We start from the raw sequence: 57,671 nt of genomic DNA, 5'->3' as shown, positions 1-57,671 counted from the left end.
CTTGCACTCAAGGGCGTGGGCCCCACGGTGCTGAGCCGGCTGGAATCCCTGGGCTACGGCTCATTTGCGCAGTTGCGTCAGGCCAACGCACTGGACATCGTCGCCAAGGTCTCGGCCCTCACCGGCTCCAGCTGCTGGAAGAACAGCCCTCAGGCACGCTCGACCATCCAGGCGAGCATCGATGCGGCCAGGCAGTGTCCGGCGCAAGAGAGCGAAGCCGGCGCACAACCGTCCAGCCTCAGTTCTGTGCCGCCATGAATATCGGCATGGCGCCTTCAAGCCCTGCCGCCACTCGATGCGCGTCAAAAAGACTATGAATCCGCGAGAATTCGCACCGTATCGCGGGCGGCCACCCACTCCTCATTCGTGGGCTCCACCCCCACCAGTACTCGGCTGTCTGCAGATGAAATGAGCGGTGCATGGGCTGCATTGGCCTGGTCATCCAGCTCCAGGCCCAGCCATGCCAGATCGGCGCAGACGCGGGCTCGAATCTCCTCGCTGTGCTCGCCAATGCCCGCCGTGAACACCAGCATGTCCAGCCCGCCCAGCGCAGCGACCAGAGAACCGATCTCGCGCACGATGCGGCGTACAAAGAGGTCCAGCGCCATGCGCGCCCGCTCGCCAGCCTCACCTGAATCCCGGACATGGCGCAGGATCACGCGCGGCTCGGACGAGATACCCGACACGCCCAGCAGCCCCGAGTCGTGATAGAGCAGACGCCCGACCTCCTGAAGCGTCAGCTTCTCGATCTCCATCAGATAGAGCACGGCCCCGGGGTCCAACGCCCCGGTGCGGGTGCCCATCATCAATCCATCCAGGGCCGAGAAGCCCATGGTGGTCGCCACGCTTTGCAGCTGCTGCATGCCGCACAGACTGGCGCCGCTGCCCAGATGGGCGACGATGGTGCGGCCCCTGGCCCTGTCGCCATGACGCTCGGCCAGCGCGGTCGCCATATAGGCATACGAGAGTCCGTGAAAGCCATAGCGGCGAACGCCGCGCTGCCACCATTCGTAGGGTAGTGGCAGGATCTGCTCCACCTTGGGCAGGCTGTGATGAAAGCCGGTATCAAAGCAGGCAATCTGCACGATGTCGGGCCGCTCGCGCAACAGGATCTCGATGGCCTCCAGCGCAAACGGCTGATGCAGCGGTGCCAGCGGCACATAGCTGCGCAAGTCTCGCAGCACGCCTGCATCGATGCGGGTGGACTCGAAATACTTGCTGCCGCCATGCACCACCCGATGAGCGATCGCGGCCACGGGCCGGTCCTCGAGCCGAGCCGTGATGCGTTCGCGGATGATGCGCAGCGCATCGCGATACGGATGCTCTGCGCCCAGTTCGATGGCAAAGGGCTTGACGCCGGTTTCTCCGAAGTCGGGAGCGGGCCCGCCAATGCCCTGTACCTTGCCGTTCCAAAGAGGCTTGCGCGGCAGGGGACTTGCTGCCTCGAATACGGCGAACTTGATGCTCGACGAGCCGCAGTTCAAAACGATGATGACGGAATTGCTCATGCCAGGGCCTTTGTCTGCCGACGTGACCGAGACTGCTGCACTTGCCAGTCCGGTGCCATCGGCCATGTATTTCAGGGCGGCGTCTGCCGGTAGTGATGTGCGAGCAACAGCGCAATCGCACAGGATGCAATGCGGGATTCGCGCGAGTCCGCGCGGCTGGTCAGCACGATGGGCACCTTGGCGCCAAGCACGATGCCTGCGCTGGCAGCGCCGCCCAGGTACATGAGCTGCTTGGCCAGCATATTGCCGCTTTCCAGATCGGGCACCAGCAGGATGTCGGCCTGACCTGCCACTGGAGAGGTGATGCCCTTGGTACGCGCGGCCTCGATGGAGACTGCATTGTCGAAAGCCAGCGGTCCGTCCAGCACGCCTCCGGTGATCTGGCCCCGGTCGGCCATCTTGCACAATGCAGCAGCATCCAGTGTCGCAGGCATGTTGGGGTTGACCGTCTCGACGGCGGCGAGGATGGCGAGCCTGGGCCTTGCCACACCCAGAACCTGTGCCAGCTCGATGGCATTGCGCGCGATATCGGCCTTCTGCAACAAATCGGGGGCCAGGTTGATGGCCGCGTCGGTGACGATGAAGGGGCGTGGGTAGCTGGCCGTCTGCAACACAAAGCAATGGCTTACACGCCTCTTGGTGCGCAACCCGGCACTACCGGCAACGACAGCCGCCATCAGCTCGTCGGTGTGCAGACTGCCTTTCATCAGTGCCTCGACTTCGCCGCTGGCGGCAAGTCTGGCACCACGCTCGGCTGCTGCATGACTGTGCGGCACGTCCTCGATGCGCAGGCCCTGCAGCTCGACCCCCTGCGCAAGAGCAACCGCCTCCAGCCTGGCGCGCGGAGCGATCAGGACCGGCTCGATCAGCCCCAGCCGATGCGCATCAAGCGCGGCGGACAGGCTGGTGGCATCGCAGGGATGGACGACCCCCACGCGAACTGGCGGCAGTTCCTTGACAGCCGCCAGCAGCCGGGTCAGGCCATGATGCGAGGCAACGTCAAGCGGCTGCGCTGCACCGCCTGATGACATGGAAACCGCTTGCTGCGAGGATGGCTGCCGGGGCTGCGCATCGTGGGCGCAGAGCAGCGTCAGCGTGCTCGTGTCACGGGAGGCAACGGTAACGCGCAGGCTGTCGCCGACGTTTATGCCCTCAAACGGCTGCAGCGTCATGTCTGGGCTCGGTTGACTCATCGCACTCCTTTCTTGCCGCGTGGTGCGGCCGGTTTACGTCGCACAGCAGCCGCAGCCCGCCGGGGAGCTGCAGGAGTCTGCACCGGAGCCGGCGCCAGCTCCAGAGGCTCCTGGATCCGGGGCTGCTGCGCCAGTGCGGCCTGCTCGAACAAGGCCTGCACCTGATGCAAGGCATGTCTCACGGCATCCTCCTCGGCGCCGGGCTCCTTATCGATGGCTGCCATCTGGGTGATGGCTTCGCCGGCCTTGCGGATGGTGTCGGCAGGCGTGTTCTTCAGCAGGCCTGGAATGGCTTCGATGGCGGCGCTGCCGCATTGCCTCATCACCAGGGTCTGCTCGCGGATGGCGGCTCGCAGCTCGGCCAGACTCCAGCGCCCAGGTGCTTGCTGCTCCAGCAATTGCGCAGCCAGGTGGTAGTAGCGCTCGTCCACCGCGGGACGCCGGGACAGCACGCTCAGCAAGCCGCGCAGCGTGGCTTCGAGCACGCCCCCTTGATCCACGCTGCTCTCGATCTGTTTCTGCCTGGCCGCCATCAGCGCCAGATGCTCGGGGGTGGAGCCAGGATGCTGGCGCACTGGTGCGCTCTCGCCATAGGCATGCCCAGCCAGCGCCTGCATGAGCGGCGAGCCATAGAGCATGTCGAACCACAGGGCGTAGATGTGGTCACGCCGGTCGCGGAAATCATCGAGAGCGCGATCCAGTGCGGCCGAGCACCGCTGCTGCATGTGCAGCCAGGGATTGGCCTCATCCACGGGCTGGCGATGTTCGCGTATGTATTCGGCGCTGCTGCGTATCAGACAAGCCAGCGGGTGCTGGCTGCTCCAGGCCTCGAATTGCAGGCGCATGGGATGCAAGGTCTGCAACCAGTGTGCCGATTGGGAAGTGCTCAGCGCACGCACCCAGGGTTGCCATATGCTGCGATACAGAGCCAGGTTGATGTCGGATACACGGGCCGCTGCGTCGAAACGGCGATCAGACTCCGGATCGGGCTTGACGATATCGCGCACTTCATCGATGCCGCTGGCACGGATGCTCAGCAGATAGGGATCATGGAGCAGCTTTTGCTCCTGCTTCGTGGCATCGTCCACGCTGGCGCGGTAGATGCCTGCCGGCAGCAGATTGATCTGCTCGATGGCACTGGCGAACTTGCGGTGCTGTTTGCTGCCGACCGCACCCGAAACAAAGATGCCCAGATGACCGATGCTGTCGTGCGTGCTGAAGATGATGGTCTGGTCATGAGCGCGCACGTCGTCGTCGCTGGCGTACAAATCGGTGATCCAGCCCAGAGCCTGGGCCGGCGGCGTGATGTTGTCGCCATAGGAGCAGAACACCAGGATAGGCGAGCGGATATTGCGCAGATCGATGCGCACCCCGTCCGATGTCAGCAACTGGGCCGTCGACAGCCTGTTGCCTATGAACAGATTGTCGACGATGTACTGCATCTCCACATCGTTGAGGAAGACATAGCCACCCCAGTATTTCTCGAAGTCTATATAGCGCTCGGCTTCGGTGTCGGCATTCGCATAGACCTTGTACTGCTTGCTCCACAGCGTGTTGGCCGGATCGAGCTGCTCGAAGTTCTGCACCAGATGGGCGCCGTCGAAGCGGCCGTTACCCAGATCGCTGGCAAGAGCCGTCATCCAGCTGCCCCCGAGGAGCCCGCCCGAATAACGCATGGGATTGTCGCCAGCCCAGTACGACAGGGGCGCTCCGGCAACAATGATGGGCCCGAACAGCTCGGGCCAGACAGCGGCAGTCATCAGGATCTGCCAGCCCGCCTGGCAGTTGCCGATGACCGCCGGCTTGCCCTCACTCTCGGGGTGAAGCTCGGCCACGCGACGCATGAACGCAGCTTCGGCGCGCATCACATCTTCCACCGTCTGACCAGGTACGGGATCAGGCAGAAAACCGACGAAGTAGCAAGGGTGACCAGCCTCCAGCGCAGCGCCGATCTCGCTATGGGGCTTGAAGCCACCTATGCCCGGGCCATGCCCGGCGCGTGGATCTATCACGACGAATGGACGCTTGGCGGGGTCGGCAGGCCGGTCTTCGGACGCCTGAATGCGCACTAGGCCATAGTTGACAGGTCTCGGAAGGTCCAGCCCCGACATCACGAGTTCCGCGGGGAAATGCAGCACGTTCGGCATCCTGGCCTCACGCTGGGTCCGGTACTGGTCGCCCACCTGCCGCTCGATGTCGGCATACAGCACAGCACGTTGAGCGGCATCCACCGCATAGGCCCCGGCGGCCCGCCACCATGCAAAAGGATCAACAGACCCGTTGGTCGACGGACTGGTCCCGCTGGGTTTGCTCATGTCGTGCTCCCGAAGTCACAATCTTCTGTCTCAAGAAGATTCAAAAACAATAGCATCCAGCGTTTTATGGATCGCCACAAAACGCCGAAAACATCGGATTTTTTGCAATGGAGAGCCAGCTGACCAGCCGGCCCGCAGGCGGCAGCGTCGCCATCTTGGGCTGAAGCTGCGCCAGCCGATTGCCTACTTCTGCGCTGCTTTGCCGCTCTTGGTCTGAGCGGGGTCCTGAGTTGCCGGCGTCCAGGCAGACAGCCATTGCTTGAAGATGTCCTGCAGTGGCAAAGCGGGCAGATTGGGCGCGCCGTCGGCACGCAGGGCCTCGGCCACAGATTTTTGCCAGGCCTCCAGGGCCTGCTGCAGACCGCTGGCAAAAGCCTGCTGGTTCTTGATCGCGATATCGCTGGCGCTCTTGGCATCGCTCATGCGGTCTTCGAGCCTGCGCATGAAAGCCTCGGCGGGCAGGCTGGCCAGTGATTGCCAGTCTTCGGCACGCAGCAGGCTTTGCAGTTCCGCCGTGGTTTCACTGATGCCTGCAGCACTGGTCTGCTGCGCGGCTGCCAGCCAGCGATGGCCACTTTCACGCATAAGCTGAGCGATGCGCAGTTGCAGCTCGGCATTGGCCTTGAACAGATTCAGGGGGGTCGCTTGAATGCTCATATCGTTCTCCCTATGGTGATGGTGGTGCCTATCGAGAGGCTGGCGGACCGTCCGGCATATCACCGTGACCAGACGGCTTTTGAAAACTCAATGCCCGAGCACGTACTGGCCTGGAGCGTCATACAAGGGCCCGCCGCTCGTGCCGCCCATGCGCGGCGGAGCTATCGGTGTGCCGGATCTGTTTTTGAGCCACTCGTCCCATGCCGGCCACCAGGAGCCCTGGCGCTGCTCGGCCTCTTGCTGCCACTGCTGGGCGACAACGTCCTGCGCGCCGACAGACCGCGTGAGCAACTGGTAGCGGCGTCGCGGATGGCTGGGCTCGCTGACGATGCCGGCGTTGTGCCCGCCACTCGTCAGCACAAAGGTGATTTCAGCCGCAGTGTGGTGGTGCAGCTTGAATACCGATTGCCAAGGCGCTACATGATCGGTGAGCGTTCCCACACAGAAGATGGGCACTTGCAGATTGAGAAGCGAGACCGGCTTGCCATCGACCGGATAGCGGCTTTCACTGAGATCGTTATTCAGAAACAGACGGCGCAGGTATTGCGAGTGCATCCTGGCTGGCATGCGCGTGGCGTCGGCATTCCAGGCCATGAGATCGCTCATCGGCGCCCGCTCGCCCAGCAGGTATTGATTGACCATACGCGACCACAGCAGATCATGGGAGCGCAGCATCAGGAATGCGCCCGCCATCTGATCGGCGCGCAGATAGCCTTGCTGGGCCATCTGGGCCTCAAGCAGGCTGATCTGCGCTTCGTCGATGAACAGCGCCAGCTCGCCGGGTTCGGTGAAATCGGTCTGCGCCGCCAGCAAGGTCATCGATGCCAGACGCTCGTCTCCATCGCGCGCCATCGCGGCTGCCGCAATGGCCAGCAAGGTTCCGCCCAGACAATAGCCTGCGGCATGCACCTTCTGCCCCGGGACGATGGCCGTGACGACATCCAGCGCAGCGCGCCAGCCCAGCTCGATATAGTCGTCCATGCCCAGATCTCGATCGCCGGCATCAGGGTTCTTCCAGGAGACGCAGAACACCGTATGTCCCTGATCGACCAGATACTTGATCAGCGAATTGTGTGGCGAAAGATCCAGGATGTAGTACTTCATGATCCAGGCCGGCATGATCAATACCGGCTCGGGATGGACCTTGTCGGTTGTCGGCGCGTACTGGATCAGCTCCATCAGCTGGTTGCGCAGCACCACCTTGCCAGCGGTGACGGCCACATCGCGCCCCACCTGAAACCCCTCGCAACCTGCAGGCGGCTTGTTTGTGAGCTGCGCATGCACATCCTCCATCAGGTACTGGAAGCCGCGCACCAGATTCGCCCCGCCCTCTTTGGCGGTACGTTCCAGAACTATCGGGTTGGTGGCAAAAAAGTTCGCGGGCGAAAGCATCTCCAGCCACTGCCTGCTCCAGAACCCGACCAGACGCTCGTGATGTTTTTCAACACCTGGAACGCCTTGGGTGGCGGCCTGCCACCAGCGTTGCTGGGCAACAAATCCCGCACTCATGACCGTGAACGGCCATTGCTTCCATTCAGGAGCCTGAAAGAGACGCTCCGCCTCCTGCGTCTGCGGCCCGCCATAGCAAAGCCTGACCCATTCCTCCAGCGCCAGCCTTGCCAGATCCAGACGCTTTCCCGGGCTGATGGCGAGATTGCCGGCCCAATCCATCCAGGCCTGCCATTGGGACTCGGGGGAAACCGACAGCCACTGCTGCGCCCACATCGCACGCACAGCTTGATCAAGCTGCTGGCTGGAACTGAACTGAGCTTCGGCCTCGCGGTCAACCATAGCGGCCCCTTTTTGCTGCATGGCAATAACGCAACATCTTATGCGCTGCAGAAGTTGTTGCATAGTCACGACCTGCCGGGAGTTGAGCCACATCAAGCTCCCGCAGCCGGAAGCGCTCCGGCATGCGCAAGCCGGCTCCAAGCACCGGGCTGCTGCAGCTAGAAGAACTCTGCAGCCTTGCCTGGATCAGGCCTGCCACCGAAGCTATTGGTCATGGTTTGCAAGCTGACCGCACACCACCGCCTGCGGACGCAGGTGGTACTGTTTTCTCATTGTGTGCAATAATGGAGAGCTTTTATGCGGAAAGTACACCGGACAGGCTGGTGCGGCTCCCGCACTTGACCAAAGGAAAGATCATGAAAGAAGGCATTCACCCCAATTACCGCGAAGTTCTGTTCGTTGACATGTCCAACGGCTTCAAGTTCGTGACACGTTCTTGCGTTTCCACCAAGGAAACCGAAAACTTCGAAGGTAAAGAGTACCCTCTGTTCAAGCTGGATACCACTTCTGAATCGCACCCCTTCTACACTGGCACACAAAAGTCGGTGGACAACATGGGTGGTCGCGTGGAGAAGTTCCGCAACCGCTTCGGCAAGAAGTAATTCTTACTTTTTTGCTGAAAAGGCAGCCCGGGCAACCGTGCTGCCTTTTTCTTTTTTTGGGTGCCGCCCCACGGAATCCCAATGCTCCTATCATCGGAGCACCAAGCGCTTTGACTTCAAGCGCTTTCGCCTGATCTGGCCGTGCAAATTCGCACAGCCGCTACTGGATTGATTGCGTGAACCAGCCCACACCTGCCATCGTTGCCCAAAGCGCTGTACGCCGCCTGCCGCGCTGGGCCCTGCTTTTGCTGTGCCTGGCCTATGTAATTCCCGGCTTTGTCATGCGTGGCCCCTGGCGCTCCAACGATATGGAGGCCTTTGGCTATATGCGCGAGCTGGCGCTGGGCAAGACCGACTGGCTGGCCCCCAAGCTCTCGGGCCTGGCTCCCAGCATGGACGGTCTGCTGCCCTACTGGCTTGGTGCCTTGTCCTTGCAGGGTTTCGAGTGGCTGCTTGGCGCCGAGATGGCGGCGCGCCTGCCCTTCATCGCCTTGCTGATCGTGACCCTTGGCGCCACCTGGTGGGGAGCCTATTACCTTGCACGCACCCCCGGGGCGCAGCCCGTGGCCTTTGCCTTTGGCGGGGAAGCCCAGCTGATCGACTATGCCCGCGCCATGGCCGATGCGGCTTTGCTGGCCCTGGTTGCCTGCCTGGGCCTGGCCCAGCTCTCGCATGAAACCACCAGCTATGTCACGCAGCTGGGCTGCACGGCGCTTCTGTTTTTTGCAGCGGCGGCCATGGCCTATCACCCCAGGAAGTCAGCCGCAGCACTGCTATTCGGCCTGCTGGGACTGGCCCTGAGCGGCGCCCCCACTCTTTCCGTACTGTTCGGACTGGGTGGCAGCGTGATCGCCTTCACACAGCGCAGCTGGGGCGACAATCCCGGCCGCGCCCACCGCCAGGCCCGCACCTGGGCCGCAGCCTGGCTGGCCGCCACGGTGCTCGCTGCCAGCCTGACCACGGCCTTGCATCAATGGGTCTGGCATCTGGTGGACTCGTTCAAGGACTGGGATGCCCTGCTGCAACTGCTGCTGTGGTTCTGCTGGCCCGCCTGGCCCCTGGCTTTGTGGACGCTGTGGGTCTGGCGCCGCCAGATTGCACGCCCCGGCCACAACCCGCATCTGTCCATCGCCCTGCTGTTTGCCACAGTCCCTGTGGCTGCCTGCCTGAGCAGCACCCCGGCCGATCGTGCGCTGCTGCTGGGACTTCCCGCCATTGCCACCCTGGCCGCCTTCGCCCTGCCCACATTCCGCCGCAGCATCAGCGCGCTGATCGACTGGTTCACGCTGCTGTTCTTTACGGCATCCGCGATTGCCATCTGGGTGGTCTGGCTGGCGTTTCAGACCGGATTCCCGCCCAAGATCGCCGCCAATATTGCGCGTCTGGCTCCGCAGTTCGAGGCCAGCATCTCCTGGCTCACCGTCATCGTGGCGCTGATCGCCACGGCCGGCTGGTTTGCACTGGTGGTCTGGCGCACCTCGCGCAATCGTGCAGCCATCTGGAAGAGCCTGGTGCTCCCGGCCGGCGGCGCCACACTGAGCTGGGTTTTGCTGTCCACACTCTGGATGGAGCCGCTGGATCATGCTCGCAGCTATGAATTCCAGATGACACAGCTGGGCGGCGAACTCAAGCAGAACGGCGCCACAAGCTGCGTGCTGACCTACGGCCTGGGCCGTTCGCAGATTGCGGCCGTGCGCTACTACACCCATGTGGATACGGCGCTATTGCGTCGCAGCAATCCAGGCGACTGCGGCTGGGCGCTGGTCGACGCAGACCGCTGGGCGGGCGATCACAATCGCAAACTGCGCCAGGGCTGGAGCGAGGTCAGCCGCATCACCCGTCTGGCAGGCCAAAAGGAAGTCCTGGTACTGCTCAAGTACACCGACCCCAAAGCCCCATGAAGGGCGAATTGCAGTACATAGGACGGCATGCGGGCACCGTGCTGGCCGGGCAGCTGGCCGTCATGGCCTTTGGCACCACCGACACCATCGTGGCCAGCCGCTATTCCAACGATGCCGTGGCCGCCCTCTCCGTAGGGTCGGCCATTTTCATCAGCGTCTATGCCTCGCTGATGGGCATTTTTCAGGCTCTTCTGCCCTTGTGGTCCGAGCAGCGCGGCGCTGGTCAGCCCCTGGCCATAGGTCAATCGCTGCGCCAGTCCATGTATCTGTGCGCCATGGCCTGCGTGCTCGGCATGGCGGTGCTGCTCATGCCCGGTGCACTGCTGCACTGGACGGGCGTGCCCGATGTGCTGCAACTGGAGGTCAAGCGCTATCTCGCCGTACTGGCCTGGGGCTTGCCTCCGGCGCTGCTGTTTCGCATCTACAGCGCGCTCAACCAGGCGCTAGGCCACCCCAAGCTGGTCACCTGGCTGCAACTCATCTCGCTGCTGATCAAGATCCCCTTGTCCATCTGGTTCACCTTTGGCGGGCTGGGTCTTGCGCCCCTCGGAGCAGTGGGCTGCGCACTGGCCACGCTGCTGGTCAACTACACCATGTTTGCCGTGGCTCTGTGGCTGATGCGCACTCAGGATTTCTATGCTCCGCTGGCGCTTTGGCAGAAGCTGGAGCGCCCTGACTGGCTGCAGCTGGGGCGTTTCTGCCGCCTTGGCATTCCTGCAGGCCTGGCCATTCTGGTGGAAGTCACCTCCTTCACCCTCATGGCCCTGTATGTGGCAAGGCAGGGCTCGCTCTCGTCCGCCAGCCACCAGATCGCCGCCAATCTGGCCGCCATCTGCTATATGGTGCCGCTGTCTCTGGCCATCGCCACCAGCGCCCGCGTCAGCTACTGGCGCGGCGCCGGTGATGAAGCCCAGGCCAGGACGCTGATTCAACAGTGTTTCAAACTTGCCCTGCTCATCGGTATTGCGACAGCAGCTACGCTATTGATCACTCGCACCTGGATTGCAGACATCTACACCGACTCCCCGCGGGTGCTGGCAATGACGTCCTGGCTGCTAATCTGCGTGGCTGCATACCATGTGGCGGACTGCGTGCAGACCTATTGCATTTTCGTGCTGCGTTGCTATCGCGTGACCGTGGCGCCTCTGGTGATCTATTGCCTGCTGCTATGGGGCGGCGGCCTGGGCCTTGGCTACTGGCTGACCTACCGATGGCAAGCAGCCGAAGGCTGGCTGGACTGGCAAGCCACGCCCATGCCCTTCTGGGTTTGCAGCGCGGCAGCCCTGTTTGTCACGGCCATGGCCTTCAGCAGCATTTTGCACAGAGCCATACGACCACCAAAGCCGCAGGCCCGGCCCAGGGCCTCCTAATGAGAAAGTGCCTTGGCGGGCACTTCTGCAGCCGCCCGCACTCGGCTGGGCGGGAAGGTGACGGCGAATTCCGAACCCTTGCCCAGCTCACTCTCAATACTGAGCCTGGCGCCATGCCGCTGCAGCACATGCTTGACGATGGCCAGCCCCAGGCCGGTGCCGCCCGTATCGCGTGAGCGGCTGCGATCCACGCGATAAAAGCGCTCCGTCAGGCGCGACACATGCTTTTCGTCGATGCCGGGGCCGGAGTCCTTGACGGCAAAGCGGGCCGATCCATCGGGCAGCAGTTGCCAGCGCACATCAATCTGCCCGCCGGCCGGCGTATAGCGCATGGCATTGGCCAGCAGATTGGAAAACGCACTGTGCAGTTCTGCGCTTGCACCTGCCAGATCTCCGGCCTGCCGCAGCGCCCGCTCATCAGGAAAGTTCAGCACATGGGGTTTGGCCTGCTTGCGCGTCAAGGCATTGGATAGGCCGCGAGCCTCGTTCTCACAGCGATTGAGCAGCTGCGCCACCGACACCCAGTCATTGTTGCTGGGCAGCGGGCTGCCCTCCAGGCGCGACAAGGTCAGCAGGTCTTCCACCAGATGCTGCATGCGCTCGGCCTGCTGGGCCATCAGCTCCAGATAGCGCCTGCGCTCGTCTTCCTCGAGCGGCAGGTTCTGCAGGGTCTCGACAAAACCGGCCAGCACGGTCAGAGGCGTGCGGATTTCGTGCGAGACATTGGCCACGAAGTCGCGGCGCATGGCCTCGGCCTGCTCCAGCGCCGTCACATCGCGCGCCAGCAGCAGCTTGCGCCCTTCACCGTAGCCGTAGAGCTGCACCGACAGCTTGACCGGCCGCGAAGGTGTGCTTTCGCGCCCCTGCATGACCAGATCATGGCTGAAGTCCTGCGCCGCAAAATAGGCACTGAACTGAGGATCTCGCACCAGATTACCGATGCTTTGCAGCACATCGCGCTCGGCATCAAAGCCGAACTGCTTGGCGGAAATTTGATTGCACCATTCGATGCGGCCCTGTGCATCGAGCAGCACCACACCATTGGGACTGGCCTGCAAGGCAGACAGAATGTCATTGAGCCGCTGGTCGCCCTGCTGCACCTGCTGCACGCTCTGGCGAATCCAGCGGCGCATGCGCACGCTGGCCTCGCCCCAGATCCCTGCCAGATTGGGCACCGCGCCCAGCTCCGACTGGCGCAGCCAGTGCAGCAGCCGCGCGCCATTCCAGCTGTCCACCAGCCACCATATCCAGCCGCCGATCAAGGCGCCCGTCATGGCCGCCACGCATTGCTGCAGCACCGTCGCACCGGGTGCAACCAGATAGGCCCACAGCAGCCATACCACCACGGCTGCCGCGACCTGAGAAGCCAACAATCGAAAACCACGCCACCCCATATTTGCTTTCAGTTGTGATTTTTGACGACCCAGCCAGGCCGGGCCGAGGTTCGGGGGGAAATGCTGTCAGGCCATGGCCTGGGCGCTGAAACGGTAGCCCGCACCGCGCACGGTCTCAATCAGAACACCCGCCACGCCCAGCGATTCTCGCAAGCGCTTGACGTGCACGTCCACGGTACGCTCTTCAATGAAGACATGATCGCCCCAGACCTTGTCGAGCAACTGCGCACGACTGTGCACGCGCTCGGGGTGCTTCATCAGATAGTTGAGCAGCTTGAACTCGGTGGGTCCGATCTTGAGCAGATCGCCCTGCCAGCTTACGCGGTGGGCCGCGGCATCCAGCACCAGCTCGCCAATGCTGACCTTGTCCTGCACCTGCTCAGGCGCACGGCGGCGCAGCACGGCACGGATACGGGCCAGCAGCTCCTGGGTGGAGAAAGGCTTGGTGATGTAGTCATCCGCACCGGCATCCAGGCCCGCCACCTTGTCGGGCTCGTCGCCACGCGCCGTCAGCATGAGAATGGGCACGGCCTTGGTGCGGCTGTCGGCACGCCATTTGCGGGCCAGAGACAGGCCGCTGGCCCCGGGCAGCATCCAGTCGAGCAAAATCACGTCGGGCAGCACGGCATCAAGCTCGCGCTGCGCCGAAACACCGTCTTCCGCCCAGACGGGCTGGAAGCCGTTATGCCTCAAATTGACCGCGATCAACTCTGCAATCGCAGGTTCGTCCTCCACGATGAGGACCATGGGCATCTTCTTCATCCCTGAGTAGCCTCCGTCTTACAACACCGCAGATTCGATTTCAGCCATGGTCTGATGGCGCACATCCTTGCCCTCGACCAGGTAGATGATCAGCTCGGCCACGTTCTTGGAGTGGTCGCCGATACGCTCGATGGCCTTGGCCAGGAACAGCAGGTCCAGGCTGGCGGAGATGGTGCGCGGATCTTCCATCATGTAGGTGATGAGCTTGCGCACAAAGCCGTCGAACTCTTCGTCGATCAGGTCGTCTTCACGCAAGATGGCAACCGCCGCCTTGGTGTCCAGTCGTGCGAAGGCATCCAGGGTCTTGCGCAGCAGCTCGGAGGCCATCTGTGCAGCCATGCGCAACTCGCCGCTGGGCAGCGAACGGGCAGCGCCGCTTTCGATGATGGACTTGACCATGCGGGCCATCTTGCAGGCTTCGTCGCCCATGCGCTCCAGATTGGCCGTGGCCTTGGAGAAGGCGATCAGCAGGCGCAGGTCGCGGGCCGTGGGTTGGCGGCGCGCAATGATGGACGACAGCTCATGGTCGATCTCGACCTCCATGGCGTTGACGCGCTGCTCGGTGCTGATGACCTGCTCAACCGCTTCGGTGCTGAAGCTGGTCAGTGCGTAGACGGCATTGCTGATCTGCGACTCGACCAGACCGCCCAGCTCCATGACGCGTGCCGAGACACGATTGAGTTCGGAGTCGAACTGCGTGGACAAATGTTTTTCTGTCATTTTTAAGTCCTTAGCCGAAGCGGCCTGTGATGTAGTCTTCCGTTTCCTTGCGCTGGGGCTTGAAGAACATTTTTTCGGTGTCGCCAAACTCCACCAGATCCCCCAGATACATATAGGCCGTGTAGTCGCTGCAACGGGCGGCCTGCTGCATGTTGTGTGTCACGATGACCACGGTGTAGTCGTTCTTCAGCTCCGCGATCAGCTCCTCGATCTTGGCCGTGGAGATGGGGTCCAGCGCCGAGCAGGGCTCGTCCAGCAGCAGCACTTCGGGCTTGATGGCAATGCCGCGCGCGATGCACAGACGCTGCTGCTGACCGCCCGACAGGCCCGAGCCGCTTTGCTGCAGCTTGTCCTTGACTTCATTCCACAGCGCTGCCTTGCGCAGTGCCCACTCCACGCGGTCGTCCATGTCCGAGGCGTTGAGATTCTCGAACAGCTTCACACCGAAAGCGATGTTGTCATAGATGGACATGGGAAACGGCGTGGGCTTCTGGAACACCATGCCGACCTTGGCACGAATCAGTGCCACATCCTGCTTGCTGGTCAGCAGATTGTCGCCGTCCAGCATGATCTGACCTTCGGCGCGCTGCTCGGGATAGAGCTCGAACATGCGGTTGAAGGTGCGCAGCAGCGTGGACTTGCCGCAGCCCGAGGGGCCGATGAAGGCCGTGACCTTCTTCTCAGGAATATCGAGGTTGATGTTCTTCAGCGCGTGAAACTTGCCGTAGTAGAAGTTCAGGTCGCGCACGGCCAGCTTGATGTTGGCGGGAGCAGTGATTGCAGTCATGATCTTGAACTTTCGAATTATTTCTGGCGGGTGATGAAACGCGCCAGGATATTCAGACCCAGCACAGCCACAGTGATGAGGAAGACACCGGCCCAGGCCAGTTGCTGCCAGTTCTCATACGGGCTCATGGCAAATTTGAAGATGGTGACCGGCAGGCTGGCCATGGGCTTGCTCATGTCGGCATTCCAGAACTGGTTGTTCAGCGCCGTGAACAGCAGCGGAGCGGTCTCGCCAGCAATGCGGGCCACTGCCAGCAGCACACCGGTGATCACGCCGGCGCGGGCTGCGCGCAAGGTCACCATGATGATGACCTTCCACTTGGGCGTACCCAGCGCATAAGCCGCTTCACGCAGGCTGGATGGAACCAGCACCAGCATGTTTTCCGTGGTGCGGATGACCACGGGAATCACGATCAGCGCCAGCGCGATCACGCCGGCCATGCCGGAGAAGCTCTTGAAGCGCACCACCACCACGGTATAGACAAACAGACCGATGACGATGGAGGGGGCCGACAGCAGAATGTCGTTGACGAAGCGGGTGGTGGAAGCCAGCCAGCCTTTTTTGTCGTACTCGGCCAGATAGACCCCGGCCATCACGCCGATCGGCGTGCCCACGAAAGTGGCCAGCGCCACCATCATCAGCGAACCCCAGATGGCATTGGCAATACCGCCCTCCTCGTTGGGGGGAGGCGTCATCTGCGAGAACAGGGCGAAGTTCAGACCACCCAGGCCCTGGCGAATGGTTTCCCAGAGAATCCAGACCAGCCAGAACACGCCAAACAGCATAGCTGCCATGGACAGGGTCAGCGCGACCTGATTGAGGCGCTTGCGCTTGTTGTACTTGGCCTGACGCACCGCAGCCAGATCGGCTGCGTCGAGCATTTTGGTGGAGGTGGAGGTCGGGCTCATGAGCGGGCTCCTTCGTTCTTCTGCAGACGGTTGAGCAGCAGCTTGGAGCAGGCCAGCACCACGAAGGTGATGAAGAACAGCACCAGACCCAGATAGATCAGCGACGCCTGATGCAGGCCCTCGCCCGCTTCGGCAAACTCATTGGCCAGCGCCGAGGTGATGCTGTTCGCGGCCTCGAACACGGACAGGGAATTGAGCTGGTTCATGTTGCCGATCACAAAGGTCACGGCCATGGTCTCACCCAGTGCGCGGCCCAGGCCCAGCATGACGCCGCCCAGCACGCCAGTCTTGGTATAGGGCAGCACCACTTTCCAGACCACTTCCCAGGTCGTGGAGCCCAGACCGTAGGCCGACTCCTTGAGCAGCGCCGGCGTGACTTCGAACACATCGCGCATCACGGAGGCGATGAAGGGGATGATCATGATGGCCAGAATGATGCCGGCCGACAAAATACCGATACCCACGGGAGGGCCGGAGACAAAAGCGCCCAGATAGGGCACACCGGTCAGCAGGTTCTGCAGAGGCTGCTGCACATAGGTGGCCAGCACGGGGCCGAACACCATCAGGCCCCACATGCCGTAAACAATGGAGGGAACTGCGGCCAGCAACTCGATGGCAGTGCCCAGAGGGCGCTTGAGCCAGGCAGGCGAGAGTTCCGTCAGAAACAGGGCAATGCCGAAGCTCACGGGCACTGCAATGATGAGCGCGATGGCCGAAGTGGCCAGCGTGCCGTAAATCATGACCAGACCGCCGTATTGATCCTGCACGGGGTCCCAGACACTGCTGGTCAGAAAGCTCAGACCATATTCGGAGATGGCGGGCCAGGCACCGAAGATCAGCGAAACCATGATGGCCAGCAGCAGCACCAGCGTCAAAATTGCTGCGCTGCGTGCCAGGCCACCAAACAAACGATCCGCCATACGTCCCGAGATCATCGGAGCACGTGGCGGAGAGGGAGAGCGTCGCTTGGCGGCATCGGCGGGGGCTGCAGCCAGCGAACTGGAGGGCGACGTAGTGGACACGTGAGCGCCTTTATTCGCAAAGGGTTGAAACAAGCAGCGAACATACCGTCCGGCACGGCAGCCCGCTGCTCACTGATGACACGAAATTACTTGGAAACAACCTTGCCCGAAGCGTCCTTGATGTCGTTCCAGGACTTGTAGATCACGTTCTTGACTGCGTCGGGCATGGGCACATAGTCCAGGTCGGCGGCAGTCTTGTCACCCTGCTTGTAAGCCCAGTCGAAGAACTTCAGCGAGGTGGCGGCCTGAGCAGGCTTCTCCTGAGTCTTGTGCATCAGGATGAAGGTTGCCGAGGTGATGGGCCAGGCGTTCTTGCCGGGCTGGTTGGTCAGGATCTGGTAGAAGCTCTTGGCCCAGTCAGCGCCAGCAGCAGCCGCCTTGAAGGTCTCGTCGTCAGGAGAGACAAAAGCGCCTTCCTTGTTCTGCAGCTGTGTGTAGGTCAGCTTGTTCTGCTTCACATAAGCGTACTCGACATAACCGATGGAGTTGGGCAGGCGACCCACAAAGGCAGCAACGCCTTCGTTACCCTTGCCGCCGGCACCGGTGGGCCAGTTCACGGCCTTGCCCTCGCCCACTTTTTCCTTCCACTCGGCATTGACCTTGGAGAGGTAGTTGGTGAAGCCGAAGGTGGTGCCGGAGCCGTCAGCGCGGCGCACGGGAGCGATAGCGGCATCAGGCAGTGCCACACCGGGGTTCAGAGCCGTGATGGCGGGGTCGTTCCACTTGGAGATCTTGCCCAGGTAGATATCGCCCAGCACCTGGCCCGACAGCTTCAACTGGCCGGGAGCCACGCCCTTGATGTTGACCACGGGAACAATGCCGCCGATCACGGTGGGGAACTGAACCAGGCCCTTCTTGGCCAGTTCGTCATCCTTCAGGGGTTCATCGGAAGCACCAAAGTCCACGGTCTTGGCTTCGATCTGCTTGACACCGGCACTGGAACCCACGGACTGATAGTTAATCTTGACGCCAGTGGCCTTGTGATAGTCGGCAGCCCACTTGGAATACAGAGGAGCCGGGAAGCTCGCACCGGCACCTGTGGCTTCCTGGCTGGCGTTGGCAATACCCGCTGCAGACAGAGCACCAGCCACCAGAACGTGAATCAAGGACAACTTCATGAAACGACCTCTTAGGGTTGAAAGATTCGATGGAGTGAACTTTAAAAACCTTTTATGACAAGGTCGTGACATGAAAATTTCAAGGCGCAACCGAGTGAAAGAGCTCCAAAGCGGTCATGCGAGTGTCATATTTCATTCGCAAACTGCTGAGCCTTGACCCGCAGACCCGGCCCGGGTAACAGCTTGTCGCAAGGCTGGAGTCTGATCGTCGGCAATGTATGACATAGTCTGTCACACAGCGTGAGCGCACTCTGGCGGCCCAACTCGGCAAATACCTGCAAATACCTGACTTGGCAGAGGTTGAACCCCGCGCCCCGCAAGCTCGATGACGGCCCGTATTGCATATTCCACTGCCCGGTGCATGTGTCGCCTGTTCCATCACGCTCATGCTCTGCCCGTGCCCCAACCCGCATAACAACAACGCATTGATTGGCTCAGAAATGGCTCCTGAATCGCTGCTTGCAGCCGTAGACCTTGGTTCCAATAGCTTTCGCCTTGAAATAGGCCGTATCGGCTCGCATCAACGCATCGAGCGTGTGGAATACCTCAAGGAAACCGTGCGCCAGGGCAATGGCCTGAACTCACGCCAGGAACTCTCGCGCGAAGCCATGGAGCGCGGCTGGGAGTGCCTGGCTCGCTTTGGGGAGCGCCTTAGGGGCTTTGATGCCTCGCATGTCCGCGCTGTAGCCACCCAGACCCTGCGCGAGGCATTGAATGCCGACGAATTCGTGACGCGTGGCAGCCAGTTGCTGGGCTTTCCCATCGAAGTCATCCCTGGCGAGGAAGAAGCCCGGCTCATCTATCGCGGCGTGGCCAGCTCGCTGCCGCCCAGCCAGCAAAAACGCCTGGTCATCGACATTGGCGGGCGCTCCACCGAAATCATCATCGGCCAGCACAGCCAGCCTCTGCAAGTGGCATCGTTCGCACTGGGTAGCGTCTCCTGGAGCAGCCGTTTCTTCAGCGACGGCGCACTGAACAAGGCCAACTTCCAGGCCGCCGTTGCCGCCGCCAAGCAATGCCTGACCCAGGCCCAGTTCGCCTACCCGGGCACTGCCTGGGACTGCGCCTATGCCTCCTCCGGCACAGCCAACGCCGTGGCCGACGCTCTCACAGCCCAGGGCCTGGACGGACAGGTGATCACGCCCGCCAAGCTGCGCTACCTCTATGAGCTGCTGCTGGACATCGGTCATGTGGAGCGCCTGCGCATGCCGGGCCTCAAGGAAGATCGCCGCCCGGTGGTCGCCGGCGGCATCAGCGTGATGATGGCCGTGGTCGACCTGCTGGGCATTACCGAGCTGGAAGTTGCACAGGGTGCACTGCGTCAGGGAGCCCTGCACGACCTGCTCGACCATGAGCCCCCTGCCGACAAGGAAGCGGCGGAAGTCGGCGCGCTGCAACTGGACTTCGGCGTGGACGTACCCCATGCCCAGCGCGTTCAGCGCATTGCCACCCAGCTGTGCCAGCAAATCCTGCCCGCAGAAACCGCGCCGCTGAGCACTCAGGCCCTGGCCATTGCCGCGCAGCTGCATGAGGTCGGCATGCGCGTGGCCCTGAGCAACTATCACCGCCACGGCGCCTATATCGTCGAGCATTGTGGCCTGGCCACCTGGGAGCCTGAGCTGCGCCAGCGCATCTGCCAGCTGGTGCTGGGTCACCAGGGCAAGCTGCGCAAGCTGGAGGACGCGATCGAGGAGCCGCAGTTGGCCCTGCCGCTGATGGCACTGCGCATTGCCGTACAGTTGAGCCATACCCGCCGCGACCCTGACATGCAGGGCATGCAGATCAAGCGTTCGGGCTCGGAATGCAAGCTCTCCACACCTTCGGGCTGGATGCTGACCTACCCTCAATCCGCCCGCCTGCTCGAAGAGGAAGCCATGGCCTGGAGCAAGACGCCCTGGAGCCTCAAGCTGCAGCTGCGCTGATATCAACTGCCAGGCCGCCACGGCCTGCAAAAGGCAAAGGGACTGCGAGGCAGTCCCTTTTTTGCTCTGCAAAAAACCTTCAAAAAGATAGCTGCAAGCAGCTGTCAAACAATGATTTCAATACTAAAAATATCTGAAAACATTGCATGTTAGGCGCAAGAAGCTCCTCTTTTCAGAGTATTCAAACGCTCTTGCCGCCGTAGCGCACCATCAGGGCCTGCTGGGCGCCCTTGCCCTCCAGCGGACGCGCGGGCTTTTGGTAAATGCCCGAGGCATTCAACGTCCAGGCATCGCGGTCGTCGCCCAGATAGGCCACCAGGCACTCGTCGATCACGCGCTGGCGCAGCTTTTTGTCCAGCACCGGCCAGGCCAGCTCCACACGGCTGAGCATGTTGCGATTCATCCAGTCGGCACTGGACAGCAGCAGCTCTTCTTCCTGGCCCCAGGCAAAGTAGAAGACGCGCGAATGCTCCAGAAAACGGCCGATGATGGAGCGCACGCGGATATTGTCCGTCACGCCTGGGCGCTGCGCCGGCAGCATACAGGAGCCGCGCACGATGAGATCGATCTGCGCGCCCCTGCGGCCCGCCTCGACCAGGGCGCGAATCAAGGGCTCGTCGGTCAGCGCATTCATCTTGAGCACCATGCGTGCCTTCTCGCCCCGCGCCGCTGCGGCAGCCACCAGGTCGATCAGTTCCAGCATGCGGTTTTGCAGATGGAACGGCGCCATGACCAGCTTTTGCAGCTTGGGCATGGTGTTATGGCTGGACAGGTGGCGGAATACCGCATCCATATCGGCCGTGATCTCGTCATCGCAGGTCAGCTGGCTGATGTCGGTGTAAAGGCGTGCGCTGCGGGCGTTGTAGTTGCCCGTGGACAGATGGGCATAGCGCTTGAGCTGGTTGTTGCGCTTTTCACGGCGCGTGATGAGCAGCATCTTGGCGTGGGTCTTGAGGCCGACCACGCCGTACACCACCTGCACGCCCAGCGATTCCAGCTTTTCCGCCCAGTTGATATTGGCCTCTTCATCAAAGCGCGCCTTGAGCTCCAGCACGGCCAGCACCTCCTTGCCGCGGCTCACGGCCTCGGCCAGCAGGCTCATGATCTCGGAGTCGGTGCCCGTGCGGTAGATGGTCTGCTTGATGGCCAGCACCTGCGGATCGTTCACGGCCTCGCGCAGCAACTCCAGCACGCCGTCAAAGCTCTCGAAGGGCTGATGGATGATGATGTCGCTCTTGCGCATCTGCGCCAGGATGGAGCGACCGGGCACAAGCTGCGTGGGCCAGGCCGGTTTCCACTTGGGAAACAGCAGGGCCGGGTCGTCGACCAGATCGATCAGCTGCATCTGGCGCACCAGATTCACCGGCCCCTTGACGCGGAACAGCGCCTCGGCCGGCAGGCCGTATTGCTCCAGCAACAGGTCAGAGAGCACCACAGAGCAGGACGAGGACACCTCCAGACGCACGGCCTGGCCGTAATGGCGGTGGTGCAGGCCCTGGCGCAGGGCCATGCGCAGATCCACCACATCGTCTTCATCCACGGCCAGATCGGAGTGGCGGGTGACACGGAACTGCGAGAACTCCGACACTTCGCGCCCCGGGAACAGCTCGGCCAGATGGGCACGCACCACGCTGGAGATGCTGACAAACAGCTTTTGCTTGCCCGAGATCTTCTCGGGCAGACGGATCAGGCGCGGCAAGGCACGCGGCACCTTCACGATGGCCACTTCATTGGCTCTCCCGAAGGCATCCACGCCATTGAGGCGCACGATGAAATTCAGCGCCTTGTTGGCGACCTGCGGGAAGGGATGCGACGGATCCAGCCCCACCGGCATCAGCAGGGGCTGCACCTCGCGCATGAAGTACTCGCGCACCCATTTGCGCTGCGCCACGCTGCGCTCGCCGTGAGAAACCAGGCGAATCGCATGCTTGTCGAACGCGGGAATGATGGACTGGTTATAGAGCTGGTACTGCTTGGCCACCAGGCCGTGGGCCGTGGTCATCAGTCGCTCGAAGCTGGCGCGCGAGTACGGCCCCTGTTCATCACCCACCTTGGCGGCCGAGACATGAGGGGCGCAGCGCACCTCGAACCACTCGTCGAGATTGGAAGACACGATGCACAGATAGCGCAGGCGCTCGAGCAGCGGCACATCCTCGCGCTCGGCCCAGTTCAGCACGCGCTCATTGAAGACCAGAATGCTTTGATCGCGGTCCAGCAGCTCCAGAGTCGGCTCGATCACAGGCGGCATGGCTTCCTCGTTCTTGGACGCCGCTCGGCGTCGGCGCGGCGCTTTGGCAGGGGCCGGTGTCGCAGCGTCAGAAACGGCACCGGGCACACCATGGTGCCCGGCCGCCCCGGCTTGCGCAACTGCTGCCGGCTCGCTCACGGAGTTGACGACCGCCGTCGTGACGGGAGGCACAAGCGAGATATGCGCCAGACCCAGGGATGCAGGTCCCGCCTCATGCGCCTGACTATCGGTCTGCGAGGTCACTGGGGAAACTGCAACCGGATCCTGCCCTGAAGATGAAGTGATGGAAGTGGAAAAAAAAGAGTCGGAAGCAGATACGGATTGGGACATGTGGCAGCAGCCTGCGAAAGCTTGAAGCGCCCCTGAGGGCATGTCCGCAGTCTGCCCATGGTTTATGACAACTAGATGACCAAGAGATGACTGTCATCGTTGTTCATGACAGTCATCAGGGTTTGCGCAGCTTCAGCTGGCCCTGACCACCTCGGCCAGACGCTCGGCACAGTTGCTGGCCATGTCCGCACTCCTAGCCTCGACCATGACTCGCACCAGGGGCTCGGTACCGCTGGGACGGATCAGCACCCGGCCGTCGCTGCCCAGCAGCTTTTCGACCGCTGCCTGCTCACCAGGCAGCTTGGCGTTGCTCTTCCAGTCCTGGCCAGGCTGCAAGCGCACATTGATCATGACCTGGGGGAACAGCTTCACGGACTCCAGCCACTGGGCAATGGTCTTCTTCGAGCGCACGCAGGCCTGCAGCACCTGCAGTGCGCTGACCAGGCCGTCACCGGTCGTGTGCTTGTCCAGCGCCAGCAGGTGGCCCGAGCTTTCGCCGCCCAGCTGCCAGCCCTTGGCATTGAGCGCTTCCAGAACATAACGGTCTCCCACCTTGGCACGGACAAAACCCACGCCCTGCTCCTTGAGTGCCTGCTCCACCGCCATATTGGTCATCAGGGTTCCCGCCACGCCGCTGACTACGTCGCCGCGCGCCAGACGATCGGCCGCCATGAGATAGAGCAGCTCGTCGCCGTTGTAGACACGGCCTTGCGCATCGACCAGCTGCAGGCGGTCGGCATCGCCGTCCAGCGCCACGCCATAGTCGGCATTGTTGGCACGCACTGCCCTCACCAGCGCTTCGGGATGGGTCGCGCCAACTCCCTCGTTGATGTTCAGGCCGTCCGGGGAGCAGCCGATTTCCACCACATTGGCACCCAGCTCGTGAAAGACCTTGGGAGCAATCTGATAGGCCGCGCCATGGGCCGCATCCACGACGATCTTCAGGCCGCGCAACGACAGGCTGTGATCGAACGTGCTTTTGCAGAACTCGATATAACGGCCGGCTGCATCGGCCAGACGTCGTGCCTTGCCCAAAGAGGCTGAATCCACCCAGACGGGGTCTTCCTTGAGAGCGGCTTCCACATCCTCTTCCCAGGAATCAGGCAGCTTGGTGCCCTCGGCACTGAAGAACTTGATGCCGTTGTCGTAAAACGGGTTGTGGCTGGCACTGATCACCACCCCCAGGCTGGCGCGCTGGGCACGCGTCAGGTAGGCCACGCCCGGTGTCGGCAAGGGGCCAAGCAACATGACATCGACACCGGCAGAGTTGAAGCCCGACTCGAGCGCGCTCTCCAGCATGTAGCCAGAGATCCGGGTGTCCTTGCCGATCAGCACCAGAGGGCGCTCTTGCGTGCGACGCAACACGCGCCCCACGGCATGTGCCAGGCGCAGGGCAAAGTCAGGCGTGATGGGCGACTTGCCCACCGTGCCGCGAATCCCGTCGGTGCCGAAATACTGTCGTGCCATATTCTCGTTGTCCTTTTTAGATTCAATACTCTGTCATCAGGCCTGCAGCGCTTGCGCATCATGCATGGCCTGCCAGACTGCCAGCGCAGCCACCGTATCCTTCACATCGTGGACACGCACAATTTTGGCCCCACGCTCGACCGCCAGCAATGCCGCCACGACGCTGGGCACCATGCGCTGATCCACAGACAGGCCGGTCACCTGCCCCAGGGAACCCTTGCGCGACCAGCCCGCCAGCAAGGGGAAGTCTAGGCCCAGCAGCTCACGCTGATGTGCAAGCAAGGCAAAATTTTGTACCACGCTCTTGCCGAAACCAATACCGTAATCCCAGGCGATGCGGGAACGAGCAACACCTGCATCGAGCAAAGGCTGAGTCACCTGCAGCAGAAAGTCCCGAACTTGAACCACGGCATCGCCCTGCATATGCTCCAGATGCATGTCTTGCGGGGTCTTGTGCATATGCATCAGGCACACGCCACAGCTGGCGTGCCTGCTCACCACCTCGAAGGCACCGGGCTGGCGCAGCGCCCAGATGTCGTTGATGATGTCTGCCCCCAGATCCAGAGACGCAGCCATGACTTCGGGCTTGTAGGTATCGATGGAGATGGGTACGTTGAGCTTGACGGCTTCACGCAGCACGGGCAGAACGCGAGCCAGCTCGTCTTCGAGACTCACAGCGGGCGACCCCGGCCTGGTGGACTCGCCACCTATATCCAGAATATGCGCCCCTTGCTCCAGAAGCAGCTCCGCATGGGCCATGGCCTGGGATACACCGGCATGCCTGCCTCCGTCCGAAAAGGAATCCGGGGTCACATTCACGATGCCCATGACCTGAGGCTTGTCGAGCTGCAAGAGAAAACGCGAGGTTTGCCACTGTTGCGACATAAATCTTCCGATATCTGAGTGTGCAAAAACAAAAGGCCCCCGAGGGACCTTTTGTATATGAGGCTTGGCGCTCAAGCCGTAGTAGGCGAAGGCTCGGCATTCGATGCGGGATTGCCTCCCGAGGAATTGCCACCATCCGATGAGGGGGGGTTGCGAGGCGTCCAGTCCTTGGGAGGACGAGGCTCCTTGCCAGCCATGATGTCGTTGAGCTGCTCGGCGTCAATCGTCTCCCAGTCCAGCATGGCCTTGGCCATGGCGTGCATCTTGTCGCTGTTGTCTTCGATCAGCTTGCGCGCCAAAGCATATTGCTCGTCGATGATGCGACGCACTTCATCGTCCACCTTCTGCATGGTGGATTCGGACAGATTGGAGCCTCGGCTGAAGGTACGGCCCAGGAAAGGCTCGCCTTCCTGCTCGGAGTAGACCATGGTGCCCAGCGCATCGCTCATGCCGTAGCGCGTCACCATGTCGCGGGCGATCTGGGTCGCACGCTCGAAGTCGTTCGACGCACCAGTCGTCATCTGGTTCATGAACACTTCTTCGGCGATACGGCCACCAAACAGCATGGCGATCTGGTTGAGCATGTACTCCTTGTCATAGGAGTAGCGGTCCTTCTCGGGCAGGCTCATGGTCACGCCCAGTGCGCGGCCGCGCGGGATGATGGTGACCTTGTGCACGGGATCGCACTTGGGCAGCAGCTTGCCGATGAGGGCGTGGCCGGCTTCGTGGTAGGCCGTATTGCGGCGCTCTTCCTCGGGCATGACCATGGTCTTGCGCTCGGGGCCCATGATGATCTTGTCCTTGGCCTTTTCGAAGTCCTGCATCTCCACGGTGCGCGCATTGCGGCGTGCCGCCATCAGCGCAGCTTCGTTGCAGAGGTTGGCCAGATCGGCGCCCGACATGCCGGGCGTGCCGCGCGCGATGATGGCGGGGTTCACGTCCTGGCCCACGGGAATCTTGCGCATGTGCACGTTCAGTATCTGCTCGCGGCCGCGGATATCGGGCAGCGTCACATAGACCTGACGGTCAAAGCGGCCGGGGCGCAGCAAAGCTGCGTCAAGAATGTCGGGACGATTGGTTGCAGCCACCACGATCACACCGAGGTTGGTCTCGAAACCGTCCATCTCGACCAGCATCTGGTTCAGTGTCTGCTCGCGCTCGTCGTTGCCGCCGCCCATGCCGGCACCGCGCTGGCGACCGACGGCGTCGATTTCGTCGATGAAGATGATGCAAGGCGCATTCTTCTTGGCGTTCTCGAACATGTCGCGCACGCGGGCCGCGCCCACGCCGACGAACATTTCAACGAAATCGGAACCCGAGATCGAGAAGAAAGGCACCTTGGCTTCGCCCGCGATGGACTTGGCCAGCAGCGTCTTGCCGGTACCGGGAGGGCCGACCAGCAGCAGACCACGGGGAATGCGGCCGCCGAGCTTCTGGAACTTGTTGGGGTCCTTGAGGAAGTCCACGACTTCCTTGACTTCTTCCTTGGCCTCGTCGGCACCAGCCACGTCGGCAAAGGTGACGGTATTGCTGTTCTCGTCGAGCATGCGCGCCTTGGACTTGCCGAAGCTGAAGGCGCCGCCCTTGCCGCCACCCTGCATCTGGCGCATGAAGTACACCCAGACGCCGATCAGCAGCAGCATGGGACCCCAGCTCACGAGCAGCGTCATGAGCAGCGAGCCTTCTTCACGTGGCTTGACATCGAACTTGACGTTGTTGTTGATCAGGTCGCCCACCAGACCGCGATCGAGGTAGGTGGCCGTAGTACGGATCTTGCGGTCATCGGTGGTGGTGGCTACGACCTCGGTACCGCCGGCACCTTCCTGAATGGTGGCGCTCTTGATACGGTTGTTGCGCACTTGCTCCAGGAATTCCGAGTAGCCAACATGAGAGGCACCGCCAGCACCTCGGGTGTCAAACTGTTTGAACACCGTAAACAGCACCATGGCGATGACCAGCCAGACGGCGACTTTTGAAAACCACTGATTGTTCAAGCGGGGCTCCAATGGAATATTCAGACGTAAAGGCCCGGAGGGGACTCCAGACCTAGTTGAGGTTCATTTTAGGTGTTTCAAGCGCCAAAGACGCCTATTTCCCCCTATAGCGGCCATAGGCAAGGTACGGCCCTGCAGACAATCGACCCTAAGCCTGTGTTTTATCAAGGCTTTGCGCTATCAGTTTCACTGGTTTGCTGCAGCAAACCATGAGGTCAAATGCCCCTATGCAAGCCGGCAACTCCGTCAAGAGCCCTGCTTGAGTCCCATTCCCACGAGAAAAATCTCGGCAGACCGGTCACGCGAAGCCTTGGGCTTGATGGGCTTGACCACCTTGAAGGTCTGCTTGAACAGATCCACCAGCTCGTTGTAGCCGCTGCCGTGGAAAAGCTTGACCACCAGCGCGCCCTCGGGCTTCATGTTGTTGATCGCAAAATCAACGGCCATCTCGATGAGCACCGCGACCCGCGCCCCGTCCGTGGCGCCATGGCCCGACAGATTGGGCGCCATATCCGAGACCACCACGTCGGCCTTGCCGCCATCCATGGCCTCTTCAAGCTGCGCCAGCACCGCCTCTTCACGAAAGTCGCCCTGGATGTAATGCACGCCCTCGATGGGCTCCATGGGCAGCAGGTCCAGCGAGATGATGCGGCCGTTGAGTTCGCCAACAGCAGCACCGCTGGGCGAGAGACGACGGCGCACATACTGACTCCAGGCGCCGGGCGCGCAACCCAGGTCCACCACGGTGTGGCCGGGCTGAATCAGCTTGAGCGACTCGTCAATTTCCTTGAGCTTGTAGGCCGCGCGCGCACGATAGCCGTCCTTTTGGGCGGCTTTCACATACGGGTCATTGATGTGATCGTGCAGCCAATTCTTATTGACCTTCTTGCTTTTGGTTTTCGTTTTCATGCCTGAATTCTCGCAGCCTTGATAATACGGGTATGCCCCAAATTGAATTAACTCCCGCGCAGCGCCGGGAACACCGCGCCGAAGCCCACCATCTGGACCCCGTCGTCCTCATCGGTGGCGATGGTCTTACCACTGCCGTTCAAAAGGAAGTGGACGCCGCACTCAATGCCCATGGTCTGATCAAGGTCCGCGTTTTCGGCGACGACCGTGCAGCCCGCGAGCAGGTCTATCAACAACTTTGCGACGAGCTGAACGCGGCTCCCATCCAGCACATCGGCAAGCTGCTGGTGCTGTGGCGCCCTATTCCCGAAAAGGAAAAGGCCTTTGACGAAGACCGCATGCCCGGTCCTCGCGACGTCAAGGTGCTCAAGTTCGGCCGCGCCGGCCAGAAGCCCGAAGTCAAGCAACTGCGCGTGCTCGGCAACCAGCGCCTGACCGCCGGCGGCACCATCAAGCGCGCCAAGCCCAAGCAGAAGTCGGTCAAGAAAGGTCGTCAGGACTGATCTGCCGATCCGCCCTGTCTGCCCGCCCCATTGCCTTATTTCCTCGCCGAGACCGCCAACCCATGGTTCAGACCACACAGCAGCAACGCCACATTCTTTGCATGAAATGGGGCACCAAATACGGCCCGGAGTACGTCAACCGACTCTATGCCATGGTGCGCCGCCATCTCAGCGGAGATTTTCGCTTTGTCTGCCTGACCGACAGCACAGAGGGGATTCGCTCCGAAGTGGAGTGCTTTCCCATCCCCGACCTGAACATCCATCTGGCGCCCGGCCAGCGTGACGGCGCCTGGAAGAAGCTCACCACCTTCGAGCGCGACCTGCATGGCCTCAAGGGTCAGGCGCTGTTCCTGGACCTGGACGTGGTGATTGTGGGCAGCCTCGACGAATTCTTCACGCTGCCCGGCGACTTCCGCATCATTCACGACTATCCGCGTTTCTGGCGCTTTGGCGAACGCATTGTCGGCAACTCATCGGTCTACCGCTTCGAGCTGGGTGCCCATGCCGATGTGCTGGAGCATTTCCGCGCGCACACCGAAGAGATGCGCGGCAAGTACCGCAACGAGCAGGAGTATCTGTCGCACTTTCTGCACAAGCAGGGCAAGCTGGACTACTGGCCTGCAGCCTGGTGCCCCAGCTTCAAGTACTACTGCATTCCGACCTGGCCCAGCAACTACTGGAAGGAGCCAGTGCCGCCGGCCGATGCGCGCATCGTGATCTTCCACGGCGAGGTGAACCCCCCCGATGCCCTGGAAGGCCGCCGCAACAAGCGCTTTCGCCATATCGAGCCCGCCAGGTGGATCGAGAAGGCCTGGGGCTGAAGGACGGCTGCAGTTGCAGCCTCAAAAACAAAAGGCGTTGACCGCGAGGTTCAACGCCTTTTTTGTGCTCGCCTGACCGATGGATCAGCGATATTTGGCATCGACCAGCGGATGCCCCTTCATGCGCGAGAGAATGGACAGCGGGCTGGCCGCCGGGTTGTATTCGCTGCCTGGCGGCAGGAACAAGGTCTGCTCCAGCATGTACTGCCCCGACATGACGGCATGCACTGCCTGATCGGAGAAACACACCCAGGTGGAACCTGCCGCGAAAGGCACGGTTTCCTGGGGAGCATTTTTCTGATAGTCGGGATCGCCCTTCATGCCGTCATGCAGCTGCAGCATCAAATGGTCGTATTCGCTGCGATAGGACTTGGTCACATGCAGCAGCTCCAGAGCCTTGGCCTGCCAGGCGCTGTAGGGCTTGGCACGCGGCACAAAACGCTTGGCCACATCGGTGAAGGGCTCGCCCACCCGCCAGACCCGGGGCTGGCCATCCGGATTGACATTGGTGAAGACGCGCAGAATGCGCTCGCCATAGTTGGGCCGCGAAGGAAAGGCATCCACATGCATGCGCTTGTCGTCCGCACGCCAGGACTGCGCCCGCGTTTCCACCTGCGAAGGTCGGTAGCTGGTGGGTGCCATGCGCACCACCGGCATATAGGCGGGAAACAGGCCTGCGATCAGCGCCGTGGCCTGGTCGCGAAAGCGTCCGACCATGCCAGCCACCTGCTTCTGTGTGGCCTCGTCGCCAGCCACGCCCTTGATCGAGCCATCCACATTGAGGCTGATATTGCGCGTCTTGGGATCGCGCACATCGGGGCGCAGCAGGGTTTTTTCCTGCTCGGTCAGCTGAAAGCTCAGCTGCGGAAAGTACAGCACCTTGCCGGCTTCGACGGCAGCAGTCCATTCATCGCGCCCCTGGACCTGGCTCCAGTCGGTCGCGTCGATTTTTACGATTTGAGATTCCATGGCTTCGGCAGTGTACTCCCCGCAGCTGGCGCGGGCTTGCACTGGATCAAGCCGGCTTGCGCGCGCCCGCCACACGCCACAGCACGATGGCGGCGCACAGCCACTGCAGCGCATACATGCCGGTGCCCACGCTATGCCAGAGCCTGAGGTTCTCGCGCGCCACGATCTTGGGCGACACGCCGTACTGCACCAGCAGCGCCAGCAACATGCCGGCGATAACAAAACCGATAGCTGCTTGCGCCCATTGCTCAATCTTTTCAGCATGTTTTCGCTTTGAAAACACCAGCAGAAGAGCGCAACATGCTATGGAAATCCAGGTCTGCGCGGCGAACAGCTTGGCCGCCATAAAGCCCGCCAGAGCCGGCGTGGGCAGATGGGCAAACAGCATGGGTACGGCCACAAAGCCAATGGAGCACAGACTGCCCCACCATAAAGCGGCCAGGAAAACAGGCAAACGCTCGTACATAGCCACGAATCCTTGAACGCGGCGCAGCGCCCAGGCCAGAAACATCAAGCAAGGGCAGCCCCGCAGCGAAGATGTTGTCCCCCTCCGCGAGGCAGAGAGGGGGAAGGCGCGCAGCGCCTCAGGGGGTGCTTACACGTACTTTACGCCTACGATCTCGTAGCGACGCTCGCCGCCCGGTGCCTGCACCACGGCGGTATCGCCCTCTTCCTTGCCGATCAGGGCGCGGGCAATGGGGCTGGACACATTGATCAGGCCATGCTTGAGGTCGGCCTCGTCCTCGCCCACGATCTGGTAGGTCACGGGCGAGCCGCTGTCTTCATCTTCCAGATCCACGGTCGCGCCGAACACCACGCGACCGCCGGCATCCAGCTCGGTCGGGTCGATGACCTGCGCGGCGGACAGCTTGCCCTCGACCTCGAGGATGCGGCCTTCGATGAAGCCCTGCTGCTCCTTCGCGGATTCATATTCGGCGTTTTCGCTCAGGTCACCCTGAGCACGGGCCTCTGCAATGGCTTGAATGACCGCGGGACGATCCACAGTCTTCAGGCGTTGCAGTTCCACCTTGAGCTTTTCTGCTCCGCGCTTGGTGATTGGGATGGTGGCCATGATCGAGTCTCCAAATTCAGCAAACGCCGCGCCAAGCGCGGCACCTCTCGCACAGTCCTGAGTGACAACGTCAAACAGGGGCCTGTGCCCCAAAAGCAAACCGCCGCACGTTGCCGCGCGGCGGTTCAAATACATTACCGCAGATTATGCCGTGTTTGCCGTGGCACAAGTGCGGTAAAAACCCGGCAGCCCTTGCGGGCTGCTTCGGGCGTCAGGCTTTTCAGGCCTTGGTCAGCATGGCATGCAGCTCTTGCACCGAGTGCACGTCCAGATTGCCGCGCATGGCCTTCATGCCTTCCACGGCCGCTTCCGCGCCGAAGATGGTGGTGAAGGTGGTCACACGTGCCAACAGCGCGCTGGTACGGATCTGGCGCGAGTCGGCGATGGCGTTGCGACGCTCTTCCACGGTGTTGATGACCAGGGCGATCTCGCCGTTCTTGATCATGTCCACGATGTGAGGACGGCCTTCAGTCACCTTGTTGACCGCTTGCACTTCCAGGCCAGCTTCAGCAATCGCTGCAGCTGTACCGCGTGTAGCGCACAGGCTGTAGCCCATGGCAACCAGCTCCTTGGCCACGGCCACGGCACGGGTCTTGTCGTTGTTCTTCACCGACAGGAAGACCTTGCCTTCGGCAGGCAGGTGCACGCCGGCACCCATCTGGCTCTTCACAAAGGCTTCGCCAAAGGTCTTGCCCACGCCCATGACTTCACCGGTGGACTTCATCTCGGGGCCGAGAATGGTGTCCACACCAGGGAACTTCACGAACGGGAACACGGCTTCCTTGACGCTGAAGTAAGGCGGTGTGACTTCCTTGGTGATGCCCTGCTCGGCCAGCGTGTCGCCGGCCATGCAGCGTGCAGCCACCTTGGCCAGTTGCACGCCGGTGGCCTTGGAGACGAAGGGCACGGTGCGCGAGGCACGGGGGTTCACTTCCAGCACGTAGATCACGTCCTGGCCGTCAGCCTCCTTGATGGCGAACTGCACGTTCATCAGGCCCACCACATGCAGGCCTTCGGCCATGGCTGCGGTCTGGCGCTTGATTTCAGCGACGGTTTCGGCCTTCAGGTAGTAAGGAGGCAGCGAACAGGCGGAGTCACCGGAGTGAACGCCAGCTTGCTCGATGTGCTCCATCACGCCGCCGATGTACACAGCGCCGGTCTTATCGCGCACGCAATCGACGTCGCACTCGATGGCGTTGGACAGGAAATGATCCAGCAGCACGGGAGAGTCGTTGGAGACCTTCACGGCTTCGCGCATGTAGCGCTCGAGGTCGCGCTGCTCGTGCACGATTTCCATGGCACGGCCGCCCAGCACATAGGAAGGACGCACCACCAGGGGGTAACCCAGGCCGGCAGCCTTTTCCAGGGCTTCGGCTTCGGTGCGCGCAGTGGCGTTGGGAGGCTGGCGCAGACCCAGTTCGTTGAGCAGCTTCTGGAAGCGCTCGCGGTCCTCCGCGGCATCGATCATGTCGGGCGTGGTGCCGATGATCTTCACGCCTTCGCGCTCCAGGCCCAGAGCCAGCTTCAGAGGCGTCTGGCCGCCGTACTGCACGATCACGCCTTCGGGCTGCTCCACGTCCACGATTTCCAGCACATCTTCCAGCGTCAGGGGCTCGAAGTACAGGCGATCGGAAGTGTCGTAGTCGGTGGACACGGTCTCGGGGTTGCAGTTGACCATGATGGTTTCGTAACCATCTTCGCGCATGGCCATGGCGGCGTGCACGCAGCAATAGTCAAACTCGATGCCCTGGCCGATACGGTTCGGGCCACCACCCAGCACCATGATCTTCTTCTTGTCCGTGGGAGCGGCTTCGCACTCTTCGTCATACGTGGAGTACATGTACGCGGTGTTGGAGGCGAACTCGGCCGCGCAGGTGTCCACGCGCTTGAACACGGGACGCACCTTCAGCGCCTTGCGTGCTTCGCGCACGGCCTTATCGCTGGTGTGCAGCAGCTTGGCCAGGCGGCGGTCGGAAAAGCCCTTTTGCTTGAGGGTGCGCAGAGTCTGCGCATCCAGAGCCGCCAGAGCGCCTTCGCCCTTGGCTTCGTAGAGCTTGTCCAGGTCGAGTTCGATCTTGACGATCTCCTCGATCTGCACCAGGAACCACTTGTCGATCTTGGTGATGTTGTGCACCTCGTCCAGCGACCAGCCGGCAGCGAAAGCGTCACCCACATACCAGATGCGGTCGGGACCGGGCTCGCCCAGTTCCTTTTCCAGGATTTCACGATCCTGGGTCTTTTCGTTCATGCCGTCCACGCCCACTTCCAGGCCGCGCAAGGCCTTCTGGAAGGATTCCTGGAAGGTACGGCCGATGGCCATCACTTCGCCCACGGACTTCATCTGCGTGGTCAGGCGGTTGTCGGCAGCAGGGAACTTCTCGAAGGCGAAACGCGGGATCTTGGTGACCACGTAGTCGATCGAGGGCTCGAACGAAGCGGGGGTCTTGCCGCCGGTGATTTCGTTCTTGAGCTCGTCCAGCGTGAAGCCCACGGCCAGCTTGGCCGCGATCTTGGCGATGGGGAAGCCCGTGGCCTTGGAAGCCAGTGCCGAGGAACGCGAGACGCGGGGGTTCATCTCGATGACGATCATGCGACCGTCCTTGGGATTCACCGAGAACTGCACGTTGGAGCCGCCCGTGTCCACACCGATTTCGCGCAGAACGGCCAGAGATGCATTACGCATGATCTGGTATTCCTTGTCGGTCAGCGTCTGGGCCGGCGCCACGGTGATGGAGTCACCGGTGTGCACGCCCATGGGGTCCAGGTTTTCGATGGAGCAGACGATGATGCAGTTGTCCGCGGTGTCGCGCACCACTTCCATCTCGTACTCTTTCCAGCCCAGCAGGGATTCCTCGATCAGCAGTTCGTTGGTAGGCGAAGCCTCCAGACCGCGCTTGCAGATGGTTTCGAATTCCTCGGGGTTGTAGGCAATGCCGCCGCCGGTGCCGCCCAGCGTGAAGCTGGGGCGAATGACGGTGGGAAAGCCCATCTGCTTTTGCACGGCCCAGGCTTCGTCCATGGAGTGGGCGATGCCGGAGCGCGCGGAGCCCAGACCGATCTTGGTCATGGCGTCCTTGAACTTCAGACGGTCTTCGGCCTTGTCGATGGCTTCGGGCTTGGCGCCGATCAGCTCGACCTTGTACTTGTCCAGCACGCCGTTCTTCCACAGGTCCAGCGCGCAGTTCAGCGCGGTCTGGCCGCCCATGGTTGGCAGGATGGCATCGGGGCGTTCCTTGGCGATGATCTTCTCGACCGTCTGCCAGGTAATGGGCTCGATGTAGGTGACGTCGGCGGTGGCCGGGTCGGTCATGATCGTGGCAGGGTTGCTGTTGATCAGGATGACCTTGTAACCCTCTTCACGCAGGGCCTTGCAGGCCTGCACGCCGGAGTAGTCAAACTCGCAGGCCTGACCGATCACGATGGGACCGGCGCCAATGATCAGAATGCTTTTTAGGTCGTTGCGCTTAGGCATTTTTGTGTTTCTCCATCAGCGCTGTGAAGCGGTCAAACAGATAGCCGATATCGTTGGGGCCGGGCGATGCTTCGGGGTGACCCTGGAAGCAGAAGGCAGGCACATCGGTGCGCTCCAGACCTTGCAGCGTGCCGTCGAACAGGCTGATGTGCGTGGCGCGGGCATTGGCGGGCAGCGACTCCAGCTCCACCGCGAAACCGTGGTTCTGGCTGGTGATGCTGACGTGGCCGGTGTCCAGGTCCTTGACGGGGTGGTTGGCACCGTGATGGCTGTTCTGCATCTTGAAGGTCTTGGCACCGGAGGCCAGAGCCATGATCTGGTGGCCCAGGCAGATACCGAACACCGGCATCTTGGCTGCCATGATCTCTTGCACGGCGGCAATGGCGTAGTCGCAAGGCGCGGGGTCGCCAGGGCCGTTGGACAAGAACACGCCGTCGGGGTTCAGGGCCAACACATCCTTGGCTGGAGTCTGGGCGGGCACGACGGTCACGTCGCAGCCGCGCTCGGCCAGCATGCGCAGAATGTTCTTCTTCACGCCGAAGTCATAGGCCACAACCTTGAACTTGGGCGATTCGAGCTTGCCGTAGCCTTCGCCCAGCGTCCACTCAGCCTCGGTCCATGGGTAGGACTTGTCGGTGGACACGACCTTGGCCAGATCCAGACCCTTCATGCTGGGGGCAGCCTTGGCGGCGGCGATGGCCTCGTCGATCCTGGCCTGGGTGACTTCTTCACCAGCGGCCAGACCCACGATTGCACCGTTCTGCGCGCCTTGATCACGCAGCAGTCGCGTGAGCTTGCGGGTGTCGATGTTGGCGATGGCGACGGTCTTACCTTCGGTCAGGTACTCGGACAGCGTCTGGGTGCTTCGGAAGTTGCTGGCCAGCAAAGGCAGGTTCTTGATGATGAGACCTGCGGCATGGATCTTGTCAGCTTCGACGTCTTCAGGATTGACACCGTAGTTGCCGATGTGCGGATACGTGAGCGTCACGATCTGCTGGCAATAGCTGGGGTCTGTGAGGATTTCCTGGTAGCCGGTCAGCGAAGTGTTGAAAACGACTTCACCAACAGTGGTGCCTTGCGCACCAATCGAGTTGCCAATAAAGACCGTGCCGTCTGCGAGCGCCAGAATGGCGGATGGGAAATTTCCCTTGAGAGACAAAAGCACTGGGTTCTCCGGTTTTTTAATTACGGTTACGCCCAACGAAGCCCCGGCATGTGCGCTGGGACATTTGTGTCTGCAGGGAATGGCGAGGAAGCGTCGCTAGGCGTATGAAGGAATGCTTGAAAGCCGCCCATTATAGGCTCTGTCCGCTTCACCCCTTTGAAGCGCCCCGGGATTACCCTCTACGGCGCAGCATGCTTACGCTGCTCGCATGCAGGCAGATCGCTGCGGCAGCAGCCACATTGAGTGACTCCTCACCCCCGGGCTGTGCAATGCTGATGCGGTGGCTCGCCATCTCCATCAGCGCATCGCCCACACCCTGCCCTTCATGGCCCATGGCCCAGGCACAGGGCCATGGCAGGTCGGCCTCATGGATCAATGTCCCCTGATGGGAGCTGGTCACTACCAGGGGCACCTGCAGGGCTTGCACATCCTCGACCGAGGCAGCCTCGACCAGATGCAGACCGAAGTGAGCACCCATTCCAGCGCGCAGCACTTTCTGGCTCCACAGTGCGGCCGTGCCCTTGAGCGCCACGATCTGGGTGAAGCCGAAGGCCGACGCGCTGCGCAGGATGCTGCCCACATTGCCGGCATCCTGGACGCGGTCCAGCACCACGGTGGCAACGCCCGGCTGCACCTGCACACCCGCATCCCAGTCCATCACATAGCCCATGCGGGCAGGAGATTCCAGAGCGCTGATCTCGTCGAACAAGGCATCTGCCAGCACCACGACCTTGCCGGCAGCCAGCACCCACTCTTCGGGCGCCTGAGGCCAGAAAGACTGCGCAAAAACGGCAACCTTTGGTTTCAGGCCCCGCACCAGGGCCGCACGGCAAAGATGATCGCCTTCAAGCCAGACCTGCCCCTGTTTGCGATAGGCCGTGCTGTCCTGGGACAGACGGCGCAGCTCCTTGACGAAAGCGTTGTCTCGCGAATGAATGTCCGTGACCTGGGGGCGTGCAGCCATATCGACCTCTGAGAAAAAACAAAAACCCGGCATGCAAGCACCTGGCCGAGCTTGAAACAAGAAGATAGAACCCCCGAGGCGGCCCTGCGCCGCACTCGGGAATGCAGACAATGTCGATCAGGCGCGCATCAGACGTAGAGCGATGCCTGCGACATCTGCAGGCTGGACGTCACACCCGACAGCCCGGTTTCGCACAGCACAGGCTGCGCCGTGCCGCCTGCACACACCTGGCCGGCTTGCAGCACCTGGGCCACGGGTGCAAAGGAGCGCCTGTGCTCTGCCGTCGCACCATGGGCACGCAAGGCCTGCAGATGCGCGGCCGTGCCATAGCCCTTGTGGCCAGCAAAGCCATACTGCGGATACTGGGTGTCCAGGCGTTCGCACCAGCGGTCGCGCGTGACCTTGGCCAAAATGGACGCTGCAGAAATGGCCTGCACCAGCGAGTCCCCCTTGACGATGGCCTCGGCCTGCACATCGATCTGCGGCAACTGGTTGCCATCCACCAGCACCAGCACGGGCTTGAGACGCAGGCCCATCACCGCACGACGCATGGCCAGCAACGTGGCCTTGAGGATGTTGATCTCGTCGATCTCCTGCACCGACGCCTGAGCTATGCAAAAGCACAGCGCCTTGGCGCGGATTTCGTCGTAGAGCACCTCGCGGCGGTTGGCCGTGAGCTTCTTGGAGTCGTTAAGCCCGGCAATGGGCTTCAGATCGTCCAGGATGACGGCGGCAGCCACCACCGGACCGGCCAGCGGGCCGCGCCCTGCCTCATCCACCCCGGCAACCAGCCCGGGCGGATGCCAGGGCAGGCAGCCTTGCTCAAGCAGCGGGGGTGGCAATGATTTTTTGGATCGCATGGGCAGCCAGTTCGGCGGTATCGCGGCGCAGTTCGTGATGTAGCGCGGTGAAGCGCTCAACCAGCGCTTCAATGGTGACAGGAGAATCCTGGCTGGCTCTGAGCCAGCCCAGTGCGGCCTGGGCCAGCGCCTCGGGTGTTGCCGCATCCTGCAGCAGCTCGGGCACGACAAAATCGCCGCACAGAATATTGGGCAGCCCCACCCAGGGCTGAAGCTGTTTGCGCTTCATCAGGCGCCAGCTCCAGGGATGCATGCTGTAGCTGATGACCATGGGGCGCTTGTAGAGCGCCGCCTCCAGCGTGGCGGTGCCGCTGGCAATCAGCGTGCAGTCGCAGGCTGCCAGCACATCGTGGGACTGGCCCTTGACGATGAGACATTTGCCCTGCATGCCGGCCTCGGCAGCAATGCGCTGCACCTCTTCGTACAGCGAAGGCACGGCCGGCACCACGATCCGGGTCTGAGGCAACGCCTTCTGGACCAGCGCCGCCGCCTTGAAAAAGCCTGAGGCAATGTAGCGCACCTCGGAGCGGCGGCTGCCGGGCAGCAAGGCCAGCACCAGACCCTCTTCGGCCAGGCCCAGGCGCGCACGCGCGGCCGCTCTATCGGGGTGCAACGGAATCACCTGCGCCAGCGGATGACCGACGTAGGTAGCTTCGATGCCATGCTGGGCCAGCAGTTCGGGCTCGAACGGGAAGATGCACAGCACATGGTCGGCCGCGCGACGGATTTTCTCCACGCGATCGGCACGCCAGGCCCAGATCGACGGACAGACAAAGTGCACGGTCTTGATGCCGGCTTCACGCAAGCCGGTTTCCAGCCCCAGGTTGAAGTCGGGGGCATCCACACCGACGAAGACCGAGGGCGGATGCGCAATCAGGCGCTGACGCAGCTTTTTGCGAATACCGAGCAACTCGGCCACGCGCACCAGCACTTCCCAGCTGTAACCGTGCACGGCGAGGCGCTCTGACTGCCACCAGGCGTCAAAGCCGCGCTCCTGCATTCTGTCGCCGCCTATGCCCATGGAGCTCGCATCGGGCCAGCGCTGACGAAGACCGTCCAGCAACAGCGAAGCCAGCAGATCGCCCGAGGCCTCGCCTGCCACCATGGCAATGCTGGGCGCTATGGAATCTGGAGCGGCTTGCGCTTGCTTATTAGTCATTTCAGAGCTATTCACGTCTCAAACTCAGATAGGGACAGCGCGAGTCGCTATCAACGTGTAATGCCGTTGCTTGCCGATGCCAGAAAGGACTGCATGAAGTCCACGTCCTGCACGGCTTCAGGCGTTGCCGACTTGATCGCATCCATGGCCGCAATGGCATGTTCCAGCGTCAGACCCTGGCGGTACAGCAGCTTGTGCATTTCACGCACGGCAGCAATGCGCGCATCCGAGAAGCCACGACGCTTGAGACCGATCAGATTCACGCTGCGAGCAGCCAGCGGATTGCCATCCACCGTCATGAAGGGCGGCACATCCTTGTTCACATGGGCCTGAAAGCCCACCATGGCATGTGCACCTATGCGCATGCGCTGCAGCACACCGGTCAGGCCGCCAATCGTCACCCAGTCGCCGACATGCACATGGCCTGCCAGCGTGGTGTTGTTGGCCAGCGTGGTCTGGTTGCCAATGATGCAGTCATGCGCGATATGCACATAGGCCATGATCCAGTTGTCATTGCCGATGGTCGTCTCGCCGCGATCCTGCGTGGTCCCCGTGTTGAAGGTACAGAACTCGCGCACCGTGTTGCGATCGCCGATCACCAGACGCGTGGGCTCGCCCGCGTACTTCTTGTCCTGAGGCTGCGCACCCAGCGACGCGAACTGGAAGATGTGGTTGCCTTCACCAATGGTGGTGTCGCCTTCGATCACGCAATGCGCGCCCACCTTGCTGCCGGCGCCAATGCGCACCCTGGGGCCGATGACGGCATACGGCCCCACCGACACCGAGGTGTCAAGCTGGGCCGCAGGGTCCACCACGGCGGTGGGATGAATCAAGCTCACAGCCGCCATCAACGCTTATCCCACGTGACGCATGGTGCACATCAGCTGAGCTTCAGCGGCCACTTCGCCATCCACGCTGGCGACGGCGTTGAACTTCCAGATGCCGCCGCGCACGCGATCGATAGTGATCTCCAGGGCCAGTTGGTCTCCCGGCACCACAGGGCGCTTGAAGCGAGCCGAGTCGATGCCCACGAAGTAGTAGATATTGTTTTCATCGGGCACCTGGCCCATGGCGTCGAAGGCCAGCAGGCCGGCAGCCTGGGCCAGAGCTTCAAGAATCAGCACGCCGGGCATGACCGGACGACCGGGGAAATGCCCGGTGAAGAACGGCTCGTTGAACGTGACGTTCTTGATCGCCTTGATGCGCGTGTTGCGCTCAAGCTCCAGCACCCGGTCCACCAGAAGAAAGGGGTAGCGGTGAGGCAGTTGCTTGAGAATTTCTTGAATATCCATCATCAATTTCCGTTGTTGCTTTGCCGGCCCTCTGCCAGCGCTTGTTCAAGCTTCTTGACCCGCTCCCGGAGCGTGTACAACTGCCTGAAGGTTGCAGCGTTCTTTTCCCATTGCTCGTTCTCTTGCAACGGAAAGATGCCTGTATAAAAACCTGCCTTGGGCAAGGAGCGAGTGACCATGGAGGTCGGCGAAATCACCGTGCCATCCGCAATCGTCAAATGCCCCAGAATATTGGCAGCTCCACCAATCTGGCAGCGCTTGCCGATACGCGCACTGCCGGCAATACCGGTATTGCCGGCAATCACCGTATGCGCACCAATGTGCACATTGTGGGCAATCTGCACCAGATTATCGATCTTGACGCCATCTTCAATGACGGTGTCATCAAGTGCCCCACGATCCACGCAGGTGTTGGCACCGATTTCCACGTCGTTGCCGATGCGCACGGCCCCCAGCTGCTCTATCTTTTCCCATTGGCCCGCCGAGGGCGCGAAGCCGAAGCCGTCGGCACCGATGACCACACCGGGATGCAGAATGCAGCGCTCGCCCAGCACACAGCCCTGGCTGATGGTGACGCGCGATTTCAGCACCGTATCGGCACCGATGACCGCACCTGCCTCCACCACACATTGCGGCCCCACATAGGCACTTTCATGCACCTGGGCCGTGGCATCCACCACCGCACTCGCATGGATGCCGCGCGGCCTGCCGCCCTGCTGATGCGCCTTCCACCACTGGGTGGCACGCGCGAAATAGGCATAAGGATCGGCCGCGACAATGCAGGCGCCACGCTGCGCCGCTTCATCACGCATCGTCGGCGCCACAATGACACAGGCCGCCTGTGAGGCGGCCAGTTGCTGGCGATAGCGGGGATTGCTTAAAAAGCTCAGATCACCGTGGCCCGCAGAGTCCAGTGGAGCGATGCGCGAGATAGGCATCTCGCGCTCGCCACCCACCAGCTCTCCTCCGAGCGCATCGAGAATCTGTCCCAATAGAACGCTCACAAAAGTATCCTTGGGATTACTTTGTGCCGTTCAGGGCCTTGATGACCTTGTCGGTGATATCGAACTTGGGGTTGATATACACGGCCTCTTGCAGGATGACGTCGTACTTTTCAGTCTCGGCCACTTGCTTGACAACCTTGTTCGCACGATCCAGCACGGTGGCCAGTTCTTCGTTCTTGCGTGCGTTCAGATCTTCCTGAAATTCACGGCGCTTGCGCTGGAATTCACGATCCTGATCCACCAACTGACGCTGGCGCGAAGCACGCTGGCTCTCGGACATAGTGGTAGCTTCACGCTCGAACTTGTCCGAGGCGCTCTTCAAGGAATTGCCCTGATCGACCAAATCCTTTTCACGCTTAGAAAACTCCTGCTCAAGCTTGGCTTGGGCAGCCTTGGCAGCGGATGCCTCACGGAAGATACGATCCGTGTTCACAAAACCGGCCTTGAATTCCTGTGCATGCGCAGAGACGGCCATGGCGCCAAGCAGCACAGCCAAAGAAAGATGGCTAGAGAGAGATTTCATTAGAAAGATGTTCCGATTTGGAATTGCAGTTTCTGGATTCTATCGCCGGTTTCCTTACGGATTGGCTGAGCATACGCCAAACGCAGAGGACCCAGCGGCGAAATCCAACTAATACCGACACCGGTGGAAGCACGCAAGGTTCCCAGATCCATGCTTTCACCTTCCGCCCACACATTACCCACGTCCACAAAGCCGAACAGACGCAGTGTTCTGTCATTACCGGCACCTGGGAACGGGACCATGAATTCGCCATTCAAGGTCAGCTTGCGCGTACCGCCCAAGGCCAGATTGGTATTCACCGTGTCACGACGCCCCAGAGAGCCCTGCTCAAAACCACGCACCGAACCCAGGCCACCCGAGTAGAAATTCTTGAAGATGGGATAGGGATTGCCGCCCAGCCCCTTGCCCCAGCCCAGCTCGCCGTTCAGGGCAATCGTGTACTTCTTGTTCAGCGGAATATATTGCTGAATCTGGTAGTTGGCCTTCGCATAGCGCATATCGCTCATGAACGAGGCTTCCAGATTCACACGCTGATAGCGACCGGCATTGGGTGCCAGGGCACTGTCGCGGTTATCACGAGACCATCCCAGAGTCAGAGGGATACCGGTCTTGGAGCAGCCTATGTTCTGGCCAGGCAGACCACCGCAATACTCGTTGTAGACCGCCGGCATATAGGTGCCAGGCTTGATCTCATTGCCTTCAACACCGGCACCGAAGAAGATGGTGTCCACTTCACTGAAGGGCACACCGAAGCGCACGCTGGCACCCTTGGTGATGATCTTGTAGGCGCCATCGTCATAGTAGGGACGAATGGTGCGGTAGTACAGGTCATAGGTGCGCGAGATACCGGTATCCGTGAAGTACGGATTGGTTGTCGACACCACCATGGTGCGGTTGTACTTGCTGGTGTTGACATCCAGACCCAGGTAGTTGCCCGAGCCGAACACGTTTTCCTGCTTGATGCCGAAGGACAGCGAGACCTTTTCAGCGCTGGAAAAACCTGCGCCCAGCTGGATCGAGCCTGTGGGCTTCTCAACCACATTGATCATCAGATCGACCTGATCGGGGGAGCCGGGCACTTCCTGGGTTTCAATGTCGACCTGGGTAAAGAAGCCCAGACGATCCACACGGTCGCGTGACAGCTTGATCTTCTGGCCGTCATACCAGGAGGCCTCGAACTGACGGAACTCGCGACGAATCACTTCGTCGCGGGTCTTGTTGTTGCCGCTGACACTGATGCGACGGACGTAGGCGCGACGCGAAGGCTGTGCTTGCAACACGATGGCCACACGATTGTTGACGCGATCGATTTCGGGCACGGCCTCCACCTTGGCGAAGGCAAAACCGAAATTGCTGTAATAGTCGGTAAAAGCCTTGACGGTCTCGGAAACCTGATCGGCGTTATAGGGCTCACCTGGCTTGATCTTGACCAGCGATTTGAACTCGTCGTCACGGTCCAGGTAGTTGCCTTCGAGCTTCACGCCAGAGACCACATACTGATTGCCTTCGTGAATATTCACGGTCAGGCCGATGCTTTGCTTGTCCGGAGAGATGGCGACCTGGGTGGACTCCACACGGAACTCCAGGTAGCCTCGCTGCAGATAGTAGGAGCGCAGAGACTCCAGGTCGGCATTGAGCTTGTTGCGAGCGTAGCGGTCAGACTTGGTGTACCAGCTCATCCAGTTGCCAGTGTCCTGGTCAAACAGGTCCTTGAGCGTCGATTCCTTGAAGGCCTTGTTGCCCACAATGTGGATTTCGTTGATCTTGGCCGGCTCGCCTTCGGAGACGGTGAAGGTCAGGTTCACTCGGTTGCGCTCGATAGGCGTCACCGTGGTCACCACTTCAGCGCCATACAGACTGCGGTTGATGTACTGGCGCTTGAGTTCTTGCTCTGCGCGATCAGCCAGTGCCTTGTCGAAAGGGCGGCCATCGGCCAGGCCCACGTCACGCATGGCCTTGAGCAGAGTGTCCTTGTCGAACTCCTTGGTGCCGGCAAAGTTCACCTCGGCAATGGTTGGGCGCTCTTCCACAACCACCACCAGCACATTGCCATTGGCCTCGAGGCGCACGTCCTTGAACAGACCCAGAGCAAACAACGAACGAATGGCAGCCGCGCCCTTTTCGTCGTTGTAGTCATCGCCCACGCGCAAAGGCATGGAGGCGAACACCGTACCGGGCTCCACTCGCTGCAAACCCTCGACGCGGATATCTTGAACTTTGAAGGGCTCCAATGCCCATGCCGCTTGCGCAGCTAAAACCATAGCAGCCAGGGCAGTTGCAGAGCGCACGCCCAAGCGATTGAAATGTTTTTTCATGAGTGGAAATCGCCGCGAATGCGGCCTACCGTAGCGGTAAAAATTAGCCCCAGAGCCGGTTGATATCGTTGAAAAAGGCGACTGACATCATCAGCAATATGACTGCGACGCCTGCACGCTGCAGTCTTTCAGCCCAGACATCAGAGACACTGCGCCCCGTCAAACCTTCCCAAAGATAATACATCAGGTGCCCACCATCCAGAACGGGCAATGGTAGCAGGTTGAGAACGCCCAGGCTGATGCTGATCAGCGCGAGGAACGACAGGTATTGCACCAGCCCCATGCTGGCGGACTTGCCTGCATAGTCTGCGATCGTCAAAGGACCGCTGATATTCTTGAGCGAGGCCTGACCGATCAGCATGCGCCCCATCATGCGCAGCGTCATGGAGGACAGCTCCCAGGTCTTGTGCACACCGGCGCTCAAGCCATCCAGAAAGCCATGGCGCACCAGCACCATCTCGGGCTGGCTGCCAATAAAGGCGTTCACACGTGCAGTTGCAGCTTGCCCATCCTTGCCAGGTACTATTTCCGGCTGCACTCGCAGGTTCAGACGCCGGCCCGCACGCTCCACAGCCCAGGCCTGCGGCTCGACTCGACCGGATGCACCCGAGGCACGAATCGCGGCACGCGCCTGAGCGCCATCCTGAACTGCCTGGCCATCGATGCTGAGCAGCACATCGCCTTTTTGCAGACCCGCCTTTTCTGCAGGGCCACCCGCAACAACCTCTTCTATGACCGGACGACTCCAGGCACCCTGCAGCCCGACCTTGTCAAAGAAAGCTGCATCCGGTTCCTTTTGTTGCAAAGAAGCGAGATCGAGTGGCACGACACGCGCCACGCCGTGCTCTTGCGCCGCCACCTCCAGCTGCAAGGTTTCACCTTCAATGGCAGCTGTCGTCACCAGCCAGCGCAAATCACCCAGGGCACGCACAGGCTGCCATTCCTTGCCACCCACAGAGGCACGCTGCACCCAGTCGCCACTTTTAATACCGGCCTGATGCAGCAACGTGCCTTCCGGAGGAGCCGCAAGCCGGGCTGCAGGCTCGTTGGCACCCACCCAGTTGACCACCGCCAGCAGCGCCACGGCCAGCAACAGATTGGCCGCCGGCCCCGCGGCAACAATCGCTGCACGTGAGCGCAGAGGTTGGTTGTTGAAGGCCAGATGTTTTTCCTCGGGCCTGACCTCGCCCTCACGTTCGTCAAGCATGCGCACATAGCCGCCCAGAGGCAGCGCCGCGATCACATATTCGGTGCCCGACTTCTTGCCGACCCAGCGCAACAGCGGCTTGCCAAAGCCCACGGAGTAACGCAGCACCTTGACGCCACAGGCCACGGCAACGCGATAGTGGCCCCACTCATGCACCGCAATCAGAACGCCGAGCGCCACGATGAAAGCCACAACCGTCAGCAACACCTGAAACTCCTTAATGCCAATCAATGCTTGGAGTGCGCAGCAGGCCGCAAGTTCAACCGCAAGCCCTCAAGCCACCAAACTCGACGCCAGATCAACGCGCCCATTGCCTGGCTATGTCAGCCGCACGCTCGCGCGCTCGCTCATCAAGCGCCATCAACTCATCCAGACTACCAACGACACCGGGTTGCACGGATTCCAGCGTCTGCAGATTGACGGCATGAATGCGGTCAAATGACAGCCGACGCTCCAGGAATGCGGCGACAGCCACTTCGTTCGCTGCGTTGAGCACCGTGGTCGTGCCCTCGGGCGCGCGCAGCGCCTGCCAGGACAGATGCAGGCCCGGAAAGCGATGCGCATCCGCCTCCTCGAAGATCAGCGCCGCCAGCTTGGCGAAATCCAGCACAGGTGCGCCGCTCTCGATGCGCTCGGGCCAGGCCAGACCACAGGCAATCGGCACACGCATATCGGGCGTTCCCAGCTGGGCGAGAACGGACGCATCCTTGAACTGCACCATGGAATGCACGATCTGCTGGGGATGGATCACCACCTTGATTTTCTCGGGCGCCATATCGAACAGCCAGCGCGCCTCGATCACCTCCAGCGCCTTGTTCATCATGGTGGCCGAGTCCACCGAGATCTTGCGTCCCATGGAAAAATTGGGATGCGAGCAAGCCTGCTCGGGCGTGATTTCGGACAATGTCGCCGGATCGCGCTGGCGGAACGGACCGCCCGATGCCGTCAACAGCAAGGAGTCAACGCGATCAGCCCAGGTGCTGCTGTCTTCGGGCAGGCACTGGAAGATGGCCGAGTGCTCGCTGTCGATGGGCAGCAAGGTGGCACCATGACGCTTGACCGTGTCCATGAACAGCGCGCCGCCCACCACCAGGGCCTCCTTGTTGGCCAGCAGCAGACGCTTGCCGGCCCTGGCGGCCGCCAGACAGGGAGCCAGACCGGCCGCTCCGACAATCGCCCCCATGACGGCATCCACATCCGGGTGCGACGCAATCACTTCAAGAGCATCCCGCTCCTGGAGAACCTGTGTCTGAAGCCCGTTTTGCTTGATTGCCTCAGCCAGTTGACGAGCATGAGGCGCACTGGCCATCACAGCGAACTGTGGCTTGAACTGCGCGCATTGCCTGAGCATCAGATCCACCTGCGTGGCTGCACTCAGCGCGAAGATTTCGTATTGTTCAGGGTGGCGCGCCACCACATCCAGGGTATTGGTTCCGATGGAACCGGTAGAACCCAGAACCGTGATTTTCTGCTTCATGGATGCACAAAGGATGAGAGCATCATCGCCAACGGCAGTGTGGGCAGGAGGGCATCAATGCGATCCAGGACACCACCATGGCCGGGCAGCAAGCCGCTGCTGTCCTTGACACCGACGCTGCGCTTGATGAGGGATTCGACCAGGTCGCCCACCACACTCATCGCAGCCATAAACACCGCAGCCAGCAGCAGGAACCAAAGTCCGCGCGACTGCAGCACCGAATAGAAACTGGGAACACCGGCGCCGTAGTGACGATCTGCCCAGCTCCAGACCAGAGCCAGCACAATCACCCCCAGCATGCCGCCCCAGACACCTTCCCAGCTCTTGCCGGGGCTGATGGAAGGAGCAAGCTTGTTCCTGGTGAATTTCAGGCCGAAAGTGCGGCCTGCAAAATAGGCGAAGACATCAGCCACCCAGACCAGCACCAGCACCGACAGCAGGAAGTTGATGCCGATATTGCGCGCCTGCACCACGGCCAGCCAGGCCAGCCACAATGCCAGCACGCCGCCGACCAGACGAACTGCAGCCGGAATATGCGGCCAGCCCGCCACGCCAGCGCGCAGCAGCAAAACGCCCCCCAGCACCCAGAGGGAACCTGCAAGCAGCCACACCGTGTGCAGAGGCTGATCCACCCAGCCGGCCCACCAGGAGCCGGCGCACAGCACCGTACAGACAGCACCCAGGCCCAGTGAGCCTGCCTGTCCAAAACCATTGAGTCGCCCCCACTCCCAGGCACCAGCCGCCATGAACAACAGCATCAGTGCGGCAAAGGGCACGGTGCTGGCCGTATAAAACAGTGCCGGCAGCAAAATGGCCAGCAAAATCAAGGCGGTAATGACGCGCTGCTTGAGCATGGCACCTCTTATGGTTAAACCGTCAAGGTGACGGTGGATGATGGTTGAATCTGCTCGGAAGTCTGGCCGAAGCGGCGCTCACGACCGCCAAACACGGCAATGGCCTCGTCAAGAGCCGCCTCATCGAAATCAGGCCACAGGGCATTGCTGAAAAAAAGCTCTGTATAAGCAGCCTGCCAGAGCAGGAAATTGCTGATGCGGGTCTCGCCACCGGTGCGGATCATGAGATCAGGATCCGGCACATGGGCCAAAGCCATGGCCCTGTCCAGATTCTCGGGAGTCAGCTCCAGCCCCTGGGCCACCAGCTTCTGTGCAGCCTGGGCTATATCCCAGCGGCCACCGTAGTTGAAGCAGACGTTGAGAACCAGACGCGTGTTGTGAGCGGTGATGCGCTCGGCCTCTGCCAAGCCCTCCCGAACCTTGTCGCTCAGCCCCTGACGGTCGCCGACAAAGTACAGACGCACGCCGTCGCGGCTGAGTTGAGCGACTTCCTTGGCCAGGGCATTGGCCAGCAGGCTCATGAGGCCCGAGACCTCTTCCTGAGGCCGGTTCCAGTTCTCGGAGGAAAACGCAAACACAGTGAGCACCTGCACGCCACGCTCGACGCAGGCGCGAGCGCAGCGGCGCAGGGACTCCACCCCCTGCTTGTGACCAGCAAGACGTGGAAGCAGACGGCGCTTGGCCCACCGCCCGTTACCGTCCATGATGACGGCGATATGGCGCGGAACCGCGCCGTTTTTCTTGGATGTCAAAAGTGCAAGTCCTTTGGAAAGACTCAGACCGCCATGATGTCCTGTTCCTTGGCCGCCACCAGCGTATCGACCTCGGCAATATGCTTGTCGGTGATCTTCTGGATTTCGGCTTCGGAGCGCTTCTGATCGTCTTCAGAGGCTTCCTTGTCCTTGACCAGCTTCTTCACGCCTTCATTGGCATCGCGACGCAAGTTGCGAACGGCAATCTTGGCGTTCTCGCCTTCGTTGCGTGCCAGCTTGGTCATTTCCTTGCGGCGCTCTTCGCTCATGGGAGGCATGGGCACGCGAATCAGATCGCCCATGGAAGCGGGATTCAGACCCAGATCGCTCTCGCGAATAGCCTTTTCCACCTTGGCAGCCATGTTCTTTTCCCAAGGCTGCACGCTGATGGTGCGGGAATCCAGCAAAGACACATTGGCCACCTGAGACAGAGGCACCATGGAGCCGTAGTACTCGACATGAATGGCATCCAGCAGCGCGGGATTCGCACGGCCGGTACGCACGCGAGCCAGATTGTTCTTCAGAGCCTCGATGGACTGACCCATCTTGGTTTCGGTGTTCTTTTTGATTTCAGCGATCGTCATGTTCTTGTTCCTTTGCGGGCATGTGGCGGCAAAACGCTCAAGCGTACACCAGAGTGCCTTCGTCTTCACCCATGACCACGCGCTTGAGTGCGCCGGGCTTGACGATGGAGAACACGCGAATCGGCAGCTTCTGGTCGCGGCACAGCGCGAAAGCCGTGGCATCCATGATGCCCAGATTGCGCGAGATGGCCTCATCGAAAGCCAGCTTGTCGTAGCGTGTGGCCGAAGGATCCTTGACCGGGTCAGCCGTGTACACGCCATCCACCTTGGTGGCCTTGAGCACGACTTCGGCGCCAATTTCAGCACCACGCAGCGCAGCGGCCGTGTCGGTGGTGAAGAAGGGATTGCCCGTACCGGCAGCGAACACCACGACCTTGCCCTCTTCCAGGTACTGCAGCGCCTTGGGGCGCACATAGGGCTCGACCACCTGCTCGATACCGATGGCCGACATCACGCGCGCCGTCAGGCCCTGCTTGTCCATGGCATCTGCCAGAGCCAGGGCATTCATCACCGTGGCCAGCATGCCCATATAGTCGGCAGTCGCACGGTCCATGCCGACCGAGCCGCCCGCCACGCCGCGGAAGATGTTGCCGCCGCCGATCACCACGGCAACCTGCACACCCACCTTGGTCACTTCCACGATCTCAGCCACCATGCGCTCGATGGTTGCACGGTTGATGCCGAACTGGTCATCTCCCATTAACGCCTCCCCCGACAGCTTGAGCAAGATGCGCTTGTGGGCTGGAATGGCGTTGGACATGGTGTTTCTCCGATGGAAGTTGAATGAGTATGAAAACGGGAGGGGGAATAAATCAATCGCGGCTCTAGGCCGCGATTGTTGCTAAGGCTTAGGTTTAAGCACCAGCCTTGGCTGCTGCCACCTGGGCAGCCACTTCAGCGGCGAAGTCGTCAGTCTTCTTCTCAATGCCTTCACCCACGACATACATCGTGAACGCCTTCACATTGGTGTTGGCAGCCTTGAGCATCTGAGCCACGGTTTGCTTGCCGTCAGCAGCCTTCACGAAGACCTGGTCAGCCAGGGACACTTCCTTCAGGTACTTCTGCACGGAGCCTTCCACCATCTTGGAAACGATGTCGGCAGGCTTGCCGGATTCGGCTGCCTTGCCTTCGGCCACAGCGCGTTCCTTGGCGATCAGATCAGCAGGCACGTCAGCGGAAGTCAGAGCCACGGGCTTCATGGCAGCCACGTGCATTGCCACGTCCTTGGCAGCAGCAGCGTCGCCGTCGAACTCGACCACCACGCCAATGCGAGTGCCGTGCACGTAGGCAGCCAGGCCAGCGCCGCTGAAAGCCTTGAAGCGACGGAAAGACATGTTTTCGCCGATCTTGCCGATCAGACCCTTGCGCACATCTTCCAGAGTGGGGCCGTAGCCGTCTTGCTCGTAGGCCAGGGCGCCCAGAGCGTCCAGGTCAGCGGGGTTGTGCTCGGCGACCAGCTTGGCAGCGGCATTGGCCATGGCCAGGAAGCTGTCGTTCTTGGACACGAAGTCGGTTTCGCTGTTCACTTCGATCAGGCCGCCCTTGCCGCCGTCGATGAAAGCAGCCACAACGCCTTCAGCAGTCACGCGGGAAGCGGCCTTGCCAGCCTTGGTACCCAGCTTGACGCGCAGCAGCTCTTCAGCCTTGGCCATATCGCCATCAGCTTCGGTCAGAGCCTTCTTGCATTCCATCATGGGGGCGTCGGTCTTGGCGCGCAGTTCGGCGACCATGCTTGCAGTAATTGCCATCGTATTTCTCCAGTATCAGTTCGATTCGTTACAGGATTCCGGCTAAAAAAACGGGGCTACCTAGAGCCCCGCTTTTTCTCGCGATGCGGTCGCGCAGCCGGACTTCGCTTAGGCGGCGGATTCTTCCACTTCCACGAACTCGTCGCCGTTCTCACCGGCAGCGGCCTTCACCACGTCGTTCAGACGAGCTTCACGGCCTTCCAGGATTGCGTCGGCAATGCCTTGGGCGTACAGCTGCACAGCCTTGGCGGAGTCGTCGTTACCAGGGATCACGTAGTCGATGCCATCGGGGTTGTGGTTGGTGTCAACCACGCCGATCAGAGGAATGCCCAGCTTCTTGGCTTCAGCGATAGCGATCTTGTGGAAGCCCACGTCGATCACGAAAATGGCGTCGGGCAGACCGTTCATGTCCTGAATGCCGCCGATGTCCTTTTCCAGCTTTTCCAGTTCGCGAACGAACATCAGCTGTTCCTTCTTGGACATGGATTCCAGACCGGCTTCTTGCTGAGCCTTCATGTCCTTCAGACGCTTGATGGAGGTCTTGACAGTCTTGAAGTTGGTCAGCATGCCGCCCAGCCAGCGCTGGTCAACGAAGGGCACGCCAGCGCGCTTGGCTTCTTCAGCCACCAGCTCACGGGCTTGACGCTTTGTACCCACCATCAGGATGGTGCCGCCGTTAGCAGTCAGCTGCTTGGCGAACTTCTGGGCTTCCTGGAACATCGGCAGGGACTTTTCCAGGTTGATGATGTGGATCTTGTTGCGGGCACCGAAGATGAACGGAGCCATCTTGGGATTCCAGAAACGAGTTTGGTGACCGAAGTGGACGCCGGCTTCCAGCATCTCGCGCATTGTTACTGCCATGTTAATTACCTCAAAGGTTGGGTCTAAAATCCGGCCCAACGATTGCAGCCGCCTTGAAAAAAAGCGAGCGCAACACCTTGAATAGGCCGGTTTGCTATTTGCCTTGCCGACTTAAAAGCAATTGCTGCAACACACAAAAAGCCATCGCATCAACCACTTTCAGAGCTTTTCAAGTCAATCCTCACGGACTAACCCTTAGCAAAGCCGCAAAATTTTAGCACACTGCCATGCAACTCGACCTCAGTCACGTCGCTCTTGAGATCCGCGAAGGCCGCCAAAGCGCTGCAAACCTCATGCAAATGAGCATTGCTGCCGCGCAAAGCCCCTTGTGCGCCAACGTTTTCAGCCAGACTTTTTTTGACGAGGCACGCTGGGCGGCTGCAGAAACGCCATCCACTACACCCCTGGCTGGCCTGGCCATCTCGGTCAAGGATCTGTTCGACACGCAAGGCGCGCGCAGTGCCGCCAGCTCCCTGGTTCTGCAGGATGCGCCCCTCGCCCGAGCAGACGCCACGGCCGTTGCCCGCCTGCGCGCGGCAGGCGCAGCCATCATCGGCCGCACCCATATGGTCGAGTTCGCTTTTTCCGGCGTTGGCGTGAACCCGCATTTCGGCACCCCCGCCGCGCTGGATGCCCGCCACCCCGCCAATCCTCAGCTGGCGCCCACATGGCCGGCCCGCATTCCGGGCGGCTCCTCGTCAGGCGCTGCTGTATCCGTCGCCAGCGGCGCCGCCTGGGCGGCTCTGGGCTCGGACACCGGGGGCTCCATCCGCATTCCCGCTGCACTCAATGGCCTGGTTGGCTTCAAAAGCACAGCCAGGCTGGTTCCCACCGAAGGAACCGTGCCACTCTCGCCCACACTCGACACTGCCTGCGCCATTACGCGTAGCGTGCGCGATGCCGTGCTGCTGCACGAGATTCTGGCCGAGCGCAAAGTCACCAAGGACGAACGCAGCCTGAGCCAGTGGCGCCTGGCAGTGCCACGCCCCGTCTTCTTCGATCAGATCGAGCCCGCCGTGCGCAACGCCTTCGAACGCAGCATCGCCAAGCTGCAGGCCGGCGGCGCGCAGATCGAGTGGATTGACCTGCCCGAGCTGGAGGAGCTGGACGGCGTCAACATCATCGGAGGCTTCTCGCCCACCGAAAGCTATGCCTGGCACCGGCGCCATCTGCAGGACCCCGCCAAGGCCGCGCTCTACGACCCCCGAGTACGCTCGCGCATAGAGCGCGGCGCGAGCATGAGCGCTGCCGACTATCTGGATCTGCTGGCCGCGCGCAAGCGCTGGATTGCCAAGATGGAGAGTGCCATAGCCGGCTATGACGCCCTGCTCTCGCCCACCACGCCGATCACGGCACCCACGATTGCATCCGTCGCCCCGACCAACGGTTTCGACGCCGCAGCCGACGCCAAGCGTGACGAGGAATTTTTCCGCGTCAACGGCCTGCTGCTGCGCAATACCAGCGTGGTCAATATGCTGGACGGCTGCGCCCTGTCACTGCCGTGCCACAACCCGAACGAGCTCCCCATGGGCCTGATGATCTGGCATGCCGCCCTGCACGACGATGCCATCCTGAATATCAGCGCGGGCATCGAAGCCGTGCTCAATCGCGACTGACTTCAATTTCCGTAGCTATAACCGCTTATGGCTATTGAATTAAAAGGCAAAAATCATCAAAACCCACAAATGCGCAGCCGGAGGCTATCCTCGGGCCATGCTGCGCATTTCTCCCTCCGACACCCCGCCCGCCTCCATTTCCGCTGGTCAAGGCTGGCCACTGTTCAGCACCGCCGCCACACGTCAGATTGAGAAGGCTTGCGCCGACCGCCTGCCGCCTCACAGGCTGATGGAACGCGCAGGCCTTTCCATCGCCAAGCTGGCAATGGCAATAGCCCCGCACGCGCAACGCATCTGGATTGCCTGCGGCCCTGGCAACAACGGCGGCGACGGCTTTGAGGCGGCAGCTCAGCTCAGGGCCATGCTGCCCCATGCGCGAATCATGGTCAGCGAAGTGCGCGCACCTGCCGAACTTCCGTCCGATGCACAGATTTCCCGGAACAAAGCCTTGCAGGCTGGCGTGCAGTGGCTCGATGACGCCCCCGTCGATCTGGGACCACAAGACCTGTGCGTTGATGCACTGCTGGGCATAGGACTGAGCCCGCGCACTTTTGGCAAGACCTCGGCTGCCGATCAGCGCCTGCTGCAGTTGCTGGCCCTGGTTCAGCATTGCACCTGCAACGTACTCTGTGTAGACGTTGCCTCAGGCCTCGATGCCGATACCGGTCAATATCTGAGGGAATTCGCACCCGGCCACATCTCCGCCGACCAACGACGCCACACGCTTGCCTTGCTGACCCTGCAGCCCGGCCTGTTCACCGGTCAGGGCCGCGATGCCTGCGGACAAATCTGGTGGGACGACCTGGGCTGCGGCATTGCCAGCGCTCCCGACGTACCGCACTCGCCCGCCCTAGTCGCTGCAGCACAGCCCACGGCATATCTGAGCAACCCAGGCCTTGCCTCCTCAAGAACACGCCCGCACGCCAGTCACAAAGGCAGCTTTGGCGATGTGGCCGTGCTCGGCGGCGAAGGCCTGGGCATGCGCGGCCTGTCGATGACGGGCGCTGCCTGGCTGGCGGCACTGGCGGCACTGCACGCTGGAGCCGGTCGCGTCATGCTGGCCTTGCTGGACGAGCAATCACCGCAAGGCACTTCGCCCTGGCCGGAAATCATGTTGCGCCAACCCGCCGCGCAGGACTGGAGCCAGGCCACCGTGGTCTGCGGTTGCGGTGGTGGCGAAGCCGTGCACGCCTGGTTGCCTCACATACTGACACAAGCACCACAACTGGTGCTGGATGCCGACGCACTCAACGCCGTTGCGGCCAGCCCGGCACTGGCACAGCAGCTGAGCCAGCGCGCTGCACGCCAGCAGACCACGGTCTTGACCCCCCACCCGCTGGAGGCCGCGCGCCTGCTGCAGACCAGCACCGCTCAAGTACAAGCCAACCGCCTTCAAGCCTGCCTGCAGCTTGCCAGCAAATTTCAGTGCACGGCGCTGCTCAAGGGCTCGGGCACGGTTGTTGCCAATCCACAGCAGCAAGTCTGGATCAATGCCAGCGGCAATGCCCGCCTGGCCACGGGCGGCACAGGCGATGTGCTGGCCGGATTGATAGCAGCGCTATGGGCACAGGGTCAAAGTGCCGATATGGCAGCGACTCAGGCCGCCTTCCGCCATGGCCACATTGCAGATTGCTGGCCAGCAAACCTCCCATTCAGCGCCAGTGCGCTGGCTCTGCGTCTGGGCAATCAATAAACTGCAAAAAAACAAAGGCCTTGCCATTATCTGGCAAGGCCTTTCAGCTCTTGATAGGAGAGCAATCAGCGCTCGGTCTTGCGCTTGCTGGTTTTGCTTGCCGGTGAAGCCTTGGTACCTACCGCAGGCTTGGCAGCAACCTTTACGGCTTTGAGAGCCGACTTCGCCACAGACTTCGTTGAGACCTTGGTTGCGGGCTTTGCGACCGATTTTGATTCGGGCTTGACCGCAGCCTTGGCAACAGAGATGGCCGGAGCATCAGGCGCAAGCAGAGCTGCAACCTTTTTCCTGCCTGCCGCCTTGCGAGGCTTGGCTTGCTGCACCGCAGTCACGGACTCCATCACAGGCTCAGGCTTGGGCGCGGCTTGCTCTTGTGCGTACTCCGCCTCCAGTGCGGCCAGGTTCACGCTTTTCAGCATGGCCTTCTTGGCTGCCTTTCGCCCCTGCTTGGCGCGATCGGGCTCAGGTGCAGAAGCAGGCCCCGCAGCAGCATTGCGCTGCGCACGATTAGCCTTGGCATCGCGACGACTCCACTTGTCGGCATAGCCGCCCGCACTGCGCTCGTCACGTGACTCGCGACGGCCACGCCCCTCATCCTTGGCCTGGCCACGACCGCTGCGTGGTGTTTGTACCAAGCCATCCTCGCCATCGCGAACCAGGCGGAAGTCGATGCGACGGCCGTCCAGATCCACGCGACTGACCTGCACCCGCACTCGTGCGCCGATGCCATAGCGAACACCCGAGCGCTCGCCACGCAACTCCTGCCGGGCTTCGTCGAAGCGGAAGTAGTCGCCACCCAGCTCGGTGATATGCACCAGCCCTTCCACATACATGGCATCCAGCGTCACAAAGACTCCGAAGGTCGTGACCGAGGAAACCGTGCCCGCGAACTCCTCGCCCAGATGCTCGCGCATGTATTTGCACTTGAGCCAGGCCTCCACATCGCGACTGGCTTCATCGGCGCGGCGCTCGTTGGCACTGCAGTGCAGGCCGGCAGCCTCCCATGCCTGGAATTCCTTGGCCGCCGAGCGCTTGCGCGGCTTTTGCCCCGGCTCGACCACACGCGAGGAGAGGCGCTTGGCCATCTTGGCTTCGGCTTCACCCGGCGTGGGCAGGCTGGGCAGCTTGTAGTGTGTGCCGTTCAGCTCAGCCTTGATCACGCGGTGCACCAGCAAGTCCGGATAACGACGAATCGGGCTGGTGAAGTGGGTATAGGCCTCAAAGGCCAGACCGAAGTGGCCCGAGCCTTCCGGCGTATAGAAGGCCTGCATCATGGAGCGCAGCAGCATGGTGTGAATCTGCTGCGAGTCAGGCCTGTCCTTGGTGGCATTGGCAATCTGCTGAAACTCCTTGGTCGAAGGGTTTTCGCTGATGCTCATGCTCACACCCATGGCCTTGAGGTAATTGCGCAGAATTTCCTGCTTTTCCAGCGAAGGCTTGTCGTGCACGCGGAACAGACCAAGCTGCCCGCTTTGGTCGATGAAATCTGCGCTGCAGACATTCGCCGCCAGCATGGCCTCTTCAATCAACTTGTGCGCATCATTGCGAGTGCGTGGCACGATTTTTTCGATGCGTCCGTTGTCGTCGCAGACGATTTGCGTCTCGGTCGTCTCAAAGTCCACGGCACCGCGCGCCTCGCGAGCCTTGAGCAGGGACTGGAAGACGCCATACAGATTCAGCAAATCCTGCACGCGCTCCTTGCGCTTGGCTGCTTCAGGACCGCGTGTATTGGCCAGGATTGCAGCCACCTCGGTATAGGTGAAGCGCGCATGGCTATGCATGACTGCCGGGTAGAACTGATAGGCGTGAATCTCACCTTGCGCCGTGATCAGCATGTCGCAGACCATGCACAGCCGATCGACGTCGGGGTTCAAGGAGCACAGCCCGTTGCTGAGCTTTTCCGGCAGCATGGGAATCACTCGGCGCGGGAAATACACGCTGGTGGCGCGATCGTAAGCATCCACATCAATGGCACTGCCTGTGGTCACATAGTGACTCACATCCGCAATCGCAACAAGCAGACGCCAGCCCTTGCTGCGCCCCACCTTGGCGGGCTCGCAATACACGGCATCGTCAAAGTCGCGCGCATCTTCGCCGTCAATGGTGACCAGAGGAATATCGGTCAGATCAATGCGGTGCTTGTAGTCTGCGGGTCGGACTTTTTCGGGCAGCGCCTTGGCTTGCTCGAGACAGGCGTCGGAGAAGATATGCGGCACGCCATACTTGCGCACCGCAATCTCGATTTCCATGCCTGGGTCATCCACCTCACCCAGCACTTCGGTAATGCGGCCCACAGGCTGACCAAACAAGGCCGGAGCCTCTGTCAGCTCCACCACCACCACCTGGCCCGGCTTGGCCGCGCCTGTGGCGTTGGAAGGAATCAGAACATCCTGACCGTAGCGCTTGTCTTCAGGGGCCACAAGCCACACACCGCTTTCCTGCAGAAAGCGGCCAATGATGGGCTGATCGGGACGCTCCACGATTTCCACCACACGGCCTTCGGGGCGACCGCGATGGTCATGACGGGCGATACGCACCTGGACCTTGTCCTTGTGCAGCACCGCTCGCATTTCATTGGGGGGAAGGTAGATGTCACGCTCACCATCGTCACGGACGACAAAGCCGTGTCCATCGCGGTGGCCCTGCACAGTGCCCAAAATTTCTTCGTTCATATCGGCAACTTTTGCGCGAGGGTTCATTTTCTTGATATACAATCTATGTCTTTCCTGAGATGCCCAGGTGGCGGAATTGGTAGACGCACTAGTTTCAGGTACTAGCGGGTAACTCCGTGGAGGTTCGAGTCCTCTCCTGGGCACCAAGTTTAACGACAACCTGCAAGGGTTGAAACAAACTTGGGAAACATTCCTCAAGGGAATGTTTGCAAGCCAGACGGCATCTTAGAAAATTTGAAGATTCAGATTGAATGCAAAAAAAATGCATTACAATACGAAGCTTCC

48 protein-coding genes and 1 tRNA gene (1 of these 49 running past the window's edge) are annotated in these 57,671 nt (G+C 61.3%); 10 read left to right on the top strand and 39 right to left on the bottom strand.

Annotation, left to right across the window (positions count from 1 at the left end):
• On the top strand, positions 1-258 hold the 3' portion of the coding sequence (locus tag AAIL66_RS20700) for a helix-hairpin-helix domain-containing protein (RefSeq protein WP_343497637.1). Its footprint begins 33 nt before the window's first position; only the last 258 of its 291 coding nucleotides appear in the window; its start codon lies beyond the left edge, outside the window; it ends in the stop codon at positions 256-258.
• A 53-nt stretch (positions 259-311) separates the two neighbouring features.
• Here AAIL66_RS20700 and AAIL66_RS20695 read toward each other — a convergent pair whose 3' ends face one another.
• The 5 genes from AAIL66_RS20695 to AAIL66_RS20675 all read right to left on the bottom strand — a co-directional run bounded on the left by AAIL66_RS20695 (position 312) and on the right by AAIL66_RS20675 (position 7,464).
• Positions 312-1,508: an acetate/propionate family kinase gene (locus AAIL66_RS20695; RefSeq protein ID WP_343497636.1), complete on the bottom strand. Its 1,197-nt coding sequence runs from the start codon at positions 1,506-1,508 to the stop codon at positions 312-314.
• A 71-nt stretch (positions 1,509-1,579) separates the two neighbouring features.
• Positions 1,580-2,701: a bifunctional enoyl-CoA hydratase/phosphate acetyltransferase gene (locus AAIL66_RS20690; RefSeq protein WP_343497635.1), complete on the bottom strand. Its 1,122-nt coding sequence runs from the start codon at positions 2,699-2,701 to the stop codon at positions 1,580-1,582.
• A complete protein-coding gene (locus AAIL66_RS20685; RefSeq protein ID WP_343497634.1) occupies positions 2,698-5,016 on the bottom strand; it encodes a DUF3141 domain-containing protein in 2,319 nt (772 codons plus the stop codon). The genes AAIL66_RS20690 and AAIL66_RS20685 overlap by 4 nt, the downstream gene beginning before the upstream one ends.
• Positions 5,017-5,199: 183 nt before the next feature.
• Positions 5,200-5,673, bottom strand: coding sequence for a phasin family protein (locus AAIL66_RS20680; protein ID WP_343497633.1), 474 nt, complete (start codon positions 5,671-5,673; stop codon positions 5,200-5,202).
• Positions 5,674-5,760: 87 nt separating this feature from the next.
• Entirely contained in the window at positions 5,761-7,464 is a 1,704-nt protein-coding gene (locus tag AAIL66_RS20675) for an alpha/beta fold hydrolase (protein ID WP_343497632.1), read from the bottom strand.
• A 356-nt stretch (positions 7,465-7,820) separates the two neighbouring features.
• Here AAIL66_RS20675 and AAIL66_RS20670 point away from each other — a divergent pair, with 356 nt between their 5' ends.
• The 3 genes from AAIL66_RS20670 (at position 7,821) to AAIL66_RS20660 (ending at position 11,337) form a co-directional block, all read left to right on the top strand.
• Positions 7,821-8,066, top strand: coding sequence for a type B 50S ribosomal protein L31 (locus AAIL66_RS20670; RefSeq protein WP_003053459.1), 246 nt, complete (start codon positions 7,821-7,823; stop codon positions 8,064-8,066).
• A gap of 176 nt (positions 8,067-8,242) precedes the next feature.
• The gene (locus AAIL66_RS20665; protein WP_343497631.1) at positions 8,243-9,967 is read left to right on the top strand and encodes a hypothetical protein; all 1,725 of its coding nucleotides are present in this window, start codon (positions 8,243-8,245) and stop codon (positions 9,965-9,967) included.
• Positions 9,964-11,337 (top strand): MATE family efflux transporter, encoded by a 1,374-nt coding sequence (locus tag AAIL66_RS20660; RefSeq protein WP_343497630.1) that lies wholly within the window; start codon positions 9,964-9,966, stop codon positions 11,335-11,337. The genes AAIL66_RS20665 and AAIL66_RS20660 overlap by 4 nt, the downstream gene beginning before the upstream one ends.
• On the opposite strand, the gene phoR is transcribed toward AAIL66_RS20660, so the two are convergent.
• The 7 genes from phoR to pstS all read right to left on the bottom strand — a co-directional run bounded on the left by phoR (position 11,334) and on the right by pstS (position 18,048).
• On the bottom strand, positions 11,334-12,710 hold the full coding sequence (gene phoR, locus AAIL66_RS20655; protein ID WP_343497629.1) for a phosphate regulon sensor histidine kinase PhoR: 1,377 nt from the start codon (positions 12,708-12,710) through the stop codon (positions 11,334-11,336). The genes AAIL66_RS20660 and phoR overlap by 4 nt on opposite strands.
• A gap of 87 nt (positions 12,711-12,797) precedes the next feature.
• On the bottom strand, positions 12,798-13,493 hold the full coding sequence (gene phoB / locus AAIL66_RS20650; RefSeq protein ID WP_003053455.1) for a phosphate regulon transcriptional regulator PhoB: 696 nt from the start codon (positions 13,491-13,493) through the stop codon (positions 12,798-12,800).
• 18 nt (positions 13,494-13,511) lie between these two features.
• Positions 13,512-14,213 (bottom strand): phosphate signaling complex protein PhoU, encoded by a 702-nt coding sequence (phoU, locus tag AAIL66_RS20645; protein WP_003067322.1) that lies wholly within the window; start codon positions 14,211-14,213, stop codon positions 13,512-13,514.
• A gap of 10 nt (positions 14,214-14,223) precedes the next feature.
• Complete coding sequence (gene pstB / locus AAIL66_RS20640) at positions 14,224-15,000, bottom strand: phosphate ABC transporter ATP-binding protein PstB (protein ID WP_003067324.1); 777 nt, start codon at positions 14,998-15,000, stop codon at positions 14,224-14,226.
• A 17-nt stretch (positions 15,001-15,017) separates the two neighbouring features.
• Positions 15,018-15,908 (bottom strand): phosphate ABC transporter permease PstA, encoded by an 891-nt coding sequence (gene pstA, locus AAIL66_RS20635; RefSeq protein WP_034358716.1) that lies wholly within the window; start codon positions 15,906-15,908, stop codon positions 15,018-15,020.
• Positions 15,905-16,843: a phosphate ABC transporter permease PstC gene (gene pstC / locus AAIL66_RS20630; RefSeq protein WP_034358718.1), complete on the bottom strand. Its 939-nt coding sequence runs from the start codon at positions 16,841-16,843 to the stop codon at positions 15,905-15,907. The genes pstA and pstC overlap by 4 nt, the downstream gene beginning before the upstream one ends.
• A gap of 173 nt (positions 16,844-17,016) precedes the next feature.
• Entirely contained in the window at positions 17,017-18,048 is a 1,032-nt protein-coding gene (gene pstS, locus AAIL66_RS20625) for a phosphate ABC transporter substrate-binding protein PstS (protein ID WP_003067330.1), read from the bottom strand.
• A 440-nt stretch (positions 18,049-18,488) separates the two neighbouring features.
• On the opposite strand from pstS, the gene AAIL66_RS20620 reads away from it, so the two are divergent.
• Entirely contained in the window at positions 18,489-19,970 is a 1,482-nt protein-coding gene (locus AAIL66_RS20620) for a Ppx/GppA phosphatase family protein (RefSeq protein ID WP_343497628.1), read from the top strand.
• Positions 19,971-20,151: 181 nt separating this feature from the next.
• Here the strand turns inward: AAIL66_RS20620 and ppk1 are convergent, their stop codons facing one another.
• From ppk1 to AAIL66_RS20595, 5 genes are all read right to left on the bottom strand, one after another.
• The gene (gene ppk1 / locus AAIL66_RS20615) at positions 20,152-22,218 is read right to left on the bottom strand and encodes a polyphosphate kinase 1 (protein WP_034358768.1); all 2,067 of its coding nucleotides are present in this window, start codon (positions 22,216-22,218) and stop codon (positions 20,152-20,154) included.
• Positions 22,219-22,680: 462 nt separating this feature from the next.
• On the bottom strand, positions 22,681-24,015 hold the full coding sequence (gene glmM, locus AAIL66_RS20610; RefSeq protein ID WP_343497627.1) for a phosphoglucosamine mutase: 1,335 nt from the start codon (positions 24,013-24,015) through the stop codon (positions 22,681-22,683).
• Positions 24,016-24,051: 36 nt separating this feature from the next.
• Entirely contained in the window at positions 24,052-24,900 is an 849-nt protein-coding gene (gene folP, locus AAIL66_RS20605; RefSeq protein WP_343497626.1) for a dihydropteroate synthase, read from the bottom strand.
• 71 nt (positions 24,901-24,971) lie between these two features.
• Positions 24,972-26,894, bottom strand: a complete 1,923-nt coding sequence (gene ftsH, locus AAIL66_RS20600; protein WP_003067340.1) for an ATP-dependent zinc metalloprotease FtsH — start codon at positions 26,892-26,894, stop codon at positions 24,972-24,974.
• A gap of 246 nt (positions 26,895-27,140) precedes the next feature.
• A complete protein-coding gene (locus AAIL66_RS20595) occupies positions 27,141-27,803 on the bottom strand; it encodes an RlmE family RNA methyltransferase (RefSeq protein ID WP_343497625.1) in 663 nt (220 codons plus the stop codon).
• A gap of 32 nt (positions 27,804-27,835) precedes the next feature.
• Here AAIL66_RS20595 and AAIL66_RS20590 point away from each other — a divergent pair, with 32 nt between their 5' ends.
• Both AAIL66_RS20590 and AAIL66_RS20585 read left to right on the top strand, forming a co-directional pair.
• Positions 27,836-28,306 carry a YhbY family RNA-binding protein gene (locus tag AAIL66_RS20590; RefSeq protein WP_034358731.1) on the top strand — a complete coding sequence of 157 codons (471 nt, stop codon included), beginning with the start codon at positions 27,836-27,838 and terminating at the stop codon, positions 28,304-28,306.
• Positions 28,307-28,368: 62 nt separating this feature from the next.
• Positions 28,369-29,127 carry a glycosyl transferase gene (locus AAIL66_RS20585; RefSeq protein ID WP_012839116.1) on the top strand — a complete coding sequence of 253 codons (759 nt, stop codon included), beginning with the start codon at positions 28,369-28,371 and terminating at the stop codon, positions 29,125-29,127.
• Between the two features lie 84 nt (positions 29,128-29,211).
• On the opposite strand, the gene AAIL66_RS20580 is transcribed toward AAIL66_RS20585, so the two are convergent.
• The 21 genes from AAIL66_RS20580 to rpsB all read right to left on the bottom strand — a co-directional run bounded on the left by AAIL66_RS20580 (position 29,212) and on the right by rpsB (position 51,405).
• Positions 29,212-30,096 (bottom strand): Kdo hydroxylase family protein, encoded by an 885-nt coding sequence (locus tag AAIL66_RS20580; RefSeq protein ID WP_034392676.1) that lies wholly within the window; start codon positions 30,094-30,096, stop codon positions 29,212-29,214.
• A gap of 46 nt (positions 30,097-30,142) precedes the next feature.
• Positions 30,143-30,562, bottom strand: a complete 420-nt coding sequence (locus AAIL66_RS20575) for a DUF4149 domain-containing protein (protein WP_003067348.1) — start codon at positions 30,560-30,562, stop codon at positions 30,143-30,145.
• A 129-nt stretch (positions 30,563-30,691) separates the two neighbouring features.
• The gene (gene greA, locus AAIL66_RS20570; protein WP_003067350.1) at positions 30,692-31,168 is read right to left on the bottom strand and encodes a transcription elongation factor GreA; all 477 of its coding nucleotides are present in this window, start codon (positions 31,166-31,168) and stop codon (positions 30,692-30,694) included.
• Positions 31,169-31,388: 220 nt separating this feature from the next.
• Positions 31,389-34,640: a carbamoyl-phosphate synthase large subunit gene (gene carB / locus AAIL66_RS20565; protein ID WP_003067353.1), complete on the bottom strand. Its 3,252-nt coding sequence runs from the start codon at positions 34,638-34,640 to the stop codon at positions 31,389-31,391.
• On the bottom strand, positions 34,633-35,805 hold the full coding sequence (gene carA, locus AAIL66_RS20560; protein WP_012839119.1) for a glutamine-hydrolyzing carbamoyl-phosphate synthase small subunit: 1,173 nt from the start codon (positions 35,803-35,805) through the stop codon (positions 34,633-34,635). Before carA ends, carB begins: the two co-directional genes overlap by 8 nt.
• A gap of 172 nt (positions 35,806-35,977) precedes the next feature.
• Entirely contained in the window at positions 35,978-36,769 is a 792-nt protein-coding gene (locus tag AAIL66_RS20555; RefSeq protein WP_034358736.1) for an RNA methyltransferase, read from the bottom strand.
• A 128-nt stretch (positions 36,770-36,897) separates the two neighbouring features.
• The gene (gene rnhB, locus AAIL66_RS20550; protein WP_034358738.1) at positions 36,898-37,629 is read right to left on the bottom strand and encodes a ribonuclease HII; all 732 of its coding nucleotides are present in this window, start codon (positions 37,627-37,629) and stop codon (positions 36,898-36,900) included.
• Positions 37,592-38,788, bottom strand: a complete 1,197-nt coding sequence (gene lpxB / locus AAIL66_RS20545; RefSeq protein ID WP_343497624.1) for a lipid-A-disaccharide synthase — start codon at positions 38,786-38,788, stop codon at positions 37,592-37,594. The genes rnhB and lpxB overlap by 38 nt, the downstream gene beginning before the upstream one ends.
• Before the next feature lie 50 nt (positions 38,789-38,838).
• Positions 38,839-39,627 carry an acyl-ACP--UDP-N-acetylglucosamine O-acyltransferase gene (gene lpxA / locus AAIL66_RS20540; protein WP_171832531.1) on the bottom strand — a complete coding sequence of 263 codons (789 nt, stop codon included), beginning with the start codon at positions 39,625-39,627 and terminating at the stop codon, positions 38,839-38,841.
• Between the two features lie 15 nt (positions 39,628-39,642).
• Positions 39,643-40,083, bottom strand: a complete 441-nt coding sequence (gene fabZ, locus AAIL66_RS20535; protein ID WP_003053425.1) for a 3-hydroxyacyl-ACP dehydratase FabZ — start codon at positions 40,081-40,083, stop codon at positions 39,643-39,645.
• Entirely contained in the window at positions 40,083-41,084 is a 1,002-nt protein-coding gene (gene lpxD, locus AAIL66_RS20530) for a UDP-3-O-(3-hydroxymyristoyl)glucosamine N-acyltransferase (RefSeq protein ID WP_034358742.1), read from the bottom strand. The genes fabZ and lpxD overlap by 1 nt, the downstream gene beginning before the upstream one ends.
• 16 nt (positions 41,085-41,100) lie before the next feature.
• A complete protein-coding gene (locus AAIL66_RS20525) occupies positions 41,101-41,607 on the bottom strand; it encodes an OmpH family outer membrane protein (RefSeq protein ID WP_034358744.1) in 507 nt (168 codons plus the stop codon).
• Complete coding sequence (gene bamA, locus AAIL66_RS20520) at positions 41,607-43,922, bottom strand: outer membrane protein assembly factor BamA (protein ID WP_343497623.1); 2,316 nt, start codon at positions 43,920-43,922, stop codon at positions 41,607-41,609. Before bamA ends, AAIL66_RS20525 begins: the two co-directional genes overlap by 1 nt.
• 43 nt (positions 43,923-43,965) lie before the next feature.
• Positions 43,966-45,336, bottom strand: a complete 1,371-nt coding sequence (gene rseP, locus AAIL66_RS20515; RefSeq protein ID WP_343497622.1) for an RIP metalloprotease RseP — start codon at positions 45,334-45,336, stop codon at positions 43,966-43,968.
• A 91-nt stretch (positions 45,337-45,427) separates the two neighbouring features.
• Entirely contained in the window at positions 45,428-46,606 is a 1,179-nt protein-coding gene (gene ispC / locus AAIL66_RS20510; RefSeq protein WP_343497621.1) for a 1-deoxy-D-xylulose-5-phosphate reductoisomerase, read from the bottom strand.
• Positions 46,603-47,460 (bottom strand): phosphatidate cytidylyltransferase, encoded by an 858-nt coding sequence (locus tag AAIL66_RS20505; protein ID WP_343497620.1) that lies wholly within the window; start codon positions 47,458-47,460, stop codon positions 46,603-46,605. The genes ispC and AAIL66_RS20505 overlap by 4 nt, the downstream gene beginning before the upstream one ends.
• 14 nt (positions 47,461-47,474) lie before the next feature.
• Positions 47,475-48,212 carry a polyprenyl diphosphate synthase gene (uppS, locus tag AAIL66_RS20500; protein WP_034358753.1) on the bottom strand — a complete coding sequence of 246 codons (738 nt, stop codon included), beginning with the start codon at positions 48,210-48,212 and terminating at the stop codon, positions 47,475-47,477.
• 23 nt (positions 48,213-48,235) lie between these two features.
• Positions 48,236-48,796, bottom strand: coding sequence for a ribosome recycling factor (gene frr / locus AAIL66_RS20495; protein ID WP_003067379.1), 561 nt, complete (start codon positions 48,794-48,796; stop codon positions 48,236-48,238).
• Positions 48,797-48,833: 37 nt separating this feature from the next.
• Positions 48,834-49,556, bottom strand: coding sequence for a UMP kinase (gene pyrH, locus AAIL66_RS20490; protein ID WP_003053409.1), 723 nt, complete (start codon positions 49,554-49,556; stop codon positions 48,834-48,836).
• A gap of 94 nt (positions 49,557-49,650) precedes the next feature.
• Positions 49,651-50,544 carry a translation elongation factor Ts gene (gene tsf / locus AAIL66_RS20485; protein ID WP_003067381.1) on the bottom strand — a complete coding sequence of 298 codons (894 nt, stop codon included), beginning with the start codon at positions 50,542-50,544 and terminating at the stop codon, positions 49,651-49,653.
• 108 nt (positions 50,545-50,652) lie between these two features.
• Positions 50,653-51,405, bottom strand: a complete 753-nt coding sequence (gene rpsB, locus AAIL66_RS20480; RefSeq protein ID WP_003067383.1) for a 30S ribosomal protein S2 — start codon at positions 51,403-51,405, stop codon at positions 50,653-50,655.
• A gap of 227 nt (positions 51,406-51,632) precedes the next feature.
• Between rpsB and AAIL66_RS20475 the strand changes: the two genes are divergently transcribed.
• Positions 51,633-53,021 carry an amidase gene (locus tag AAIL66_RS20475; RefSeq protein WP_343497619.1) on the top strand — a complete coding sequence of 463 codons (1,389 nt, stop codon included), beginning with the start codon at positions 51,633-51,635 and terminating at the stop codon, positions 53,019-53,021.
• 97 nt (positions 53,022-53,118) lie between these two features.
• Positions 53,119-54,714 carry an NAD(P)H-hydrate dehydratase gene (locus AAIL66_RS20470; RefSeq protein WP_343497618.1) on the top strand — a complete coding sequence of 532 codons (1,596 nt, stop codon included), beginning with the start codon at positions 53,119-53,121 and terminating at the stop codon, positions 54,712-54,714.
• A gap of 65 nt (positions 54,715-54,779) precedes the next feature.
• On the opposite strand, the gene rnr is transcribed toward AAIL66_RS20470, so the two are convergent.
• The gene (gene rnr / locus AAIL66_RS20465; RefSeq protein WP_343497638.1) at positions 54,780-57,413 is read right to left on the bottom strand and encodes a ribonuclease R; all 2,634 of its coding nucleotides are present in this window, start codon (positions 57,411-57,413) and stop codon (positions 54,780-54,782) included.
• A 34-nt stretch (positions 57,414-57,447) separates the two neighbouring features.
• On the opposite strand from rnr, the gene AAIL66_RS20460 reads away from it, so the two are divergent.
• A tRNA-Leu gene (locus tag AAIL66_RS20460) sits at positions 57,448-57,532 on the top strand.
• Positions 57,533-57,671 lie beyond the last annotated feature (139 nt).

This window comes from Comamonas sp. F1-6, from assembly GCF_039581415.1.
Classification (GTDB): Bacteria; Pseudomonadota; Gammaproteobacteria; order Burkholderiales; family Burkholderiaceae_C; genus Comamonas; species Comamonas thiooxydans.
Note: the sequence above shows the minus strand (reverse complement) of the source record. Positions and strands in the feature narration are given on the sequence as shown.

Coding starts and splice junctions, on each gene's coding strand:
- AAIL66_RS20695 (WP_343497636.1), bottom strand. CDS start 1,508: ATGAGCAATTCCGTCATCATCGTTTTGAACTGCGGCTCGTCGAGCATC.
- AAIL66_RS20690 (WP_343497635.1), bottom strand. CDS start 2,701: ATGAGTCAACCGAGCCCAGACATGACGCTGCAGCCGTTTGAGGGCATA.
- AAIL66_RS20685 (WP_343497634.1), bottom strand. CDS start 5,016: ATGAGCAAACCCAGCGGGACCAGTCCGTCGACCAACGGGTCTGTTGAT.
- AAIL66_RS20680 (WP_343497633.1), bottom strand. CDS start 5,673: ATGAGCATTCAAGCGACCCCCCTGAATCTGTTCAAGGCCAATGCCGAG.
- AAIL66_RS20675 (WP_343497632.1), bottom strand. CDS start 7,464: ATGGTTGACCGCGAGGCCGAAGCTCAGTTCAGTTCCAGCCAGCAGCTT.
- AAIL66_RS20670 (WP_003053459.1), top strand. CDS start 7,821: ATGAAAGAAGGCATTCACCCCAATTACCGCGAAGTTCTGTTCGTTGAC.
- AAIL66_RS20660 (WP_343497630.1), top strand. CDS start 9,964: ATGAAGGGCGAATTGCAGTACATAGGACGGCATGCGGGCACCGTGCTG.
- phoB (WP_003053455.1), bottom strand. CDS start 13,493: ATGAAGAAGATGCCCATGGTCCTCATCGTGGAGGACGAACCTGCGATT.
- phoU (WP_003067322.1), bottom strand. CDS start 14,213: ATGACAGAAAAACATTTGTCCACGCAGTTCGACTCCGAACTCAATCGT.
- pstB (WP_003067324.1), bottom strand. CDS start 15,000: ATGACTGCAATCACTGCTCCCGCCAACATCAAGCTGGCCGTGCGCGAC.
- pstA (WP_034358716.1), bottom strand. CDS start 15,908: ATGAGCCCGACCTCCACCTCCACCAAAATGCTCGACGCAGCCGATCTG.
- pstC (WP_034358718.1), bottom strand. CDS start 16,843: ATGATCTCGGGACGTATGGCGGATCGTTTGTTTGGTGGCCTGGCACGC.
- pstS (WP_003067330.1), bottom strand. CDS start 18,048: ATGAAGTTGTCCTTGATTCACGTTCTGGTGGCTGGTGCTCTGTCTGCA.
- AAIL66_RS20620 (WP_343497628.1), top strand. CDS start 18,489: ATGGCTCCTGAATCGCTGCTTGCAGCCGTAGACCTTGGTTCCAATAGC.
- ppk1 (WP_034358768.1), bottom strand. CDS start 22,218: ATGCCGCCTGTGATCGAGCCGACTCTGGAGCTGCTGGACCGCGATCAA.
- glmM (WP_343497627.1), bottom strand. CDS start 24,015: ATGGCACGACAGTATTTCGGCACCGACGGGATTCGCGGCACGGTGGGC.
- folP (WP_343497626.1), bottom strand. CDS start 24,900: ATGTCGCAACAGTGGCAAACCTCGCGTTTTCTCTTGCAGCTCGACAAG.
- AAIL66_RS20595 (WP_343497625.1), bottom strand. CDS start 27,803: ATGAAAACGAAAACCAAAAGCAAGAAGGTCAATAAGAATTGGCTGCAC.
- AAIL66_RS20590 (WP_034358731.1), top strand. CDS start 27,836: ATGCCCCAAATTGAATTAACTCCCGCGCAGCGCCGGGAACACCGCGCC.
- AAIL66_RS20585 (WP_012839116.1), top strand. CDS start 28,369: ATGGTTCAGACCACACAGCAGCAACGCCACATTCTTTGCATGAAATGG.
- AAIL66_RS20580 (WP_034392676.1), bottom strand. CDS start 30,096: ATGGAATCTCAAATCGTAAAAATCGACGCGACCGACTGGAGCCAGGTC.
- AAIL66_RS20575 (WP_003067348.1), bottom strand. CDS start 30,562: ATGTACGAGCGTTTGCCTGTTTTCCTGGCCGCTTTATGGTGGGGCAGT.
- greA (WP_003067350.1), bottom strand. CDS start 31,168: ATGGCCACCATCCCAATCACCAAGCGCGGAGCAGAAAAGCTCAAGGTG.
- carB (WP_003067353.1), bottom strand. CDS start 34,640: ATGCCTAAGCGCAACGACCTAAAAAGCATTCTGATCATTGGCGCCGGT.
- AAIL66_RS20555 (WP_034358736.1), bottom strand. CDS start 36,769: ATGGCTGCACGCCCCCAGGTCACGGACATTCATTCGCGAGACAACGCT.
- rnhB (WP_034358738.1), bottom strand. CDS start 37,629: ATGCGATCCAAAAAATCATTGCCACCCCCGCTGCTTGAGCAAGGCTGC.
- lpxB (WP_343497624.1), bottom strand. CDS start 38,788: ATGACTAATAAGCAAGCGCAAGCCGCTCCAGATTCCATAGCGCCCAGC.
- fabZ (WP_003053425.1), bottom strand. CDS start 40,083: ATGATGGATATTCAAGAAATTCTCAAGCAACTGCCTCACCGCTACCCC.
- AAIL66_RS20525 (WP_034358744.1), bottom strand. CDS start 41,607: ATGAAATCTCTCTCTAGCCATCTTTCTTTGGCTGTGCTGCTTGGCGCC.
- bamA (WP_343497623.1), bottom strand. CDS start 43,922: ATGAAAAAACATTTCAATCGCTTGGGCGTGCGCTCTGCAACTGCCCTG.
- ispC (WP_343497621.1), bottom strand. CDS start 46,606: ATGAAGCAGAAAATCACGGTTCTGGGTTCTACCGGTTCCATCGGAACC.
- AAIL66_RS20505 (WP_343497620.1), bottom strand. CDS start 47,460: ATGCTCAAGCAGCGCGTCATTACCGCCTTGATTTTGCTGGCCATTTTG.
- frr (WP_003067379.1), bottom strand. CDS start 48,796: ATGACGATCGCTGAAATCAAAAAGAACACCGAAACCAAGATGGGTCAG.
- pyrH (WP_003053409.1), bottom strand. CDS start 49,556: ATGTCCAACGCCATTCCAGCCCACAAGCGCATCTTGCTCAAGCTGTCG.
- tsf (WP_003067381.1), bottom strand. CDS start 50,544: ATGGCAATTACTGCAAGCATGGTCGCCGAACTGCGCGCCAAGACCGAC.
- rpsB (WP_003067383.1), bottom strand. CDS start 51,405: ATGGCAGTAACAATGCGCGAGATGCTGGAAGCCGGCGTCCACTTCGGT.
- AAIL66_RS20475 (WP_343497619.1), top strand. CDS start 51,633: ATGCAACTCGACCTCAGTCACGTCGCTCTTGAGATCCGCGAAGGCCGC.
- AAIL66_RS20470 (WP_343497618.1), top strand. CDS start 53,119: ATGCTGCGCATTTCTCCCTCCGACACCCCGCCCGCCTCCATTTCCGCT.
- rnr (WP_343497638.1), bottom strand. CDS start 57,413: ATGAACCCTCGCGCAAAAGTTGCCGATATGAACGAAGAAATTTTGGGC.